Source organism: Paraherbaspirillum soli, assembly GCF_042654985.1.
Taxonomy (GTDB): domain Bacteria; phylum Pseudomonadota; class Gammaproteobacteria; order Burkholderiales; family Burkholderiaceae_D; genus Paraherbaspirillum; species Paraherbaspirillum soli.
On record NZ_JBHSMT010000004.1, the window covers coordinates 34,854 to 92,524 of the forward strand.

General features: G+C 57.2%; 56 protein-coding genes (1 of these 56 only partly in view). 6 read left to right on the plus strand and 50 right to left on the minus strand.

The annotated features are described in order from the left end of the window. The 30 genes from ACFPM8_RS00605 to ACFPM8_RS00750 form a co-directional block, all read right to left on the minus strand. Positions 1-2,184, minus strand: a 2,184-nt coding sequence (locus ACFPM8_RS00605; protein ID WP_378993895.1) for a type VI secretion system Vgr family protein, incomplete at its 3' end; no start/stop codon positions are given. A 1,046-nt stretch (positions 2,185-3,230) separates the two neighbouring features. Then, positions 3,231-3,545: a MafI2 family immunity protein gene (locus ACFPM8_RS00610; protein WP_378993897.1), complete on the minus strand. Its 315-nt coding sequence runs from the start codon at positions 3,543-3,545 to the stop codon at positions 3,231-3,233. Continuing rightward, a complete protein-coding gene (locus ACFPM8_RS00615) occupies positions 3,542-3,922 on the minus strand; it encodes a polymorphic toxin type 50 domain-containing protein (RefSeq protein WP_378993899.1) in 381 nt (126 codons plus the stop codon). Before ACFPM8_RS00615 ends, ACFPM8_RS00610 begins: the two co-directional genes overlap by 4 nt. Further along, a complete protein-coding gene (locus ACFPM8_RS00620; RefSeq protein ID WP_378993901.1) occupies positions 3,849-4,199 on the minus strand; it encodes a hypothetical protein in 351 nt (116 codons plus the stop codon). The genes ACFPM8_RS00615 and ACFPM8_RS00620 overlap by 74 nt, the downstream gene beginning before the upstream one ends. Before the next feature lie 5 nt (positions 4,200-4,204). Next, positions 4,205-5,281, minus strand: coding sequence for a hypothetical protein (locus ACFPM8_RS00625; protein ID WP_378993903.1), 1,077 nt, complete (start codon positions 5,279-5,281; stop codon positions 4,205-4,207). 124 nt (positions 5,282-5,405) lie between these two features. Beyond that, positions 5,406-5,546, minus strand: coding sequence for a hypothetical protein (locus ACFPM8_RS00630; protein ID WP_378993905.1), 141 nt, complete (start codon positions 5,544-5,546; stop codon positions 5,406-5,408). 48 nt (positions 5,547-5,594) lie between these two features. After that, positions 5,595-5,930: a hypothetical protein gene (locus ACFPM8_RS00635; RefSeq protein WP_378993907.1), complete on the minus strand. Its 336-nt coding sequence runs from the start codon at positions 5,928-5,930 to the stop codon at positions 5,595-5,597. Positions 5,931-6,495: 565 nt separating this feature from the next. Continuing rightward, a complete protein-coding gene (locus ACFPM8_RS00640) occupies positions 6,496-7,140 on the minus strand; it encodes a hypothetical protein (protein ID WP_378993909.1) in 645 nt (214 codons plus the stop codon). Further along, positions 7,121-7,381, minus strand: a complete 261-nt coding sequence (locus ACFPM8_RS00645) for a PAAR domain-containing protein (protein ID WP_378993911.1) — start codon at positions 7,379-7,381, stop codon at positions 7,121-7,123. Before ACFPM8_RS00645 ends, ACFPM8_RS00640 begins: the two co-directional genes overlap by 20 nt. Positions 7,382-7,442: 61 nt before the next feature. Next, positions 7,443-11,354, minus strand: a complete 3,912-nt coding sequence (tssM, locus tag ACFPM8_RS00650; RefSeq protein WP_378993913.1) for a type VI secretion system membrane subunit TssM — start codon at positions 11,352-11,354, stop codon at positions 7,443-7,445. A 12-nt stretch (positions 11,355-11,366) separates the two neighbouring features. Beyond that, the gene (tssL, locus tag ACFPM8_RS00655; RefSeq protein WP_378993915.1) at positions 11,367-12,695 is read right to left on the minus strand and encodes a type VI secretion system protein TssL, long form; all 1,329 of its coding nucleotides are present in this window, start codon (positions 12,693-12,695) and stop codon (positions 11,367-11,369) included. Positions 12,696-12,745: 50 nt separating this feature from the next. After that, positions 12,746-14,095: a type VI secretion system baseplate subunit TssK gene (gene tssK, locus ACFPM8_RS00660; protein ID WP_378993917.1), complete on the minus strand. Its 1,350-nt coding sequence runs from the start codon at positions 14,093-14,095 to the stop codon at positions 12,746-12,748. Positions 14,096-14,100: 5 nt separating this feature from the next. Further along, entirely contained in the window at positions 14,101-14,589 is a 489-nt protein-coding gene (gene tssJ / locus ACFPM8_RS00665) for a type VI secretion system lipoprotein TssJ (RefSeq protein ID WP_378993919.1), read from the minus strand. Between the two features lie 217 nt (positions 14,590-14,806). Then, positions 14,807-15,286: an Hcp family type VI secretion system effector gene (locus ACFPM8_RS00670; RefSeq protein ID WP_378993921.1), complete on the minus strand. Its 480-nt coding sequence runs from the start codon at positions 15,284-15,286 to the stop codon at positions 14,807-14,809. Between the two features lie 155 nt (positions 15,287-15,441). Then, positions 15,442-15,876 carry a hypothetical protein gene (locus ACFPM8_RS00675; RefSeq protein ID WP_378993923.1) on the minus strand — a complete coding sequence of 145 codons (435 nt, stop codon included), beginning with the start codon at positions 15,874-15,876 and terminating at the stop codon, positions 15,442-15,444. 13 nt (positions 15,877-15,889) lie between these two features. Then, a complete protein-coding gene (locus ACFPM8_RS00680) occupies positions 15,890-16,381 on the minus strand; it encodes a lysozyme (protein WP_378993925.1) in 492 nt (163 codons plus the stop codon). Between the two features lie 97 nt (positions 16,382-16,478). After that, positions 16,479-16,946: a hypothetical protein gene (locus tag ACFPM8_RS00685; protein WP_378993927.1), complete on the minus strand. Its 468-nt coding sequence runs from the start codon at positions 16,944-16,946 to the stop codon at positions 16,479-16,481. Between the two features lie 132 nt (positions 16,947-17,078). Continuing rightward, positions 17,079-17,498, minus strand: coding sequence for an STY0301 family protein (locus ACFPM8_RS00690; protein WP_378993929.1), 420 nt, complete (start codon positions 17,496-17,498; stop codon positions 17,079-17,081). Positions 17,499-17,507: 9 nt separating this feature from the next. Continuing rightward, a complete protein-coding gene (locus ACFPM8_RS00695; protein ID WP_378993931.1) occupies positions 17,508-17,897 on the minus strand; it encodes a BPSL0067 family protein in 390 nt (129 codons plus the stop codon). A gap of 63 nt (positions 17,898-17,960) precedes the next feature. Continuing rightward, positions 17,961-19,460 carry a type VI secretion system contractile sheath large subunit gene (tssC, locus tag ACFPM8_RS00700; protein ID WP_378993933.1) on the minus strand — a complete coding sequence of 500 codons (1,500 nt, stop codon included), beginning with the start codon at positions 19,458-19,460 and terminating at the stop codon, positions 17,961-17,963. A 53-nt stretch (positions 19,461-19,513) separates the two neighbouring features. After that, a complete protein-coding gene (tssB, locus tag ACFPM8_RS00705; RefSeq protein ID WP_378993935.1) occupies positions 19,514-20,053 on the minus strand; it encodes a type VI secretion system contractile sheath small subunit in 540 nt (179 codons plus the stop codon). A gap of 239 nt (positions 20,054-20,292) precedes the next feature. Next, on the minus strand, positions 20,293-20,835 hold the full coding sequence (locus ACFPM8_RS00710; protein WP_378993937.1) for a fimbrial protein: 543 nt from the start codon (positions 20,833-20,835) through the stop codon (positions 20,293-20,295). A 35-nt stretch (positions 20,836-20,870) separates the two neighbouring features. Further along, on the minus strand, positions 20,871-21,449 hold the full coding sequence (locus tag ACFPM8_RS00715; RefSeq protein WP_378993939.1) for a fimbrial protein: 579 nt from the start codon (positions 21,447-21,449) through the stop codon (positions 20,871-20,873). Next, positions 21,446-21,988, minus strand: a complete 543-nt coding sequence (locus tag ACFPM8_RS00720; protein WP_378993941.1) for a fimbrial protein — start codon at positions 21,986-21,988, stop codon at positions 21,446-21,448. Before ACFPM8_RS00720 ends, ACFPM8_RS00715 begins: the two co-directional genes overlap by 4 nt. Positions 21,989-21,990: 2 nt before the next feature. Continuing rightward, positions 21,991-24,708: a fimbria/pilus outer membrane usher protein gene (locus ACFPM8_RS00725; protein WP_378993943.1), complete on the minus strand. Its 2,718-nt coding sequence runs from the start codon at positions 24,706-24,708 to the stop codon at positions 21,991-21,993. 53 nt (positions 24,709-24,761) lie between these two features. Beyond that, a complete protein-coding gene (locus ACFPM8_RS00730) occupies positions 24,762-25,508 on the minus strand; it encodes a fimbria/pilus periplasmic chaperone (protein ID WP_378993945.1) in 747 nt (248 codons plus the stop codon). Between the two features lie 83 nt (positions 25,509-25,591). Next, entirely contained in the window at positions 25,592-26,161 is a 570-nt protein-coding gene (locus ACFPM8_RS00735; RefSeq protein WP_378993947.1) for a fimbrial protein, read from the minus strand. A 331-nt stretch (positions 26,162-26,492) separates the two neighbouring features. After that, positions 26,493-27,260: an SDR family NAD(P)-dependent oxidoreductase gene (locus ACFPM8_RS00740; RefSeq protein WP_378993949.1), complete on the minus strand. Its 768-nt coding sequence runs from the start codon at positions 27,258-27,260 to the stop codon at positions 26,493-26,495. Positions 27,261-27,449: 189 nt separating this feature from the next. After that, complete coding sequence (locus tag ACFPM8_RS00745) at positions 27,450-29,141, minus strand: AMP-binding protein (RefSeq protein WP_378993951.1); 1,692 nt, start codon at positions 29,139-29,141, stop codon at positions 27,450-27,452. Between the two features lie 12 nt (positions 29,142-29,153). Then, complete coding sequence (locus ACFPM8_RS00750; protein WP_378993953.1) at positions 29,154-29,417, minus strand: hypothetical protein; 264 nt, start codon at positions 29,415-29,417, stop codon at positions 29,154-29,156. A 45-nt stretch (positions 29,418-29,462) separates the two neighbouring features. On the opposite strand from ACFPM8_RS00750, the gene ACFPM8_RS00755 reads away from it, so the two are divergent. Further along, positions 29,463-30,479, plus strand: coding sequence for an AraC family transcriptional regulator (locus tag ACFPM8_RS00755; RefSeq protein WP_378993955.1), 1,017 nt, complete (start codon positions 29,463-29,465; stop codon positions 30,477-30,479). 136 nt (positions 30,480-30,615) lie between these two features. Here the strand turns inward: ACFPM8_RS00755 and ACFPM8_RS00760 are convergent, their stop codons facing one another. Beyond that, the gene (locus ACFPM8_RS00760; RefSeq protein ID WP_378993957.1) at positions 30,616-32,928 is read right to left on the minus strand and encodes an NADP-dependent malic enzyme; all 2,313 of its coding nucleotides are present in this window, start codon (positions 32,926-32,928) and stop codon (positions 30,616-30,618) included. A gap of 244 nt (positions 32,929-33,172) precedes the next feature. Here ACFPM8_RS00760 and ACFPM8_RS00765 point away from each other — a divergent pair, with 244 nt between their 5' ends. Continuing rightward, positions 33,173-33,637, plus strand: coding sequence for an SRPBCC family protein (locus tag ACFPM8_RS00765; RefSeq protein WP_378993959.1), 465 nt, complete (start codon positions 33,173-33,175; stop codon positions 33,635-33,637). A 44-nt stretch (positions 33,638-33,681) separates the two neighbouring features. Here the strand turns inward: ACFPM8_RS00765 and ACFPM8_RS00770 are convergent, their stop codons facing one another. From ACFPM8_RS00770 to ACFPM8_RS00850, 17 genes are all read right to left on the minus strand, one after another. Next, a complete protein-coding gene (locus tag ACFPM8_RS00770) occupies positions 33,682-35,073 on the minus strand; it encodes an L-serine ammonia-lyase (RefSeq protein WP_378993961.1) in 1,392 nt (463 codons plus the stop codon). Positions 35,074-35,400: 327 nt separating this feature from the next. Next, positions 35,401-35,661 (minus strand): hypothetical protein, encoded by a 261-nt coding sequence (locus ACFPM8_RS00775; RefSeq protein WP_378993963.1) that lies wholly within the window; start codon positions 35,659-35,661, stop codon positions 35,401-35,403. A gap of 333 nt (positions 35,662-35,994) precedes the next feature. Further along, positions 35,995-36,363 carry a FixH family protein gene (locus ACFPM8_RS00780; protein ID WP_378993965.1) on the minus strand — a complete coding sequence of 123 codons (369 nt, stop codon included), beginning with the start codon at positions 36,361-36,363 and terminating at the stop codon, positions 35,995-35,997. Further along, a complete protein-coding gene (locus ACFPM8_RS00785) occupies positions 36,360-37,280 on the minus strand; it encodes a branched-chain amino acid ABC transporter permease (protein WP_378993967.1) in 921 nt (306 codons plus the stop codon). Before ACFPM8_RS00785 ends, ACFPM8_RS00780 begins: the two co-directional genes overlap by 4 nt. After that, the gene (locus tag ACFPM8_RS00790) at positions 37,273-38,178 is read right to left on the minus strand and encodes a branched-chain amino acid ABC transporter permease (RefSeq protein WP_378993969.1); all 906 of its coding nucleotides are present in this window, start codon (positions 38,176-38,178) and stop codon (positions 37,273-37,275) included. Before ACFPM8_RS00790 ends, ACFPM8_RS00785 begins: the two co-directional genes overlap by 8 nt. Continuing rightward, positions 38,160-38,909: an ABC transporter ATP-binding protein gene (locus tag ACFPM8_RS00795; RefSeq protein WP_378993971.1), complete on the minus strand. Its 750-nt coding sequence runs from the start codon at positions 38,907-38,909 to the stop codon at positions 38,160-38,162. The genes ACFPM8_RS00790 and ACFPM8_RS00795 overlap by 19 nt, the downstream gene beginning before the upstream one ends. Further along, a complete protein-coding gene (locus ACFPM8_RS00800; RefSeq protein WP_378993973.1) occupies positions 38,906-39,628 on the minus strand; it encodes an ABC transporter ATP-binding protein in 723 nt (240 codons plus the stop codon). The genes ACFPM8_RS00795 and ACFPM8_RS00800 overlap by 4 nt, the downstream gene beginning before the upstream one ends. 801 nt (positions 39,629-40,429) lie before the next feature. Further along, entirely contained in the window at positions 40,430-41,659 is a 1,230-nt protein-coding gene (locus ACFPM8_RS00805) for an ABC transporter substrate-binding protein (RefSeq protein WP_378993975.1), read from the minus strand. Between the two features lie 175 nt (positions 41,660-41,834). Then, positions 41,835-42,614, minus strand: a complete 780-nt coding sequence (locus tag ACFPM8_RS00810; RefSeq protein ID WP_378993977.1) for a ferredoxin--NADP reductase — start codon at positions 42,612-42,614, stop codon at positions 41,835-41,837. Beyond that, positions 42,611-43,738 carry an acyl-CoA dehydrogenase family protein gene (locus ACFPM8_RS00815; protein WP_378993979.1) on the minus strand — a complete coding sequence of 376 codons (1,128 nt, stop codon included), beginning with the start codon at positions 43,736-43,738 and terminating at the stop codon, positions 42,611-42,613. Before ACFPM8_RS00815 ends, ACFPM8_RS00810 begins: the two co-directional genes overlap by 4 nt. Positions 43,739-43,874: 136 nt before the next feature. Then, complete coding sequence (gene fdxA / locus ACFPM8_RS00820; RefSeq protein ID WP_378993981.1) at positions 43,875-44,225, minus strand: ferredoxin FdxA; 351 nt, start codon at positions 44,223-44,225, stop codon at positions 43,875-43,877. A gap of 32 nt (positions 44,226-44,257) precedes the next feature. Then, positions 44,258-45,337: a C45 family autoproteolytic acyltransferase/hydolase gene (locus tag ACFPM8_RS00825; protein WP_378993983.1), complete on the minus strand. Its 1,080-nt coding sequence runs from the start codon at positions 45,335-45,337 to the stop codon at positions 44,258-44,260. A gap of 4 nt (positions 45,338-45,341) precedes the next feature. Then, on the minus strand, positions 45,342-45,923 hold the full coding sequence (locus tag ACFPM8_RS00830; protein WP_378993985.1) for a GNAT family N-acetyltransferase: 582 nt from the start codon (positions 45,921-45,923) through the stop codon (positions 45,342-45,344). Position 45,924: 1 nt separating this feature from the next. Further along, positions 45,925-46,191, minus strand: a complete 267-nt coding sequence (locus ACFPM8_RS00835) for an acyl carrier protein (protein WP_378993987.1) — start codon at positions 46,189-46,191, stop codon at positions 45,925-45,927. Between the two features lie 9 nt (positions 46,192-46,200). Continuing rightward, the gene (locus tag ACFPM8_RS00840) at positions 46,201-47,754 is read right to left on the minus strand and encodes an AMP-binding protein (protein ID WP_378993989.1); all 1,554 of its coding nucleotides are present in this window, start codon (positions 47,752-47,754) and stop codon (positions 46,201-46,203) included. A gap of 247 nt (positions 47,755-48,001) precedes the next feature. After that, positions 48,002-49,861, minus strand: coding sequence for a hypothetical protein (locus ACFPM8_RS00845; protein ID WP_378993991.1), 1,860 nt, complete (start codon positions 49,859-49,861; stop codon positions 48,002-48,004). 674 nt (positions 49,862-50,535) lie between these two features. Beyond that, entirely contained in the window at positions 50,536-51,492 is a 957-nt protein-coding gene (locus ACFPM8_RS00850) for an alpha/beta hydrolase family protein (protein WP_378993993.1), read from the minus strand. 103 nt (positions 51,493-51,595) lie between these two features. Here ACFPM8_RS00850 and ACFPM8_RS00855 point away from each other — a divergent pair, with 103 nt between their 5' ends. The 4 genes from ACFPM8_RS00855 to ACFPM8_RS00870 all read left to right on the plus strand — a co-directional run bounded on the left by ACFPM8_RS00855 (position 51,596) and on the right by ACFPM8_RS00870 (position 55,666). Continuing rightward, positions 51,596-52,498, plus strand: a complete 903-nt coding sequence (locus tag ACFPM8_RS00855; RefSeq protein ID WP_378993995.1) for a LysR family transcriptional regulator — start codon at positions 51,596-51,598, stop codon at positions 52,496-52,498. 704 nt (positions 52,499-53,202) lie between these two features. Continuing rightward, on the plus strand, positions 53,203-54,414 hold the full coding sequence (locus tag ACFPM8_RS00860; RefSeq protein ID WP_378993997.1) for an MFS transporter: 1,212 nt from the start codon (positions 53,203-53,205) through the stop codon (positions 54,412-54,414). Next, positions 54,407-54,556 (plus strand): hypothetical protein, encoded by a 150-nt coding sequence (locus ACFPM8_RS00865; protein ID WP_378993999.1) that lies wholly within the window; start codon positions 54,407-54,409, stop codon positions 54,554-54,556. The genes ACFPM8_RS00860 and ACFPM8_RS00865 overlap by 8 nt, the downstream gene beginning before the upstream one ends. Before the next feature lie 399 nt (positions 54,557-54,955). After that, a complete protein-coding gene (locus tag ACFPM8_RS00870) occupies positions 54,956-55,666 on the plus strand; it encodes an autoinducer binding domain-containing protein (protein WP_378994001.1) in 711 nt (236 codons plus the stop codon). A 57-nt stretch (positions 55,667-55,723) separates the two neighbouring features. On the opposite strand, the gene ACFPM8_RS00875 is transcribed toward ACFPM8_RS00870, so the two are convergent. Beyond that, entirely contained in the window at positions 55,724-56,767 is a 1,044-nt protein-coding gene (locus ACFPM8_RS00875) for an OmpA family protein (protein ID WP_378994003.1), read from the minus strand. Between the two features lie 23 nt (positions 56,768-56,790). After that, positions 56,791-57,671, minus strand: partial view of a hypothetical protein gene (locus ACFPM8_RS00880; protein WP_378994005.1) — the 3' portion only. The gene runs 2,629 nt beyond the window's last position; only the last 881 of its 3,510 coding nucleotides appear in the window; the start codon falls outside the window, past its right edge — the gene reads right to left on this strand; it ends in the stop codon at positions 56,791-56,793.

The window sequence follows — 57,671 nt, forward strand, 5'->3', positions numbered from 1 at the left end:
CGGCTTCGATGTACCATTCCCCGGCGGCTTGAGTTGCGGCCGGCTTCTGGTGTCGACTCCCTCATCCCCGCCTGGTTTGAACTTGAACCACGGGAACAGCCCCGCCAAGCCTATCAAGCCCAAGTCGCCCGCCAGCCCGCCGTTGCCGCCGCTGCAAGCGCCGGCGCCACCGCCTTCGTTCAAATGCAATTCGGAGCCTTGAACGTAAGTGGCGGCGGCGGCCGTGACATTGACGGCGCCAGCGGCCACGACGTTGACGCCAGCGCCGCCGACCAGGTTGACGCCGGCCATGCCGCCGATGTTGACGGCCAAGCCGTTGATCGTGATGCCCAGACCGTTGAGCATGATGCAGCCATCGCTCTGCAGCACCAGCGAAGAAGCGCCGCAGACCAGGCTGATCTCTTTACCGACGGTCAGCGCGTAGCGGCCATTGACCTTGTTGGCGCTGCTGCCGCGGATGTGGCTGGCATGCGCCTTGCCGAAACTGTATTTGGCGTTGCCGTGAGTGCTGCTGTACAAGCTGCCGCCGACCACGATGTCCTGGTCTTTGCCGACGCGCAGTTTATGGTTGCTGCCTATGCTGTGGGATTCATCGTTTTTGGTGAGCCGGGACATGTCTTTTTCGGCCTGGACATAAAATTCCTCGGCGCCGCTTTTGTCCTCGAAGCGCAGCGCATTGTAATTACTGCTGCCGCCTTTGATCGAGCGACTCATGACGCCGCTCTGGGTGGCGTTGCCGGGCAGCTGCCACGGCGGGCTGGTGAAATTGTTGTACAGGCTGCCGATGATCAGCGGCCGGTCCGGATCACCGTTGAGGAAATCGACGATCACCTCCTGCCCGATGCGGGGAATGAAGATGCCGCCGAACCCGCTGCCGGCCCAAGCCTGGCTGACCCGGATCCAGCAAGAATCGCTGTGGTCGTTGCGGGCGTAGCGGTCCCAGTGGAAGCGCACTTTGACCCGACCGTACTGGTCGGTAAAAATTTCTTCGCCGGCCGGGCCGACCACGATCGCGGTTTGCGGGCCGTGGGTGAAGGGTTTGCGTATCACTCTTGATGGCCGGAATACTTTATTGGTTGGCAAAACAGAAAACGTACTCTGGCATTCATAGCTGCCCTGGCCGCTGGACTGGCCATTGTCCTGCAAGTGAAGCGTCGCATGCACCAACAGATATTCACGGTTGGCCTTTTTCTGCGGATGATTACTCAGTTTGAAGGTGCAGCCGCACACCATGCCGCGCAAATTGCCGCCGCCGTTGGAGATATTGCCTTGCGCTCCCTCTCCCTCCATCCAGGTCCTGACCCGCATCTCGCCTTCGTGCCGATTGCTGTAGTCGCCCGGCCATTGGTAAATCTCGGCCATGTTATGGGCGGTATTGCGCGGCTGGATGCTGACCGCTTTCAGGTTGGCGCGCGAACGTTCGAAGTCGTAATCGCTGGTCACCCATTGACCGCTGACCAAAGCCTCGGCCGGCGTGAATTCTTGAATGTACTCTTCGTCGATCTTGTGGCCGGGCGGGTAATAACTGATTGTGTGGTAAGCCTCGCTGCCAAACGGCTGATGCGCGCCGACATGGTCGCACAACACCAACCGGTGTTTGCCTTCCGAGTGCTCGAAGAAGTAATAGATGCCCCATTCTTCCATCAGCCGCTGGATGAAATCGTAATCGCTTTCGCCGTACTGCACCTGATACGACAGCGTCGGATACTTGGCCGTGTCCAAGCGCAGCTCGGCGGCATATGGATAGTCCTTCAACACCTCGTCGATAATTTGCACGACGGTCTTGTCCTGGAAGATCTTGTAGTCGCTGGTACGTTGCGCCAGCGTCAGCCAGGGTTCGATAATGACTTCGTAAGTGGACTGCCGCTCACCATGTTGCTTAAGCCGTGCCTTGCTGATCAGGCCACTGATCTCGCGCTTGCCCTTGCCTATATTGCCAAGCAATCCGCCGCCAATGCCATCAAGTTCAATCGCGACTGTCGCCTCCTGGCCTAGCAGCGCTTTCAGGTTGATGCTGGCAGTGGCATCTTTGGCGATGCCTCGATTGTCCGGGGTTTTCAACGTGATCGTGTATTCGTAGAGCTCGGAAAGATGTTCTGTCCCTTTGATGCTAAAAAAATGCAGCGCGTCGATGCCAAGCAACTTGGGCATCGACGTGCAATAAAAAGCGGCCGTCTTTGTCATGAATTTTTTAGGGAAATAGTTGTGTCGAATGATTGAGATTGCGCATCTTTCCCGCCCGGCTATGACGCGTCCTCATCGGCCAAGGCTTTGGGAAGGAAGATATTTGCTTTATCGCGAATTTCTTCCCAGTGCGCCAGCGTTAGGGAAGCGCTGATTAATTCAGGATTCAAGAAATCGCTGCTTTATAGATCAACGACTTATGCCTCGCTCTGAGGAGGAAAATCGAATAAATCAGCGCTTCCTTAGGGCAACGTTCCGAGGAAAAGCATAAATGGTAAATAATAATTCTCTGTCATCTGTAATTGAAATTTCCATAAATGGATTTGTCGTATCGCTTTCCTCGTACACACACAGGTACGGATACGTGCTGCTTATATCTCCAACTTTTTCAAAGATAAGTGTAGTCATGATTATTTATTCAACCTTCCTAAGGAAGCACTGATTAATTCGACTCTTCCCTCCGTCGTGTACGTAACCCATTGATTTATATAGATGAGAATTTTGCAAAAATGAATAAATCAGCGCTTCCCTAGAATAAAGGTGCTTGAACTGTTTCTTTTTTCTCACTCCTTGATCTCCTCTGCATCAGGGAACGATTGCCTGTTTTTCGTTTTACATCCGAAATTTTAGTTTCAATGTCCCAGGATGTACTATCCACCGCTCGAATTAGGGAAGCCCTGATTTATTCGATTTTTCTCGTCGGAGTGAGGTATAAGTCGTTGATTCATAAAGCAGCGATTTCTTGAATCCTGAATTAATCAGCACTTCCTTAGTGCACGCCTTTCAGAGCTGACATTTCCATCACCAGCTATTGCTTCACCATCTATGATTTGTAATTTTGGAGTAATCAAATTGAGCAAATCGGAATAAATCATCGGTTTTTCAGGATTAACGTCGTTTAATGCACCGTGCCAGGTTCAGTAGAGGCTTCGGATACACGCAAACACCAGCACAAGTCCCTACATGAATCACCAATTGTCAAAAGTATTTCTTCAAGACTAAAGTACTTGTCGGTTTTCCAAGCCGGAATTGATAGTTTCATTATTTTAGAGATCGTACTCTCGCCTACAGTAGATAAAACCGTCAAGACAATCGAGCGCGCCAAATGAGCTGCTGCTGTATTGGCAATCAACTTCTATATGAGCGATCATATCCAGGCTAATGGAAGCGGAAATATTTGTCGCTACAACTTCAATACTTTCATGATCCATATCCAATGGGATTCTATCCAGGTAATATCGAATTGTAAGGATTCGATTATCGGATAACGCAATTGCGACGGCTCTAATCGAAGGATAAATCTCCCCAAGCAAAGCACGCCACACGCATACAATTAACCAATCAGGTAAATTTTTATTCATCTGTTTCTTTCTATGGTTATTGGATTAGTCGGAACGATATGCGCCCCATTTTTCCCCGAATGAATTGTTCCATACTGCGTAGTTAATCCAGATCCGGCATCAATTCCAATTGGATGCCCAAAATCGACTATGGGCTGTCCTCTTGATCCTGTGCCAACAACAGTGTATTTACCGCTATGAACTCCATTTAGCATTTCTTGCGGATTAATATCGCTGTTAATGCTACTACGCCCAGGAATGTCCTCTCTGTATTGGATTACTGGAAATGACGTGCGCCCAGTTTTGTCAATTTCATACTTCGCGTTATCGAGATTCACCATTGTAGGCATCGAGATTGGCATGCATTCGCTCAATAATGTATCGAGCCAGTTGCGCATACACTTCAACAGGAGGCGTATCACTCGCCACAAATTGAACACATTTCAGTTTGTAGTTTGCGTCTAATTCACGATTCGCTTGTTCCACACCCTTCATGACCCAATGCTGTACATCGCTTGCCTCAAGCCTGATAGGCTCTTCGGCATTTAGCATGAGGGGCTCAACATAGACTCCTACAACTTCAGTTTTTTCAGCAAACGAAAGGCCAAGATAGTTATGCGTTGGACCAGTGATGCTAACTACTTTAAAGATAATTCCATCTGTATGAAACTGCATAGTGCTTACTCCAAAGGTGACGGATAGCGGCTCTGCGCCGCATTATGTGAATTATTGTAGCTCGGACCATATTTACGCATAAACCAAGCTTCGGCAGTCTCATGTCGTAATAATTGAATATCAGCAGGAGTATATTTCCCGGCTCCCAAACGTTGCCAAGAATTGGCTATATCTAGGTTAGAGTCGAATCGTTTCATTTCGCTGGGAATGCCTAGACGTTCATAGCGGTCAAGTAAATGTTCTTTGTAAAAAAGATGGTCTTTGACCTTTTGAATATTCGACGGTTTGATGCCCGTGTTCTGGGCAATTGTTCCCACATCAGAAGTACTCGCACGAATAACAGAATACGCTTCGTCTGCTGCTGATGCTCCCCCACCCGCTCCCGTTTGTCGTAATCCCGTATTTTCCCCAGGGCCTCTCATTTTTACCGCAAGGGCCGGTGTCGTCGGCAGTGTCTTCATCGGCCCCTGCGGTGTAACTTTAACGTCTGGCACTAGCTTTGCTTCTGCCGCACCCGGCCTCCTGACCTTGATCGTTGCCTTCTTCAACAGAATAGCCACGACAACTTCAATCCCGATCAGCACCACCGCATTGCTGAAAGCATAACCAGCTATGATCAGGTCGTTGTCATCCCTTGCATCAATAATCCCTTCGCCAAAACGTTGCAAGTAGGAGATAACTTGCATCGCGGTGGCGCCCAATGCCACCACGCCGACGCCGACCATCGCGATATCGACTACCCAGCCGATCGGCGTGGCGTGCGATCCCAACCACAAAGCCAAGACCCCGGCGGCTATCGCCAGGTTGCGTGGATCCATCAAGGCAGCTGCTTGCCCGCTCGCTGCTGCGGGCAGGCGTTGCATGCCGTAATACAGCGCGCTGCCGAGTTTTTCGGTATTACTTTTTTCCATAAACTGGACGCGCTTGCGTAGTGCCGGAGTCGCGTCTTCAGGGTAGTAGCCTAGTGTGTAGGCACTGCCTCGCCCCATTATTTCTTTGTAATAGCGGCATTCCAGTCGCTCGAAATCCCATTGCGTCGTACAGATCTGTCGGCTCTGCCACCATTTGTCCATCGGATCCATGCATTCGCCTTTTCTCAAGAGTGTGACTCAGTGATGTGTCGGTCCTGGCCACGAGCGACATAGGCTAGCGGAAGAGGACATTGAGAAGGGCTAGAAATTTCTGATTTTGCGACGGCGGGATTACTTAGCAAGCGATGCCGTGGGCCTCGTCGTTCCAGGCACTGACCCGCATCTCGCCTTCGCGCCGATTGCTATAGTCGCCTGGCCATTGGTAAATCTCGGACATATTGTGCACAGTGTTGCGCGGCTGGAGGCTGACTGACAACAGCGATGACCTTCCTGAACAGTGCAGACGATGATGATTCCCCTCGCTTTATTGGCTTCGCTGATAGTCGTTGAAATTAAGAACAAAAGACCAACCGATGTCTTTGTTTTCGCATGAGATTGGAAACATGCGTGTCTTACCCGCTCCGGAACGGGTGTAATCGATCTGGCAACGATCACCTACTTCCAGCGAATATAAGATCTTTATACCGTTATCATCGCCGTACACTTTTCTCTCTCTTTCCTTGCCAGTGATTATGATCGCCGTTGCACCTGCACTGATTCTTGGCGTCGGATACAAGACTTCCGTATACGCCCAATACGAACCCCAAGCAATGGCGCCGAGGATGAGTAGAGCAACGATGTCATCTCGCTTCAGTTTCATTTATGGTTTCCTCCAGCCATAGGGATAGATACGAACGTCTTTGATCTTCGCATCACGCCGGCTGACAAGGCCATTCATGATCGATAACAGCCTTGCTGGCGAGTCCGTGATTGGTTGTTGAATTTCTACGCCAATCAAACACAAAGCACCCTGAACAAGGGTAGTGCAATTGTTGTCGATCAGCGAATAAGGCACGTCGTCAGCGTCGTAATTCAACGGAAAAAGCACTTATCGGCGTTGTAGATACTCATGTTTCGCTTGCGCTATCGGAGCGTGCCACCGGATCTTTTTGGCTACGCTTCCGATGCGCTTCTTTTCTACGGTGACGCGAAGAACCTCGGCGTTGTTCCGGCTGAGTAGGCATCGCGACGTCGGCTCCGGCGCCATCCATCATCCGCTTGCACTCCAGGACGAAGCTGCGGCACAAGTCTTGCAGTCGTCGAGCCGGCGGCAGACCGCGTCTGCGTAAAATCCTGAATGTTTTCGCTGAAAGCAATGGCGCCGGTTGATTGGGTGCGGTGTCGCAAAAATGCTCCCTGCAGGCATTCATGATTTCGGCCAACGCCTAGTGCGGAATGCCAAAATTATCGGCAAGACGAGCGGTACGCCACTCCTCCGCCCACCATGGCCCATTCCGGTTATCCCGTCGCGCAACCTTCTTGACGACGGAATAGGAAATAAAAAAATGTCGAACCTTCGTTTGGATCTCGTCTACATAAAATCGACTAACCTGATTCCAGTGCGTCAAAACAAGTCCTTTACCCAGACGGTAATGTAAAAAACCATCTGCATTAAGCTCTAGCGTCATTGGTTTGATCAGCCCCCATAAAGATAAAAGTCCGCACGCAAGGAAAAAGACCTCGCAAATAAACGCCATTAAAAGAATAAGAAATGGCAAAAAATCGTCCGCCTGCCAAAACTGACCGGATTTCAGGGACAGGACAAAAGGTAATGAACAGAACAGGGAAAGACAGAAAATATAAGCGCATTTCACACGGCGCATTCGCAACACAATAGGCAGCGCGACAGAAATTTTCTCATCCGCATCATTTCTAAAGACCAGGCTGGAGATCGACTCCGACGGTTGTTGAGAAGGCATAAGCAAATTGGGTTGGTTGAACAGTGCTGCGTGCATCCATTGACGGCGGTCGTCCTTGCGACCTACTGCAGCACTGTTGGCAGAGGCAAGCCTAGTCGCCAATAAAAACATCAGGCGAGCCTTCGCTAACAGTAGCGCCGCAACCCAATTGGTCGCCGACGCGGGCGGCCGGTTTGCCGTTGATGAAAACGCTGCGGGAGCCTTTGATTATCGATTGGCTGCCGTCGATGTTGCAGTTGGCCTCGCTGTCGACGAAGACGGCCGGCTTGCCGTTGATGAAGACGTTGGACGAACCTTTGGTGATGGTGCCGCCGTGCGAGATGGGGTCGTCGACTCTGGCTGCTTTGGGCATGGCATGACCTTTCTTGGTGGGTGGGGAAACTGGCTAACCGGCTGCGTTATAACGGCCCAACTCAGGCCACGCTGGTCGGACAATGAAAATCCTTCAGCAAGTTGCTGGTGAATGGATTCGGCAAGCCGCCGGTCACCAGGTCGAGCACCGCATGCCGGCCGTCGAACGTGAAGTCCACCGCCAGCCGACTGGCGGATGCTGTCTCGATGATGCGGCCGCGTTCCAGCAGGCGGAACAGCGCCCATGGGCCATTGGTCAGCACGCTAGAAGTGTCCGGCCGGACCCGCGGATTGGCGCTGATTTCCGCCATCGCGCCGCCGCGCGGGCCGGGCCAGTTGATCGTGAACGGCAGCACCGGACCGTGCGCATAACGGTTGCTCTGACCGTCGATGTCGATTGCCAGCTGGGTGATTTCCGGATCGAGCGAGGCGACTTTGACATCCATTTTCCAGGACAGGCGCTTGGCGCCCGGGTCGCGGAAGAATACTTCGCGGATCATGGCGGCACGCTGAAACGCGCCCAGGTCCGGGCCGTGCATGGCGCCGGCAGCGCTGCCGGCGGTCTTGTAGCGCCACGGTTTGCTGTTGGTATCGACATGGCCGGCCAGGTTCTTCTGGAAAAAATCGTCGAGCAAACCGCCCGCTGCGAAGACCCGTGCGAAATCCTCAATGTCGACTTCTTGCTGGCTGGCGACGAACGGGTATTTGCCTTCGATCGCGCTGCGGCAGGCATTGCCGATGCTGGCTTCCATCTGCGCCGACAGCAGCGCACCGACGCCCTGGTTGATCTTGTCGGTAGTGCGCTCGGCGACGCCGGCCAGCACCGCCTTGAATGGCGCCGGCAACTTGGCCGACTCCATCCGCAGCTTGGCGCCGATGTCGGCGGCGGGCGGCAGGTTGTTGGTCGATAGCGCGTTATCGGCCACCACCAGCAAGGTGTACTGCTCGTTGAGCAAGCCGATGATGGCATCCAGCTGCAAGCCTTTATCGCCGGCCGCCGCCGTCTTGGCAGTCAAGGCCGGACCGCTACCGGTATCGGCCTGGCCGGTGACCACTTCACGCAATGCGGCAAAACGGTTGTCGACCAATTCCTTTTCCAGTTTCTGGCCTTGCCGCAAATTGAGCGTCTTGCCGACGGTATTGGCGGTTCTGACGGTGCTGGATTTTTTCTCCAGCGCACCTAGCGCCATGTCGGCGAGCGTGCTGCTGGCGCTGTCGTCGGCGACGGCCGGCACGGATAGCGAAGTCTCGCGCGAGACGGCCCGCGCCAGGCGCGACAACGGCGAATCCGGCGCCGCCAGGATGCGCAAAGTCTGCACATCTAGCGCCAGCGAACCGCTGCTGCTATCGGCGCTGCTGGCGAGCGGCCGGATATCTTCCAGAAACTGCTGCCAGTAATTGCCGTAGTCGGTCAAATACTGACGCCGGATGTCGTCGATGATGCCGGCATTGGCAGCGCCCTTGCCCGACGCCGCGCTGGCCAGCCGGGCGCCGACGTTGCGCCCCATCACCCATGCATCCTCGGCTTGCGCCTGGCCGACGAATTCGGCCAGGCGCTGATTAAAAACCTGGTGATAGCCGTCGTAGGTATACAGACCAGGAACACCGTGTTCCTGCGCCTTGCTGGCACTAGTCATCGTAAGCACGGTGCTGGTTTGCGGACCGATCGCGCGTGCCAGCGTGAAGTTCTCCGGGGCTTCCTTTTCCATCGCGGCCTTAGCCCGCTCGTACAGCCGGCTGGAGACCGGATTGCTGTTCAGGAAAGCACGCGCGCGCTGCACCAGGTCTTCATTCTTGGCGGCCGCAGGCGCGATCCAAGGTCCGTCGGCCAATAGCAGGTCCAGGTGTTTGACCATCGCCGCCCGGTCGCCGAACGCGGCGGCGCTGTCGGCCCGCTCCCAGTCGCGCAAGACCCAGGTTTTGACCGTATCGCCGTTGAAACGATTCTGCTCGTACAGCATCAAGTAGACCGTCAGCGCGCTGTAGACGGCATCGGCATTGCCGGCGTCGATCTCGGCGGCCAAAGCTGTGTCGATGCGCTTGACGATGCGCGGCAGCAGCAGTTGCCGTTGCAGCTCAACATAGGTGTGTTGCGCAGTTGCAGCCACGCCGGGTGCGGTATACAGGCCGTAGCGATAGCTGCCGCCCGGGTGCTCCAGATCCAGCTCTTTATACTGCGGCAGTGCCTGCGCCGCGTTCAGCACCGCGGGCACGGCGTCGGCGCTTGGCGCCTTGCGGAAGGCTGCGACTTGCGCCGCCAGTGCTTTCGTCTTGCTGTCGACGGCCGCCAGATAATGATGGTTGTTGTTGAAGCTGAGCGCCAATGCACTCAGCAGCCAGATAAAGAACGCAATCGACAACAGGTGACCGCCCGTGCGCAACAAGCGAAAGCGCAATTCCCAGCGCATATTGGGCCGCACCAGATGCGACTCGGGAATGATCAACTGCTGGAACAAATTGTGCAGGAAATAGCTGCGGCCGGCGCCGCTGCCTGGCGCAGCATGGTCGTCGACCATGGCCACATTGTTGGCCCTGGCCACCCCGCTGTGGAAGCGCTGAGACAGCGTGCTGCGATCGGCCGCCACCGTTTTTCCGGCCTGGGCCGCACTGGTGAAATAGACGCCGCGCAAGGTGGTATGCAGCTGGGTGTTGTCGTAGCGCGAATCGAGAAACACCTGCTCCAGCAGCTGCGCCAGCGACACGGTCAGGCTGCGGAATTCCTGCGGCAATACATGCAGTTTCCGGCGCCGGAGGTATTCGTATTCTTCCACTATGCGTTGGTTCACCCCGCGCTCCAGGCGCTGCTCGAGCAATTGCAACTCCTGCTCGCAGCGTGTGCGCAGGCCATCCTGATCGAAGGCCAGCGTCTCTTTGCGGTAAGGCAGGGTAAAGCCCCATACCTGGGCGCGTTCAACCGCGCTCAGCGTTTGGAAATACTCGGCAAAGCCGGACAACAGATCGAGCTTGGTCAGCACCACATACACCGGAAAGCGGATCCCGAGTTGGCTGCGCAGTTCGGCCAGCCGGGCCCGCATCGCGGCCGCCAGCGCGGTACGTTGCACCGGCGATTTGCCGAGCAGGTCGGCGACGCTGACCGTCAGCAGCGCACCGTTGATCGGCGCCCGCGGCCGGTATTTGCGCAACTGTCCCAGAAAAACCCGCCACTCGGCGGCGTTGGCGGCCGCCAGCTCTGGCTTTGTCTGTTCGTCCTGCTCGGTATAACGGCCGGCGGTATCGATCAGCACGCTGTCGTTGGTAAACCACCAGTTGCAATTCTCAGTGCCGTTTCTGGCCTTGATGACGCTGGCCCCCATTTGCTCGGCCAGCGGAAATTGCATGCCGGAGTTCAGGATGGCGCTGGTCTTGCCGGCGCCGGCGCTGCCTATCACCATATACCAAGGCAATTCATACAAGTAGCGCCTGCCCTCGAACAGTCGTCGCACGCCGCCGGTATTACGCATTTGCTTCAGTTGCTGCACCGCTGCCGCCACCGCCGAAACCACGGCCAGGATGCGAGCGTGTAGCGCTGCCGCCTGCCTGCCTGGCCGCTTGCTTTTGCCACGCAAGAATTTTCTCAGCAGGGCTTTATCGGCGCGTATTGCGTGCCACCGACGGTACAAGTAAAAAGCGGCATAGCAGAGCACAACGGCGACAATCAGCAGCTCCCTCACCCACGCCGGCGCCAGTGGCTTCATCTCGCCGATCGTCAGCAACGGCCCGGCGTGCCACAGCAACAGGCACAGCGCGGCGATACCGACCAGGCTGACCGGCTTTTGCAGCAGCAAACACAGCAGCAAGGCCAGCAGCATGACGATTACGGTGACGCGCATGGCGACGCCGGCCAATGGATGCAGGACGCCGAATCCCAGCAGCGGCCCGATGAACCAGACCGCCGCCGCCAGCAACACCAGAGCCAGCAGCGCCAGCATCCGGCGCGAAAAGAAAAAATCGACTACTTTTTGAAAATAAGACATGCCAGGTTCCTGTTACTGGGTGACGACGATTTCAACCCGGCGATTGCGGGCGCGCTCCGCGGCCGTGGCATTGCCGGCCACCGGCAGCGAATCGCCGCGGCCCAGCGCTTCGATCCGGTTGCCGGGCGTACCGCGGCTTTGCAGGTATTGACCGACAAATGCCGCGCGCTTTTCCGACAGCACCTGGTTGTTGGGAAATTCAGCGGTGCGAATCGGTTGGCTGTCGGTGTGGCCGATGATGCGGACGTGGCCGCCAACCCGCGCCACTTCGCGCGCCACCTTGTCCAGCGTCGGTTCGATCTCCGGGCGCACCTGGCTCCGGCCCGCCACGAACATGGTGTCGCCCTTGAAGGTCACGACACTGCGGCGGGCATCCTCGGCCACCGTCACCAGGCCGCGCGCAATTTCATCCTTGAGCAGGATCGCCAAGCGCACCTGCGGCAACGGCTGCGCCGGCACCGAGACCGGCTCTTTGGCGATCGCCAGAATGCGCTGCTGCAGCGCATTGCTCATGTCCAGCAATTGATACTGGTACCAACAAAACACGCCGAACAGAATCAGCGCGAAAAATGAGGCGGTGGCCCACACCGGCACGCTGCGCAACAACGGCAGACGGCCGGCTCCCTCGCCGCGCCAGTGCGGCGACAGTTCCGGCGGCACGGTTTCGCGCGCGTTGCCGATCAGCGTCAGCAGCCGCTGGCGAATCTGGTCGAGATGGCGGCGGCCGTCCTCGATCACACTATAACGGCCCTCAAAACCGAGTCCGAGAATGCGGTAAAGGACTTCGAGCACGTCGAGGTATTCTTGCGGATCGGTCGCCATGCGGCCGATCAACAGGAAGAATTTTTCGCCGCCATCGCTTTCGCCTTCGATCTCGATCAGCAGGCTTTTCATTGCCCACGCGCTGCCGCCACCCAAATTGTTGCGATTGGCGGCTTCATCCAACGCGGTGCAAATGCAGAAGCGCACCGCGGCCATGTGCTTCCACGACAAGTCGGCCTTGTCGCACAGCGTTTGAAACGCTTTTATCTCGCGCACCAACATCTCGCGCAGACAGTTCATTTCATCCAGATCCTTGACTTGCGCAGGCATCTCGGCCAGTGCGCGCAGCAGCGGCTGAGCCGCTTCCAGCAGCGGATTGGCGGCGGCGGCGACTTGCACCAGGCGCAGTTGCATGTCCGGCGGCGGATCGAAGCTGTCGATGTTGAGTACGACTTTCGGCTTGGGGGCCGCGGTGGCGTCAGGCGTCGGCTCTGGCAATGCTGCCGGCGGTGGTGCGGCTGCCGAGTCATGCGGCTGCGCTTCTGGGGGCACATTCATTGCAGCAACCGTCTCCATCATGACCTTTTCCGGCGAATCCACGGACTTATTGTCTTTTGCGTCGGCATCGCTCATTGATTACGCACTCCCCACAGTTCCAGCTTGAGTTCGGGGAATTTTCCGGCGATATGCATCGCCAGTCCGCCATGTTGCGCAATCTGGTCCCAGAACGGACCGCTGCGGGCCAGTTCGAAATAAACATAGCCGGCGTTGAACGGAATTTGCCGCGGCGGCACCGGCAGCGCCTGCAGCGTCAGGCCCGGCAAGTGCGAGCGGATCAATTCCGGCAGGCGCTGCGGCGGGCTGATCTTGGCTTGCGCGGCGAATTGCTGTTGCAGCACGTCGGCCGGCATTTGCGCACCGACCGCCAGCACCAGACTGCTGTAACCGGCCAGTTCGCTCGGCAACATGGACGCGGTGCGGATGCCGTAGGCTTGCTCCTTCAGCGCAATCGGCTGCGCAGCGCGGATCAGGACCTGATGCAGCAGAAACGTGATGTCAGTCACCAAAGGGAAGATGCAGGAGTAGATATTGGCGTGATCGTAGCTCTTCACCACCAGCGGCCGGCGCGTCTGCGGCCGCACGAAAGTCGACAGTTCGCCGGCCAGCATGGTCAGTTGCCGATACAGCTCGACCGGCGCGATGGCGCCGATTTTACTCATATGGTCCAGCAAGGGCTCATAGCGGTTCAGCATTTGCAGCAATAGGTAGTCGGCCACTTCGGCCCCGGCGCCGGCCTTGCCGTCACTGCCGGACAGGCGTGCAGCCAACGCCTCGGCCCGCAATTTGGTCAGTCCGTGCAACTCCGACACCCATTTGCGCAACAAGCCATTGGCGCCATAACCGGTCACCGGCGGAATATGATCCTCGCCATGCAAAGTGACAGCGCCGTCAGCTTGCAGCGCCCTCACCCGCGTCAGCGCGATCCCGATCCACGGCCCATTCAGCTCGCTCTCGGGCAGCAGCTGCAGTCGCAGGTGCGCCAGTTGCACCGGCTTCGGCCCCTGACCGATGGCATTGCTGTCTCGCAGCTCATGGTCGAATCCGAGATAGCGCGCCAGCGCCCTATCCCGCTGGTCGAAAGTGGTTTCTTCGGTATTGTCCAGGCGCAGCGGGGTTGCCAGATAAATCACCTGATTCTGGTGTTCGGGAGCGATGGTGAGCGGCGGCGGCGGCGGCGTATGGCCTGGCACATCGAATGGCGTACCGTCGGGAAATATCCCGCTGCCGCTCTGGAATATCAATTTGCCGAGGGCGAGTGCGTCATGGTCGATTGCGTATTGGCTAAAGCCCCAGAAAAACGGGCTTAACGATTCCGCGCGCTTGTGTGCGAAATATTCGAGATAGCGCTCCTGCTGCTGAAACAATTGCGGACGCAAAAACAGGCCTTCGCTCCACACCACCTTGTTGTACCAACTCATCTTGATTAATCCAGTTCTGTGATCGAAATTGTTTGCTGATCGAGATAGATCTTCAGCTTTGCCTTGTCTGCCGGGATCGCTGCGCGGTACCAGGCAGCGTCCGGCGCAGCGGGCAACTTGTAGGTAGCGCGCCAAACCGATTTGCCCAAATCGCGGAAACCGGCGAGGACTCCGATGGTGGTGGCTTGCGGATGCGATTTGCGGCGGATGGTCTGCTTGTCGCCGGGACGCAGGATGAATTCATCGGTGACCAGCGCATCGGCGCCCAGCACCTTCACGCCATCGTCCTGCAGCGAAAAAAAGTCCGCCGAATCGAAAGTGGCGGGAGATTTCAGTTCAATCACCCGCACCATGATCGGCGCCGGCCGCCCCTGCTGATCCGGGTTGACCGCGGCGCTGACCTCGATCTGAAATTCCAGCCTGGTTTGTTCCTTGATCGGCGGCGCGGTGCTGCAGGCCGCCGCTGTGCAGGCGAGCAGTCCAGCGGCAAACATTTTTGCCGCGACGGAGCGGCAAGCAGGTGGAAGAAAAGAATCTGAATGCATTTGTGCTGACATTGGTGCGGCATGGGAGGCTAAGCAGATTGCCCTGGGAAAATCGGATCGCTTTGGTCGGCTGCTCGGAAACCCTGCCGGAAAATACGCGGCAGGGCCATGGACCGGAAAGATTGCCGGCTGAATTTGGAACCACCAGCCGGCAAGACTGCGGGATTTAAGCGACGTTCTTTTTGATATCGAAAGTTGCCGTGATCGCCCCGCCGCTTCCGCCTTGTGCGTTTTGCACGATGTATTCGTGCTTCAGGCGGGAGAAGGACAGGGACACTCTTTCAAGCGGACGTTCATCAGTCGCACTGGCGCTTGGCGTTACCTCGGTGACCAACACGTCACTCATCGTGATCTTCAGGTATTCCAGCGGATTGCCGCCCGCCTTGCGCACCACCAGAACGGCCTGATCGATGTGCTTGCCGTTCAGGCAGTACTGAATCAGGTTAGGGCTGGCACGATCAATGAAGTGATCGAATTGCAGATCGTCGACGCTTGCTTTGCCGGCACCACCGCCGGAACCCGCATGCATATTCGATTGTTGTGAAACCCTCCAAGCCCAACTCAATACTTCGATCTCGGATTTGTGGCTGTTGTCCTGCGACTCGCCATCGATGCCATTAATCTTGATGAACATATCTTGTGCCATGTATTACTCCTTACTTTTTGGTTAATAACTGCTGGGTACTACATTTAAAGATTGTTATTTTTTGAATTTCAATGAAATCTATAAAGTATTTAAAATATAAAAAATAACTTCATTCTTTTCATTCAATATACCTAACTTCATAATCTTCGATTAATTCATATACTTACCCTAATCGCACTAAAGAAAAAATCATTAAAGAAAAAAATAATTTTATCTTTTCCTTTAATATAAATATCATTCATATTTGTGATATTTGAGCATTTCATTTTTATTGTTGCAATTTGCTTTGGCAAATGTAAATTCCGAGGATTCATACGGTAGCTATAATCAAAATATTTTCTTGCATCTTCGATATTTTCCTCAAATTTTGGCTTCAAACATGTTTCACCATTAAAATCAACACTGTCAGGTGTAATTATGAGGTAACTGCCTACCATTTGTTTCGCCTGTACAAAGCTTAATGAAGTCGTTGGTGTCGCATCCATCAAAGCAATCACCTTCCAATATCCAAAAATATTCGAATGTAAAGTTTCCGCAAAAGCAGCTGGCGACACCAGTAAAGTGAAAAGAAAAGTAATGATTAATTTCATCGCAATTCCTTGCTTAAGGCATTCTAAATGGGGCAGTTTCTGCTTGCCTTCTAATAACTAGCCCAGGCATCAATACACTCTTCCCACCCTGCGTCGAGTAGATTCTGGAATTCATCTCGTCAATCGCCCCTTGAAAATCACCATTATTAATAAATTCATATGTCCTCGCCGCCCCTCCTGCTCCTCTGTTATACGTATAGCTGACGAGCGCATCAAACTGAGCTTGATTAAGTGGGTAAGTGACATTTCTATGAATTGCACGCTCAAACTCAGTCAATTTCCGCTCGAGAGAATGTTCAATCATTGACATGGGTACGGTAGTACGCAGTTCGCTTACAGTACAAAGTCTACGAGGCTGAATTAATGTTCCATAACCATAAGTACAATTACCTTTATTTCTTCCACCATCGTTGTAATATTTGGTGCGCAATGCCTCTGTGTTCCGAAGATGCACGCGCCCAGCAGAGCTCATTCTCATATGGCTATTTGGATTAGAAATTGTCACTTCAGAAATCTCCTCACAAGCAATAACAGTACTAAAATAAAAAATCACCTACATAGCAGTAATAAATAATTTTTTAAAATCGTCATCAATTGCATTTTCACTTCTCATTCTTCTCGATTATTTTATAGCTGCCAATATCAATTAATTTTATAGAAATATTATGTACTTTATCTATTTGATCATGCTCGAGCAATGCTTTTAATTTTACATACGTAGACTTTCCTATTTTTTTACAATCTACAGATTTAAAATAATATTGCGCATGATCGTCATTTAATTCTGGAAATGCCAATGTTTTTATTAATTCTGATTTTTTCTCTTGAGTAGGATTAGTGATCCATTGGACATATATCTCACTACCAGCTCCATCATAAACATCACCAATTATCAATCTATAATATCCATTCTTATTTCCATATTGCCAATTCCCGCAATTCCTCACAATTCGCATTTCAATTGGAAGTTTCTCAGCTTTACTTAGCAGAGAGGATGTTATTTCTGCGTTTGAATAATCAAAAAAGCAGAAAATAAATATTAATAAAATATACCTTTTAACATCACTCATTTACCTTCCCAATTTCTAATTTCCAAGAAGTCACGATTGACACCGTCCGTAAGCGGTGAGATTGCACTAAGGCACATCACCAAACAGCGCAAGCCGTACCAGTCACGCGAATTCATTGTCAGAATCAAAGAATTAACGACAATTGATCGCCAACAATTTCTTTTCTTTGTAGCTAACGATGCATTCCTTTGTTTTCTCTGGAATAACCTTCGAGAGCAAGGCAATGTTTCCTTCGTAATCACAATTCAGCCATTTCCCTTTTGGATAGCCACCCTCGAATTTCCACGTCACACGCGATCCCACTTTACTTTCAGCATTGGAATATGGCTTAAGAAAGGCTTGCTCTTCTGCCGGCCCGTCAGAAAACCCTGCGGCTACCAAAGCCAGTTTTCCATTTTGAAAAAAAGGTTTCCATTGATCTAACTGAGACGTCATCTTGATACTTGTCATATCCAATTCAATTTCTGCAGGACATGACAATGTCTCCGCATTCACTAAAGCCGCATAAGGGAAAAAGCTCAAATACAGTGCAATATTTATGATCTTTGACATAGATAACCTTTATTCAATGACCGAAAAAGCTTCAGCATTATTACTGGGTTCAACGTAGCTGCCATTCTTTAGTTTTCCCCTGGTTCGAACAAATCGCTTTGATACTTTCGGCTTCTTTGGATCCCCTTTCCATTGGTCCATAATCCAAATTCCTCCTGACTCCTGGCCAATATAAAAAGCCGCATGATTTCCGTGAGAATGGTTTTGATATTTGCCATTCACAAAAGTGGCTATTGCCGTTCCCTTTGCGATAGAAACATCACCTAAAACGTCTTTACCCTTTTTCCACGATGAGGTATGCGGGACATGGGCATAGTGTTGAATCAAAGCGACACATTGATGAGAACCGACGAGATCGCTTTGATCCAATTCGTCAACCTTCGAATAGAGATAAGACATATCACCCTCAAGGAAAAGCTGACCTCCTGATACAAAAGGGAGGTCAGATTTAAAAGTACTAAATCAAGCAGCTTCCTTAACCAACGGCAACTTCGCCACCAGCCGCAACGACACCGTCAACCCTTCCAACTGAAAATGCGGCCGCAGGAAGAACTTGGCCTGGTAATAACCCGGGTTGCCTTCAACGTCTTCCACCACCACTTCAGCCGCAGCCAATGGCCGGCTGGCCTTGGTTTCCTGCGATGAGTTGGCCGGATCGGCGTCGACGTAATTCATGACCCAGGCGTTCAGCCATTGCTGCATGTCTTCACGCTCTTTGAACGAGCCGATCTTGTCGCGCACAATGCATTTCAGGTAGTGCGCGAAGCGCGAGCAGGCGAACAGGTAAGGCAGGCGCGCCGACAGGTTGGCGTTGGCAGTCGCGTCCGAGTCGTGGTACTCGGCCGGTTTTTGCAGCGATTGGGCGCCGATGAAGGCGGCGTAGTCGGTGTTCTTGCGGTGGATCAGCGGGATGAAGCCGTTCTTCGCCAGTTCCGCTTCGCGCCGGTCCGAAATCGCGATTTCGGTCGGGCACTTCATGTCGACGCCGCCGTCGTCGGTCGGAAAGCTGTGGCATGGCAGGTTTTCGACCACGCCGCCGCTTTCGACGCCGCGAATCAGCGTGCACCAGCCGTAGCGCTTGAACGAACGGTTGATGTTGACCGCCATCGCATAGGCCGCATTGGACCAAACGTATTTGCGGTGATCGGCGCCGTCAGTGCTTTCTTCGAAATCGAATTCATCTACCGGATTGGTGTTGATGCCGTATGGCAGACGCGACAGGAAGCGCGGCATGGCGAGGCCGATGTAGCGCGCATCTTCGGTGTTGCGCAGCGCGTTCCATGGCGCGTACTCCAGGTTTTGCGTGAAGATCTTGGTCAGGTCGCGCGGATTGGCCAGTTCTTGCCAGGAGTCCATCTGCAGCACGGAAGGCGCGGCGCCGGTAATGAACGGTGAGTGCGATGCCGCGGCCACTTTGGCGATCGAAGCCAGCAAGTCGACGTCCGGCGGCGTGTGGTCGAAGTAATAGTCGGCCACCAGGCAGCCGTATGGTTCGCCGCCGAGCTGGCCATATTCTTCTTCATAAATCTGCTTGAAGAACGGGCTTTGATCCCAGGCCACGCCTTTGTAGCGTTTCATCGTGCGGCGCAGGTCATCCTTCGAGACATCCATGAAACGGATCTTCAGGTTTTCGTCGGTTTCGGTATTGGTGACCAGATGGTGCAAACCGCGCCATGCGCTTTCCAGTTGCTGGAACTGCGCATGATGCAGGATCAGGTTGATTTGCTCGGATAGCTTGTGGTCGATTTCGGCAATGATTGCTTCGATGCTTTTGTAAGCATCGTCGGACATCGTGACCGAGTTGGCCAAGGCCTGTTCGGCCAGCGTCTTGACGGCATTTTCCACCGCTGCACGGGCTTGTTCGGTCTTTGGTTTGAATTCGCGGGACAGTAATGCGTTGAATTCGGTTTGCGACCCGGCAGCAGTTGCTGCGGGGCGGGCTTGTGTTTCGCGCGCGGCCATGTTTTCCTCTTTTAACTAGGCGGTATTTAAATCGTGGGAGCGGACAGTCCGCTTTATTCTTCGGCAGCCGTCGTATCGGACGCCGGTTGCGCCGGCTCAGGCTTAGGTGCTTTGGCTAGCGCGTTGAGCAGCGCCGGATCTTTCAGCACATTGGTCACCAGACTTTCGGCGCCGGATTTGCCATCCATGTAGGTCTGCAGATTTGCCAGTTGGGTGCGGGCTTCCAGCAGTTGCGCCAAGGCGTCCACTTTTCTGGCGATCGCTGCCGGCGAAAAGTCGTCCATGCTTTCGAAGGTGATATCGACCATCAGCTGGCCTTCACCGGACAAGGTATTCGGCACGGACAGCGCGACGCGCGGCTGCATCGCCTTCATGCGTTCGTCGAAGTTGTCGATGTCGATATTGAAGAACTTGCGGTCGCCGACCGCCGGCAGCGCTTCCCGCGGCTGGCCGGACAAGTCGGCCAGGACGCCCATGACAAATGGCAATTCGACCTTCTTTTCGGAACCGTAAATTTCAACGTCATATTCGATCTGGACGCGAGGGGCGCGATTGCGCGCGATGAATTTCTGTGAACTGTTGGATGCGGACATAGGAGCTCTCGGGTTATATCTTGCGATGAAGAACAGGAAAAATGACTACCTGCAGATGCGTGGCGAATGCTGTTGCCAAGACTTCAGCAGTGCATATTCTATGTTTCAAAAATGCCAAGAAATATGAGAATTTTCTGAAAATGACCCCTGAAGCGAAAAGATCTTCAGTCAACAAGATTGCTTGAGGCCAAGTCCGCGTTGGCCGGGCCGTCGCAATAAAACTACGCGCGTCGCCAAGCTCATTCGTAAGCCACAGTCAGCGTTGCAGTAGCGTTGATGTTGCCCTCGCTGCCGACGCTCTTGGTCCGTATCAGCGTCGCCTGCAGACCGTCGTCCAGCGACAGTCGGCTGGAGTTGCTGCGATTGGGCGGAATGGTCGTACTCAGATCTTTGCTACGAATCAGAATGCCGAAACCGGTCGCGCCATTGGCTGCAGAGTTTTTGATGGCATTGGCGTTATCCGCGTCGGCGCTGGCATTCAAGCTGTAAGTGGCGCGCCAGCCTGCCGGGCAAGTGGCAGCGATGGCAATCGGCTTGGTCGGCCCCTCAATGCCGGTAAATGAGGCGTCGTTGGTCTGGCCGAAATCGATCACGATATTCTGATCCTTGATGGTGCAAGTGTCCTCCATATAAAAGCCTTTGAAAGTGGGGCCGACAGTCTGCGCCCGCAGCGGGACACAGATATTCAGCAACAGAAAAACACCGACCAGCGATGCCCGCAATCGCTGCAGCGATCCGCCATGTCCAGGGCTGCCAGTGTGCCGTCTCAATAAAGTGGCCATCGAATTCTCCCCTCTCCTAACGATCCGGACCTGCATCACGGCATCTCAATGACATAGATCACGTTGGTGTTGGCAGTGCCGGCGGTGGCCTTGCCGGTGGCGTAGTATTGCGCGTGATAATGCAAGCTCGCGGCGCCGTCCGATCCAGGTTTTATAGGATTGACGCTGGTGTCGACGCCAACGGAAATCGCCGTACTGTCCTGATTGAGAAGCTGGATCTGGACGTTGCCCGCAGTAGGCCGGCCCGCCACCGGCAACAGCTTCAGGTTGCCGGTAACAGGATCCGTCGTGCCGCTTTTCTGGAAAAATGCCCGCACCTTGGACACCCCGCTGCCGCACTTCACCTTGATCGTGAACGGCGTCGCGCCGGCAACGCTTCCTTTCGCCGGCAATGCTGCGCTGGATAGGGTCGGCAAGCTCACATCCTGATTTACTACCGACTCCACGGCACACGTGGATGACTTATACGAGCCGGAGAACGTCAGCTTGACCTTAGCCGATGCGGCCTGGACCGGACCGGTGGCCGCCGAGACCAGCAAAAATACAGCTGCGACGGCGCTTCCGGCGCCGGAAATCAGGTTGAGAACGCAGGCTGGCAAGCGTGTTTGCATCATGGCATCTCGATTGCATAGGTAACGCGGGTATTGACCAAACCCGCGCCGGCTTTGCCGGTGGCGTAATACAGTGCCTGATACTTCAGCGTTGCCATGCCGTCCCGGCCGACGTCTACTGCTTGCATGGCCGGCCGGTGGCCGACAAAGATCACCGAGTTATCCGCATTGCGCAGCCGAATCTGCACATTGCTGGCGCCGCCCGGCAACAATTTGAGATTGCCGGTAGCCGCATCCACCGTGGCGCCATTTTCGAAATACGCGCGCACCTTGCGCACCCCCGGATCACACTCCACTTCCAGCGTAAAGGGCGTCAAGCCGGCTTCCCGCCCAGCCGCTAGCAACTCGGTGCTCGACACCGGCGGCAAATTGACCACCCGCTCGTCGCTGCCCGTCACGTTGCAGGCGTAGGTGGATAGCCCGCCCTTGAACAGAAGCGTCCCTGGCTCGTCAGCATGAGCTGGCGACAGGCCGGTCAGCATCGGTACGGCGGCGTATGCGGCGATATACCGGAGCACGCTGCCAGGATTAATTTTGTCCATACTCACTCCGCTCGTTTAACCTCTTTTTCCAGTCCGACTGCTCCGTTCTCGGCCGTAGCGCTCGCGCACTGCAAGGCGATGCGTTCAATTGCCGCACCTTTCCCCTTTTCGGCATGAGCTGAAGCCGGGATCTCATACGGGATCACACATTGTTCGGCTTTGCCCGGCCCCCATTTCGCCCGCAATTCGCCCTTGCCTTCGAGACCGCGCACAAAGGCGACGCCACCCTGTCCAATGCCGCCCAGGCTCTTGCCTTCACTGTCGAACAATTCCGCTCCCATCGGCGGGAATTTGCCGTCGGCATCGCGCAAGGCAAGCAGCCGCGGATGACCGGTCACGGTAGGCATTCTCACCAATATGACGGCACCGGCGCTCGGCACCGCTTCATCGCTGGTTTGCTTGAGTTCGACGTGGTCCGGCAGACCGTTCGGATCGAGCGCGACGGTATTGACCCGATACGGCATCAACGATGGCACGATGGCATAGCCGTTGCTGTCGATCATCGCGCCCTGGCCATTGATCAGCCTTGCGCCGGCCGCGCCTTTGGCTTCCACCAAGGCGAATGCGGTGCCGTTCAACGGCGGCCCGAGAGTGACGCCGCCGCCATGCACCACCACGGCGCCGGCGGCATTCAGCGAGGCTTGCTTGGCGTTGCCGCCGGCGGAAACCGTGGCCGAATACGTGCCCCTGGCTCCGCGATAGGCGCCGTAGCCGCCGACTGTCTGCTGATTGCCGCCGCTGCTGGCACGCGAGCCATTGATGCCGTAGTTGATTTCCGAATTTTCGCCGGCGCTGCCCGATGCATTCATTTGCGCATTGCTGCCGGCATTGTCGTCGCGCGTAACCGAGGCGCTGAGGTAGTCGAACACAGGCTTGCTTCCGACCGTACTGCCGATCGGGATGGAAACGCTGACCCCGAACTGGTTGCTGGATCTTCCCGAGCGGTCTTTGGTGCGCTGCGCATACAGGTTGTACGAATAGTTTTTATAGGCGCTATTGAAACCCAGCTGATACTGCAGCTCCGGCGCTTGGTCCAGCCCCCAGTAGGTTTGCGAGCTGCCGGTGGCGTACAGGAAATCATTGTCGTTGAACGACTGACTGATGTTGAGCTCGAGTCGGTTTTTTACCCGAAAACTGAGGTCACTTCCTGCCTCCGCCGATGGCGCACGCGCAGCAACTGCCTCTTGCAGGCCATAAAACCCCCGAGTCGAGTAACGGTAAGCCGCCAGCGCGAAGTTGGTCCCGGATTCCGGCACCAACTTGCTGTAACTGACGCGCCAGCTCTGTCCGTGCTGACTATTTTGTTCTGTCAGCTTGGTGCGGGCCGTGGTGACATCCAGCGCCAGCGCGCCGTAGCTAGTATTGAAGGCGCCGCCCAACAATGCCGACAGATAGCCGTCCGCAGCCAGAATCCCACCGTAGGCCGAGAGCAGATTGCCCAGCCCCCGCTGATAAATGGCCTGCACTACCATCGGCGACGATTCAACGTTCACGGCACGCAATTGACCTAACGTCAAATTGAATCGGGATGCCCCCGGCCGCAACAACTGCGGGACTGAAGCGAACGGCACTGCAAAACGCCGTTCGCGGCCATCGGCCTCGGTGATCGTCACCTGCAAATCGCCGCCATAGCCGGTGCCGTATAAATCGTTGAACTCGAACGGTCCGGGAGGCACGGTGGTTTGATAAATGATGTTGCCGCCTTGACGCACCGTGACCCGGGCATTGCTCTCGGCCATGCCGCGCACCACCGGTGCATAGCCGCGCAGGGAATCCGGCAACATGCGGTCGTCGCTGGCCAGTTGCACACCGCGCACGTTGAATGCGTCGAACACCTCGCCCGAGGTATTGCTGTCGCCCAGCGTCAACTGGCTGTTCCATGCCGGCACATTGCGCTGCGCATAAGCCGCAATACTCTTTTTTTGCAGCGGCCGCTGCGACTGCCAATTGAGCGAAGAACGCTGGCGCAAGCGCCAGTCGCCGAGATTGACCCCGGTCAGCAAACCCGCATAGGCGCTGTTGTTGCTGGCCCCTGCCGCATGAGCGGCATAAGTACTGATGTTGTAGTCGAGCGTGGCGGCGTTGATGCCGGATTGCCAGCGGCTGGGGTCGACATAGCCGCGAGCAATCCGCCGCAGATTCGCTTGCGGAATGGTCAGGTCCAGCCGTTGATCACCGCTTTGATATACCGCCACGGCTCCCGCCACCGCACCTGCCAACGGCAGGCATTGCGACTGCGGCGCCGGCACATCCCCGGCCAATTTGCCAGCGATACTGGCGCTTGCATTTGCGACAGGCTGTTTGGTATCTATGCCCAGTCGCTCCAGGCTGGCCAAGGTAAAGCAGGGAGAGGCGGAATCGTCGCCGGGCTGGGTCCGAAATTCGATTTCATGCGTGCCGCGATTTTGCTCGTTGATATAAAGATCGACCCGATACGTTCCAGGCAATACCGGGTTGCCTTGGGTGTAGCGGGAGACGTCGGCGGCAGGACCGACGAAGAAGTCGGAATTGAACTCGATAGAGGCCGGTTTGGCAGGCGACGCGATCACCGGTTCAGGCGCTGACGGCGCGCCTGCCAGGCCTGCCGGATCTTTGGTTTCGACGGCATAGGCAAATCCGCCAAACGCGCCGGCCATGGATGCAGCGACAACCCAAGCAAGCTGGCGCAGCATGGGCGTCGATGCGGCAGCTCGACATATCGTGTTTGATTTTCGTTTCACCGGACCATCCTGTTCGCCATGACACCTTTCCCACCGTTGCATTCTCCGTAGGCTCAATTCGAAACGTCGACCGTTTCCTTGACGGCTGCGCCGTAATCGCTCAAGGCGGTATACAAAACCTTGGCCGCTCCGCTGACATGCAATTCACCTTTGGACGGCACAAAGTCGGCGCTGCCGTGCGGCGCAATCATTTGCAGATTGAGATCGATTTCTTTGCCGTCGTGCTCGATTTTGACGTCGCCGAAAGAGATGTAATACGGCGACGGATTGCTGGCGCGCAGCAGCATGCCCTTGCCGTCCTGTTTCGCCACCAATTGCCAGTGCAAGCGCTTGAGCTGGCCGATCGAATCGTCCAGCAACGCGTCCGGACGGTAGAAGATCTTGATGCGGGTGCGAAATGCCAGCTGCATTAAATTGCGATTCTCGGCATCCAGCGGCTTGGGCGGGATCTCCAGCACGTTGAGCCAGTAAACCGATTCCCGGTCCTTCGGCAAATCGCCGCCGGTAAACATCAGGCGTAAGGTCTGCCCTTTTTTCGACTCCATCCGGAATACCGGCGGCGTCAATATGAACGGCACCTGGACTTCATTGGGCGCCGAGTCGGCCCGGCCATCGTCGACCCAGGTCTGCACCAGCGCGGCTTGCCCGCCCTCATTGGTCAAGCGGATACTGACTTCCCGATTCTTTTCCAGGTAAATCACGCGGGTACCGGTGATCACCACGCTGGCTTGGGCTGGTGGCGCCAGCGTCGCGAGTGCCAGCACCAGGCCAGCAAAGCAGCGCCTCAATTGCTTGTTCATGGAATCCTTACTGCGTAGAAAACGAAAGAAGGCCGAGGACGCGCGATGCGAGCCCCCGGCTGCCGAACCGATTTAACGGCTGGTTATGGGTAGGCCAGTGTGTACAGGGTGGAACTGGTCACCGGACCCTGGGTTGCCGCACCGGTTGCGTAGTACTGAACGGCGTAGGTCATGGTTCCGCTACCGGTATCTATACCCGGCAGTCCGCCGATGCCCGGAGCCCCACCGCTCACGACGTAAGACTGACCGGTCGAACCAACCGGCAACACGGAGCCGTCAGCATTCAGCAACTGCAGTTGAACTTCTTTCGCCGCATCGGCGGCGGTGCTGGTTTGCTTGAGAGTGCGATGGGTTGGATCCATGTTCAGCTTGGATTCAAAATGCGCGGCGATTTTCGTCAAGGCGCCCGAGCAATCTTTGACCTTGATCTGAAATGAAGTCGCGCCGCCAACTTCTCCTGCCTTGCTCAAGCCCTTGGTCGAAAGAGTAGGCAAAGTGACGGTTTGGTTGGCCGCGCCGTCGATGGTGCAGGTGCTGTCTGTCAGCCTGCCGTTGAAATCAATCTGACCGCCTTGCGCCTGCGCAAATGACGATGAAGAGGCAAGCAGCCCGAAGGTAGCCAAAACGGAGAGGGAAATCAGAGATTTTTTCATTACATGGTTCCTGGTTAGTTGGACAGCTGACCGATATAGTGTGAAATACATCGGCAGAACCAAGTGTAATAAAGTGCCTTTCTGATAAGAATAGGAAATTTCTAATTTGTGCGAAGACAATGTGAACTAAGGTTAAATTCAAGCGAGCTATAGGGCACCGCTAAAAACCGGCTTTGCCCCTCCCTCTTAGCGAATCCCAGCACAAAAATGGCCGACCGATTTTGTTCGGCCGGCCATGCATATGTCAGTCTTGCGGAAAGTTCCCCCCCCACCGTCGATACGATTGGAGCGACCGCTGACGGCATGCGCCAGCGGCGCCTAGCCAGCCGGATTACTTCGGCGCCAGCCGGATCCCGCCATCGAGACGGATCACTTCCCCGTTCAGGTAGGCGTTTCCGACGATGGTTTTGACCAGCGCCGCGTATTCGGCCGGTTTGCCGAGGCGGGCCGGGAACGGCACCGCTGCGCCAAGCGCTTCCTGCACTTCCGCCGGCATGCCCAGCAGCATCGGCGTTTCCATGATGCCAGGCGCAATCGTCATCACGCGGATGCCGTGGCGCGCCAGTTCGCGTGCCGCCGGCAAGGTCAGCGCCACCACCCCGCCCTTGGACGACGCATAGGCAGCCTGACCGATCTGGCCGTCGTAGGCCGCGACCGAAGCGGTATTGATGATCACGCCGCGTTCGCCGTCGTCGTTCGGCTGGCCCTTGCTCATGGCGTCCGCCGCCAGCCGCAGCAAGTTGAAAGTACCGACCAGGTTGACCTGGATCACGCGAGCGAAATCGTCCAGGCCGTGCGGACCGTCGCGACCGACAATGCGCTTGGCCGGAGCGATGCCGGCGCAACTGACCAGCCCATGCAAGCCGCCGAATACCTTGAGCGCGGTGTCGACCGCTGCGGCGGCGCTGGCTTCGTTGCTGACATCGGTGACGACGAAGCGGGCATTGGCGCCCAGCTTGGCCGCCAGTGCCGCACCGGCTTCCTGGTTGATATCGGCAAGCACCACTTTGGCCCCCGCTTGCACCAGCATGTCGGCAGTGGCCGCACCGAGGCCGGAACCGGCGCCGGTGACCAGGAACACATTATTTTCGATTTTCATGATTTTCTTTCTTCAAATAAAACAACTAACAACTATTGCGAACAAAGAACGTAGGGCGGAAAAGCGCAGCGCCTTCCGCCGCCAAACGCAAAACTGGAAATCTGGCGTTTGAGCAATGTGTGCGGTGCGTCACGGCGGAAGGCGCTGCGCTTTTCCGCCCTACGCTTGCCCCCTACGCCTTACGCAAAACTACGCTTGAATTTTTGCCTTTGCAATCTCCTGATTGCGCAAGATAAAGCGCTGCAATTTTCCGCTCGGCGTTTTCGGCAATTCACTCATGAATTCAATTTCGCGCGGGTAGGAATGCGCCGCCAGGCGATGCTTCACGTATTGCTGCAACTCGCCTGCCAGTTCCTCGCTCGGCCGGTAGCCGCTGCCCAATACGACAAAGGCCTTGACCAGCTCGGTGCGCTCGGGATCCGGCTTGCCGACCACCGCCGCCTCCACCACCGCAGGATGCTCGATCAGCGCGCTCTCGACGTCGAACGGGCCGATCCGGTAGCCGGCCGAAGTGATGATGTCGTCGCCACGTCCCAGGAAGCTGATGGTGCCGTCCGGATTTTTTTCGACGTTATCGCCGGTGACATAGTAGTCGCCAAGCTGCTGCGATCCGCCTTTTTGCCAGTAGCCCTGGAACCAGAACAGCGGCGAGCGCTGGCGCTGCACCGCCAGCACGCCCGGCTCGCCCACCGCCAGCTCGCGGCCGTCGTCGTCGATCACGGCCAGCGCGTAACCCGGCATGGCCAGACCGGCCGATCCGATGCGGATCTGGTGCTCCAGTCCATGATGATTGCAAAGCACCATGCCCAGTTCGGTCTGGCCGTAATGGTCATTGATCGGGCAGGCAAGATGTTCGCGGAACCAGCGGATGACTTCCGGATTGAGCGGCTCGCCGGCGCTGCTGACCGCCCGCAACTGGCCCTTGACCGGCTGCGCCATCGCCTCCCCCGCCGCGATCAGCATCCGATACGCAGTCGGCGCGCCGGCCAGATTGGTAATCCGGTACTTCTGGATAATCCGGTAACTGCTTTCCACCGTGAACGGGCCGTCATACAAGGTGATCGGATGTCCCATCAGCAACGGTCCGGTAATGCAGTAATACAGACCGTAAGCCCAGCCGGGATCGGCGATATTCCAAAATGCGTCTTCCGGCCGCAAGTCGATCGCATAGCGCGTATACACGTAAAACGACAGCATCGCCTTGAGCGGCACCGCGACGCCCTTGGCCGGACCGGTGGTGCCGGAGGTGAACAGCATCATGAACGGATCGTCCGCTTGCCGCGGCACCGGGGCGAACTCCGGCGAGTGATTATCCAGCTCGGCCCAAAAACTGAAATCGCCGCGCGCTATCCCACGTCCGCGTTCGCCGCCTACCGTCATGACCGGCGGGCAGGCTGGCACTTCCTGCAGCTTATGGCGATTATCCGGATCAGTCACAATCAGCTTTGCTTCGCTGGCGCCGACCCGGTACTCGATCGACTTCGAACCGAACGCCGTGAATAACGGCTGGTACACCGCCCCGGCGCGCCAAGTGCCGAGAATCGCGATCAGCAGTTCCGGCGTGCGCGGCAACAAGCCGGCCACCCGGTCGCCGGGCTGGATTCCTTGTGCTTTGAGGAAATTGGCAAAGCGTCCAGACAGCTCCTTGAGTTGGGTAAACGTATAGCTTGCGCTGCGGCCATCCTTGCTTTCCCAGAACAGCGCAATGCGCCCTGGCAGCGCGTGCCGGTCGCAACACTCGACGCAAGCGTTGACGCCGGTTTGCAGATTCCCGCTCAGTTCCGCCGCGATCTCGTCGGCGCTGAAATCTGCATAAAATTGCTCGTAATTCGGAATGGCGTTGGCGACGGCTGCGCCGCCGGTTGATAAACCAGATGACATGAATCTCTCCCTCTAACCTAAAATGGCAGGTTGCACCGGCATTGTTGTTTTGAGATAAGACATACGAGCGTTGCCATTTCGCTGGCGACAGGCGAGTCTAGGATATCCAGTAGCGGCAAGCCATGTTAAAACCGACCAACCTAGTTGATCGAAATTGCCATATTTGATGCTGAAATTACTATTGCCTTCAATAGTCTTGTGGTCGCCTTTAGAAACCGTAGCGAGCGGCCCAAGGTCGGGGCGAGAAGCGCAGCCGTACTGAAGTACGGCGAGCATCACAGCCCCGAGATTGGGACGCGCAGTAGGTTTATAAAGGTGACCATGGAAGATTGGGAGAAAGGTACGATCGCTATCAGCTTTGTCGACGAGGCACTGCACGGCATGCGCCAGCGCAATATGAATACCGAGACACTGCTGATCCAGGCCGGCATTTCACCCAGATTGCTGACCGCCCCGCACGCCCGCATCGCAGCGGCCAATTATGGACGGCTCTGGTACTTGATCTCGCATGCGATGGACGATGAATTCTTTGGCATGGACTCGCATCCGATGAAGGTCGGCAGTTTCCATTTGCTGTGCCGTAGCGTGCTGCACAGCGCCACCTTGGGCAAGGCCTTGATGCGTGCGCTGGATTTTTTGCGGCTGGTGCTGGACGATATGCACGGCACGCTGTCCGCGCAGGACGGACTGGCGCGCATCGCGCTGCAGGAACGCAAGGGTCCGCAACGCATGTTCGCCTACGCCACCTTCCTGATGATTGTGCATGGTATCGGCAGCTGGCTGATCGGGCGTCGCATTCCGCTGCTGGCGGCGGATTTCCGTTGCGACGAACCCTTGGCCAGCGCTGATTACAAAATCCGTTTTTGCGAGCAGGCCCGCTTCAACCAGGACCAGACCGGGATTGCCTTTGATGCCAGCTATCTGGCGCTGCCGGTGATCCAGAACCAGCGCTCGCTGCCGGCTTTCCTGCGCGAAGCGCCCGGCAATCTATTGGTCAAATACAGCAGCCACGACAGCCTGGCGGCCATCATTCGCCGCCATTTGCGGCAGACGCCGTTGCACGAATGGTCCGACTTCGACACCCTGGCCAGACAGCACCACAGCGCCGCCTCGACCTTGCGCCGCAAGCTGCATCAGGAAGGCCAGTCGTATCAATCGATCAAGGACAATCTGCGGCGCGATCTGGCGATCAATTACCTGAGCGGCTCCGCCAAGAGCATCGAAGAGATCGCGGTCAGCCTTGGTTTCGCCGATCCCAGCGCTTTTCATCGCGCATTCAAGAAGTGGACTGGCAGTAGTCCTGGAGAATTACGTAAAAAAATCCCCGTAGCTGCTTGAACAGCAAGTAGGGCGGAAAAGCGCGCAGCGTCTTCCGCCGCTCTGGATGCGTCAAACGCATGTGGCACATCCAAAACGGCGGATAACGCTACGCTCATCCGCCCTACCGCAGATTTTGAACAGTCTCTTAGAACTGCTATTTAATATCCTGCTTGTTGGAGATGGCATTGGCCACCACCAACGCCGTCATGTTAACCACTCTCCTGACCGTGGCCGACGGGTTCAGGATATGCACCGGCGCGGCAGCGCCCAGCAGCACCGGGCCCACCGTCACGCCTTGACCGCCGGTCATCTTCAGCACATTGAACAAGATATTGGCGGCGTCCAGGTTCGGCGTCACCAGTACATTGGCGTCGCCGCTCAACGTCGATTTCGGCAAGAACTTGGCGCGCAGCTCGGCGCTCAATGCGGCATCGCCGTGCATCTCGCCATCGGCCTCGACTTCCGGCATCCGCTGCACAAACAAATCGCGTGCGGCCCGCATTTTTTTGGCGGATGGACGGGTGCTGGAGCCGAACATCGAATGCGACAGGAAGGCAACTTTCGGCGGCACCCCGAAGCGCCGCACTTCTTCCACCGCCATGGCCGCGATGTCGGCCAATTGTTCGGCGCTTGGATCGTCGTTGACAAAGGTGTCGGCAATAAACAGCGTGTGCTTGTCCAGCACCAGCCCGTTCATCGTCGCAAAACCCTTGGCGCCGGCGCGCAGACCGATCACGTCGCTGACATGTTCCAGGTGGCTGTCGAAACGCCCGACCAGGCCGCACAACATGCCGTCGGCGTCGCCCAGCTTGACCAGCATCGCGGCGATGGTGGTGTTGGAACGGCGCAAGGTCGACTTCGCCATTTCCGGCGTCACGCCGTCGCGTGCCTTGATCTCGTGATACGCCTCCCAGTATTGGCGGAAGCGCACATCGTCCTCGGGATTGACCAGCTCAAAATCGCGCCCCGCCTGCAAGCGCAGTCCGGCGCGCTTGATGCGGGCTTCGATCACGGCCGGACGGCCGACCAGGATCGGCCTGACCAGTTTTTCCTCAAGCGCGATCTGCACCGCGCGCAACACCCGGTCATCCTCGCCTTCGGCGTACACGATGCGCTGCGGCGCACCGCGCGCTGCCAGGAACACCGGGCGCATGAACATCCCGGTGTGGCTGACAAAGCGCATCAATGACTGGCGATAAGCTTCCAGATCCTTGATCGGACGAGTCGCCACGCCCGACTCTTCGGCCGCGCGCGCCACCGCAGGCGCGATGCGCAGAATCAGGCGTGAGTCGAACGGCTTCGGGATCAGGTACTCGGGGCCGAAATGCAGCTCTTGCCCGGCGTAGGCGGAAGCCACTTCTTCGCTGATCTCGGCCTTGGTCAAGTCGGCAATCTCGCGCACGCAGGCGATCTTCATCGCTTCGGTAATCCGGGTCGCGCCGCAGTCCAGCGCGCCGCGGAAAATATACGGGAAGCACAGCACGTTGTTGACCTGGTTCGGATAGTCCGAGCGACCGGTGGCGATGATGCAATCCGGCCGCGCCGCCAGCGCCAGCTCGGGCCGGATTTCCGGTTCCGGATTGGCCAGCGCCAGGATGATCGGCTGCGTGCCCATGGTCTTGACCATCTCCGGCGTCAATACGCCGGGCGCCGAGCAACCGAGAAACACGTCGGCCGCGACGATCACATCGGCCAGCGTACGGGCCTCGGTGTTTTGCTGGTAACGCTGCTTGGAGATATCCAGTTTGTCTTCGCGCGCGGTATGGATCACGCCGCGCGAATCGCAGACGAAAATGTTTTCGCGCTTGACCCCAAGCTCGACCATCAAGTCCAGACAGGCGATCGCTGCAGCGCCGGCGCCGGACGCCACCAGCTTGACTTCGTCGATCGGCTTGTTGACCAGTTCCAGCCCGTTCAACAATGCGGCGGCAGAGATGATCGCGGTGCCGTGCTGGTCGTCATGGAACACCGGGATGTTCATCCGTTCGCGCAGTTTTTGCTCGATGTAGAAGCACTCCGGCGCCTTGATATCTTCAAGATTGATGCCGCCCAAGGTCGGCTCCAGCGCCGCGATGATCTCGACCAGCTTGTCCGGATCGCGTTCCGCCAGTTCGATGTCGAAAACGTCGATCCCGGCAAAATTATGGAACAGGCAGCCCTTTCCTTCCATCACCGGCTTGCCGGCCAGCGGCCCGATATCGCCCAGGCCGAGCACCGCGGTGCCGTTGGTCACCACCCCCACCAAGTTGGCGCGCGAGGTGTACTCCACCGCCAGTTCCGGGTCTTCCTGGATCGCCAGACAGGCGTACGCCACACCCGGCGAATACGCCAGCGACAAGTCGCGCTGGTTCGACAACGGTTTGGTCGGCACCACGGCGATCTTGCCGCGAGTGGGGCTGCGATGATATTCGAGCGCAGCGTCGCGCAAAGCCTGTTCGGCCGCGGAAAGATTGGTGGGGGTGCTCATTATTGGTCTCCTGGAATACTAAAAATGGGGAATTGTCGGGCAGAGACATTAGCATAAAGTAATGCCGGTCAGTCAGGTTCAGGTCTTTGCAAAGGCTCAACCGCAAGCAGGAATGTGTTTTTATTCGACCTTTTTGCCGGTAAGCAAAAAACTGACAAGTTATCTAGAATGGATCGGTTTTAGTGGTCGTGCAATGGTAGGCAAACAAACCGCAATACCGTCATTTACATTTTAGGAAATTACTATGTCCCAGAACAAAAAACAGTTGGTTGTTGTACAAAAAATCGAGCTCTCTATCCCGGTCGAAAAAACCTGGGAAATATTAAAAGATTTCAATGGCATGTCTGCATGGCATCCGGTGGTTGTCAGCAGCAAATTGATCGAAGGCAGCAACAACCAGGAAGGCGCCGTGCGTTTAATGTCGCTGCAAGACGGCAGCAGCGTCACTGAAAAACTGCTGGCTTATTCCGATCAATCGCGCAGCATCGCTTACGGCATGGTCGACGGTCAGCTCCCTGTCAGCGACTATGTGTCGGTGCTGACGGCGCATGCGGCAGGTCAAGGATCGATCGTGATCTGGCAGGGCGCGTTCAAACGCAAAGATGACAACCCTGCGGCCGGCGCCGATGACGACGCCGCCAAGAAGATCATCAACGCCGTCTACGCTATCGGCCTCAATGGATTGAAACAAAGGCACGACATCCAATAGTTCAGGATAAAGGCGCCTCTTAAAACCGCATTTAGAGGCGACCTTCAGCACTCGATCACATTGACGGCCAGCCCGCCGCGCGACGTTTCCTTGTACTTGGTCTTCATATCGGCGCCGGTTTCCATCATGGTTTTGATCACCTTATCCAGCGACACATAATGTTTGCCGGTGCCGCGCAGCGCCATGCGGGCTGCGTTGATCGCCTTGACCGCGCCCATCGCGTTGCGCTCGATGCAGGGAATCTGCACCAGGCCGCCGACCGGATCGCAGGTCATGCCCAGGTTGTGTTCCATGCCGATTTCGGCCGCGTTCTCGATCTGCTCGGTGCTGCCGCCCTGCACCGCCGCCAACGCCCCGGCCGCCATCGAGCAAGCCACGCCGACCTCGCCCTGGCATCCGACTTCAGCGCCGGAGATCGAAGCGTTTTCCTTGTAAATCAAGCCGATCGCGCCGGCGGTCAACATGAAGGTCATGACGCCGTCCAGGTTGGCTCCGGGCACAAACTTGGTGTAGTAGTGCAGCACCGCCGGGATCACGCCGGCCGCGCCATTGGTCGGCGCCGTGACCACCCGGCCGCCGGCCGCGTTTTCTTCGTTCACCGCCATCGCATACAGATTGACCCAGTCCAGCATCGACAACGGGTCGCTCAACGATTCTTCGGAGCGGTTTTTCAGTTGCTGGTACAACGCGGAAGCGCGCCGCTTGACGTGCATCGGACCCGGCAACTCGCCGTCGATCGAGCAACCGCGCTTGACCGAGGCCGCCATCACATCCCAGATTCCCAGCAGCTTGGTCCGCACCTCTTCGGCCGAGCGCCAGTGCTTCTCGTTTTCCATCATCAGGGCGGCAATCGACTTGCCGCTTTCGGCGCACATCCTGAGCAAATCGTCGCCCGAGTGGAACGGATACGGCAGCTCGGCGTCCGGTTGCCCCAGACTCGGCTGCGCCGCGTTGACCCGCTGACCTTCCGGCGTGACGACAAAGCCGCCGCCGACCGAGTAATACTCCTTTTGCGCGATCTCGCTGCCGGCCGCATCCAGCGCCACGAAGCGCATCCCGTTCGGGTGCTGCGGCAGCGCTTCGCGGCGGTACATCAGCACATGTTCCTTCTCGATACAGGTAATCGGATGGGTGCCGTTCAACAGCAGCCGCTTACTGCTGCGGATTTCCGCCAGGCGCGGCTCGACCAAATCGGGATCGATCTGATCCGGCAAATGCCCTTCCAGCCCCAGCAAAACCGCCTTGTCGCTGCCGTGCCCCTTGCCGGTCGCACCGAGCGAGCCGTACAGCTCGGCCCTGACCGCATGCACCGCGTCCAGCAAGCCGGCATCGTGCAAATGCGTTGCGAAGCGGCTGGCGGCGATCATCGGCCCCACCGTGTGCGAACTCGACGGACCGATGCCGATCTTGAATAAATCAAATACGCTGATGCTCATGGGGTGCCTTGCAGAAACAACATAAAACCGTTCATCATAATTCCTTGGTGGGCTGGAAGCCACCCATGCTGCGTTGCAGCATGGGGACTATGCCAGTAGCCCTCTAATTTACAACGAAGTGCGCCGCCTGGATACCTGCTGGATACACTTGGAAACACTCTTTATCGGCCTTCCCTTTTGGGCTTTTTTATGAGCAAGTTTGCGTTGCGCATCCCGTTCGCCGGTCGATATTCCCGTAGGGCGGAAAAGCGCAGCGCCTTCCGCCGTTCTGGATGCGTCAAACACCTGTGGTACGTCCAACGGCGGATAACGCTGCGCTTATCCGCCCTACGGCTTGCCGGCCTTCTCGCGCTCCAGCTCTTTACGCTGGATATCGAAAATCTGGTGACGCTCTTTGGCCTGGTCGATACCGATCTGCGCCAGGTCACGCACGACATCGTTGTTTTTGGATAGCTCGCGAATCGCCTTCAAGATGCGCTGCGAGTCGTTCGCGCTGTGCATGCCGAAGCGGGCTATATCGACGGCGATATTGAGGTACGCGATTGCGGGGGAAGCTGGGGATGGTGGTGACGAATTGTTGCCATGCATGCTGATCTCCTCGTACGGTGGGGGTTAAACCGCCCTTCGTCGGACGACGAAGGTGGCGGGCACAAAGCAGGGGTCAGAGACCGGTGTGCAATACCATAAGCCGGCAGGGCCGAAGCCCTCCCTACCAAGGCCCGCCATAGAGGACGCACGTTGATAGGGGCAGACGAAAAAAAACCGCCCGGGAGCGGCTGTCTGCCCGGTATTGCACATAACACTGGCTCTGACGCCAGGCCGCTCTTTTTCGCGACGTAAGGACGATAGCGCAGATTTTATTGAAGTTCAAACACTATTTACGAGGCCGAGGGAGCCACAACGGCGATGCCAGTGCATTAGTCAGCGCGGCTCCGGGAACTCAACCATCTTGCCAATCAAGTCCTGCACCGGACTGGAAATACGTAGCTTGACGTTCCAGCGACCGGGCATCTCAAGCACCAGCCGGGCGCGGTAAACGCCCGGTTCGCCAGTCGCCACCGCCGTCACCGGCCGGATATTGTGCGCCATCGGCATCGACGGCATGTCGGCGCTGACGGTGAATTGGGCCGCTGTTACCGGTGCGCGGGTACCGGCTTGCGCCAGCTTGATCAGGCAGTCGTACGCTGCTCCGGCAGCCGCCGGACGACAGCCGATGTCGGCCTGCAAAGGCGCGGCAAGCGCGGACGCCGCGAGGGTATGGGCGAGGATGCCGGCGATGATGGTTTTCATGATTCTGTCCACTCCCTGCGGCGACGGCGCCGCCAAAATGTCCGCAACCGATACACCATGCGCTCGTCGAGCAGGCCGCGCGGCCGCACGATCAGGAACAAGGCGACGATGCCGCCGAACGCAATCATCCGATAGCCCTGGAAGATCCGGCTTCCTTCCAGCAGCAAGATGTCGGCGGCCACACCCAGCAACGGCCCCAGCGGTGTGCCGAGTCCGCCTATCAGCGCATAGGACAGGCCGTGAATGCCGAGCATCATGTCGAAATTGCCCGGCTCGATATAGGTGTTGTAGTGGGCGTACAGCGCGCCGCCAAGCGCGGCGATGGCGCCGGCCGCCGCCGCCGCGCTGAGCTTAACCTTGCGCACATTGATGCCGAACACGCCGGCCAGCTCGGGGTCTTCGCCGACCATCCGCAACGCCACGCCGAACTGCGCCCGCTCCGACCAGTACAGCGCGACGAGCACCAGCAACAGCACGCCGTAGATCAACAGCACAAACCCGGACTGCCCCAAGCCGTGTTCGAACAGGTAACGAATGCCGCCAAATCCTGCGCTGCCATCGGGTCCGATGGCCTGACCCTGGCCGTTTGTGGACTGCCAGCTGAATAGCGCGAAAAAGATGCGCACCGCCTCGGCCGCCGCCAAGGTCGACATCGAGAAATACAGGCCGCGCAGGCGCAGCGTGACCAGGCTCAGCGCGCCTGCGGCCAGCGCACCAACCAGCGCGGCGAGGACAAGCGCGAGGGATAGCGGCAGCGTCGCCACCACGGTCGCCATGCCGCCCGCGTAGCCGCCGATGGCAAAGAAAGCCTGCTGCCCAAACGACATTTCGCCGCCGATCAGCAACACATAGGCGGACAGCGCCAGGAACGACAGCAAACCCATATTGGCGAGAATGCCGAGCGCGTACTCATCCATGCCGACCTCCTTCGCCGTTCACGCCGCGCCACAGCGTGGACAGGCCGGCAGGACACAGGCACAGCACGGCGAACAGCAAGCCGTAGCCGCATAAATCGCGGTACTGCGGTCCGAACAGGCTCTGGCTGTAAGTCTCCAGCAAGCCCAGCATCAAGCCGCCGGCAAGCGCGCCGGGCAAGGAGCCGAGGCCGCCCAGCATCGCGGCAATCATGCCTTTCAAGGTGGCCCACATGGCGAACATCGGCGTCACCTGGCCGTCGATGCTGACGATCAGGTAGCCGGCCGCACCGCCGAGCGCCGAGGCCAGCGCAAAAATCAAGGCCGAGATCCGCGGCACGTTGATGCCGATGCAGGCCGCTGCCGGCCGGCTGTCTATCATGGCCCGCACCGCCAGCCCAAAGCGGGTCCGGTACAGCAGCGCCCACAATCCAAGCGCAACGCCGGCCGCGGCAGCCAGCGCGACCAGGTGCTCAAGCCGCACAGCAAGCGCACCCGTGGCCGCCACAGTCAGATCGAACGGCGACGGAAATGCGTAGGTATGGCGCGGCAACAGCAGCGTGGCGAGTTCTTCCAGCTGCATCCAGACGGCGAAACTGGCCGCCATCGAGGTGACCGCCGCCCGCTGGTTATGCCGGGACAGTTGCGCATGCGGAGCGAAGCAGAGCCGCTCGACATAGACGCCGGCGGCCATCGTGACCGCCATCACCGCCGGCGCCAACAACAGCAGGCCGATGTGCCAGCGTTGGGCTATCCAGATTGCCAGGTAGATCCCGAGCATGATGGAAGCGCCATAAGCCAGGTTGACCCGGCGCAGCACGCCGAACACCAGCGTGAAGCCAAGCGCCAGCAAGGCGTAGGAAGCGCCGCGCGCCAGTCCGTCTATTGTGTGCTGGAGCATGTCATTCCTGCCTTGGCCGATCCCAGGTAAGCGCGCTGCACCAGCTGGTCTGCGGCCAGTTGCGCGGGTGCGCCGCTGTAACTTATCCGCCCCTGCTCGATCAGGTAAACATGGTGGGCCAGCTTGAGCGCCATCTGCGCGTTTTGCTCGACCAGCAGGATGCTGGTGCCTTCAGTGCTGATCTCGACTATCAAGCGAAAAATGTCTTCGACCACCAGCGGCGCCAGACCGAGCGAAGGCTCATCCAGCAGCAGCAGTTTCGGGCGCGACATCAGGGCTCGCGCCAGCGCCAGCATTTGCTGCTCGCCGCCGGAGAGCGTCCCGGCGCGCTGCCCGGCTCGCTCCTTCAGACGCGGAAAGCGCGCCAGCATGCGCGCCAGGTCTGCCGCGATCTGCTGCTTGTCGTTGCGGCTGTATGCGCCCGCCAGCAGGTTGTCGCGCACCGACATGCTGGGGAACAGCAGCCGCTGCTCCGGCACCAGCGCAATCCCTTGCGCCACGACGGCGTGCGGCGGCTGGCCCGTCAGTTCGCGGCCGTCAAAGCAAATGGTCCCGCTGCGCGGCCGCAGCAAGCCGGCGATGGTCATCATCAAGGTGGTTTTACCGGCACCGTTCGGCCCCAGCAGGCAGGTGACGGACCCGGCCGCGACGGACAGCGAGACGCCCTTCAGCGCCTCGATCTTGCCGTAGGCGGCGACCAGTTGATCGATCTGGAGCAGCGCTGCGGTCATGGCAGATTGGCGATTAGGTGAGCGCCGAGATAAGCCTCGCGCACCTGTGGGTCGGCCTGGATTTCGGACGGCGTTCCTTCCGCGATCTTGCGGCCGAAATTGAGCACCGCGATCCGGTCGCTGACGCCCATCACCAGTTCCATCACGTGCTCGACCAGCAGGATGGTGACGCCGCTTTGGCGCAAGGCCATCATGCGCTGCCGCAGGGCGGCGATCTCTGCCGCATCCATGCCTGCCGCAGGTTCGTCGAGCAGCAGCAATTGCGGCCGGGTGGCCAGCGCGCGCGCCAGTTCAAGTTGGCGCTGTTCGGCGAACGAGAGATTGGCCGCGAGTTCGTCTTTCTTGTGCGCCAGCCCGGCCAGCGCCAGTGCCTGCATCATCTGCTGATGTGTCTTGGCGCGGCCAGCGGCGGCGTTGTGCGCCACGCGCAGGTTTTGCCACACGGTCAATGGTCCGAACAGGCGGATGTTCTGGAAGGTGCGCGCCAGGCCGCAGCCGACGCGTTTGTGCAGGGCCAGGCGGCTGATGTCCTGTCTGCAAAAATGGATCTGACCGGAAGTCAGCGGCAGCATGCCGGAGATCAAATCCAGGGTGGTGCTCTTGCCGGAGCCGTTCGGACCGATCAGGCCGAAAATCTGGCCGCGTGCCACTTTCAGGTCGAGGTTGTCGACGGCATGCATACCGCCGAAGTGGCGTGATACTGCGGTGAGTTCAATCATTCAGAGATCGTAGGTTGGGCTGCAAAGCCCAACGTTTGGTAGCGATTAAAGGAATGTTGGGCTTTACAGCCCACCCTACGGTCCTGTGTGCTTGGGTGACGGACCACGGAGCGCGGACGTTTGCAATCGTTCGTCGTTACCTAAAACGGTCGCCACTCCGTAGCTCACCGGGGTCAGAGTTTTTTTACGCGGTTTTTTGCGTAAATTACTCTGACCCCGCTGAGCGGGCTACGGAGTACAGACGGTTGCATTCGTTCGTCGCGTAGCTAACACTGTCGCTACTCCGTAGATGCTCGCCGGGGGTGGCCCGGCAGCCACTCACTTTTCTTGCTTCGCCACGAAAAGTAGTCACCCGGGGACATAGTTTATGAGGCACCGCAGCGTGCCGAATTACTGTGTCCCCGTGTGACGGGCCACGGAGTGCGGACGGTTGCATTCGTTCGTTGGTCATTGTTCGTCGTTACCTAAAACTGTCGCCACTCCGTAGATACAAGCCGGGGGTGGCCCGGCAGCCACTCACTTTTCTTGCTTCGCCAAGAAAAGTAAGCAAAAGAAGGCGACCGCAAAGCCACTGCCTTCCCTTCGGTCAGGTCCCCAAATGTGTCGTCTATCAGTCGGGTGTGAAGGCAAACTCGCTTCGCTCAAACACGCCTTCCCACAATTCCCGACTGACAGCCGTCACATTTGGCAGCGTCCCAATGCGGAATGCACGTCAAAAGCAACAGCAACGTCAACAACAACTTCAACAGCCTCTATATAACCAACTAATTTTATAAATAAAGCGTGAACACCAATCCCCCCCTACTGCACCGGACTATGCATCACCTGCCAACTACTCCCCCTGGCCTCAACAAACACAAACGGCTTGACCGCTTCACGCTCTCTGGTTCGCTGCAGGGTGCCCAGCAATCCTTCGGTCTGTTTCAGTTTGGCCAGGCCGATGCGGATCCGGTCGCGGTCGGCGCGGACGCTGTCGGGATTTGCCAATACGCCTTCGGATTCGATCACATGTTTCAGCGTAAACATGTTTTCCCAGGCCGCCATGCTATGCAGGTCGGCATAGCCTTTGAAGCGGGCGGTCGCTGCCGCAGCGGCCTTGGCTTGCGGATTGATCGGGGCGTAGCTGGTCGGGATGATCAATCCCTCGGCTTGCTTGCCGCACACTTCCATGGTCTCGGGGCTCGATATGCTGGTCAGGCCGATCAGCACCTTCGGTTTGACGCCCTGGCGTTGCATCTCCTTCAATACGCCACACGCGGTGAACGGGTGCGCTGATATCGCTACCACGTCTGCGCCGACCTGCTTCATCTCGCGCACCTGGGTGGTGAAGTTGGTGTCGCTGACCAGCCATTTGGCCTCGCCTTTGATCTGGTAGCCGTCGGTCTTGGCGCGCTCTTTCATCACCTTGTACCAGGTCTGGTTGGAATGGACGAAATCCTCTTCCACCCCGCCGTAGACCGACTTGGCATCAGGATGATTGAGCTTCAGCCAGGCGAACAAAGACTGGTACATGCCGATCTCGTCCGGGATATTGCGGAATGCCCAATCCGAGATTTTGGTCAAGCCGATCTCCATCGCGACATCGGTAAAGATCGGCAGATGCAGCCCGGAGTCGCTGGCGTCGTCCGCCTTCTTCTGCAACACGCCGTATAGCGTCTCGGCGACCGATGAGCAAGTAGGTCCGACCGCCGCCAGCCAATCTTCCGAGGCGATATGACGGATAACCGAGATCCCTTCCGCCACATTGCAGCGGTCGTCAAAGTAGCCGACCACGATTTTCGCCCGCGTGCCATCGCCTAGCCGGACGCCACCTGTCTTGTTGATCTGATCGGCGGCGGCGCGCATGGCGGCCTCGCTGTTTACCCCGAACTGGCGCAGTACGCCAGAGGTCGCGCCGAAGCCGGCAATCTTGATCACCCGCTCCTGGGCCAGCGCATCAGCGGCACTTGATAACCACAAGCACAGTGGGAGAATCACAAACGCTAACGCCAATCGCAGCGAAAATTTGATCCGGGTCATTGCGAGCTTCATGTTTTATTTCTCCGTTGATGAACCAATGCGCCTGCATTAAAGCGCCATGAGGAAGGTCAAGCAACCGTCAGAGTTAACAGCTAGACGCAAGAAGAATAAAAGAATGAAAACGACCCGCGCGCGGCCAACGACAATGCGCTTGCCTCAACCCGGGTCGTTCCAGCAAAACAATCCATCAATCGGCAAACGCCCTTTCAACCACGAAATGACCGGCATCCCTGGTCGTCCCCTCCTGAAAGCCGAAGCCGACCAGCATCGTCCGCAAATCTTTCAGCATCGCCATGCTGCCGCAGATCATTGCGCGATCGGTGGCGACATCCATCTTGGGCAAGCCCAGGTCCTTGAAAATCTGGCCGCTCTCGACCAGTGCGGTAATCCTTCCGCGATTACTGAAATGTTCGCGCGTGACGGTCGGGTAATACAATAATTTTCGGCGCACCACTTCACCCAGGTATTCATGTTGCGGCAAATCCTCCGTCAGGAAATTGGCATAGGCCAGGTCGGCCGTCATGCGCGTGCCGTGCACCAGGATCACCGTGTCGAATTTCTCGTAGGTTTCGGGGTCTTTGATTATGCTGAGGAACGGCGCCAGCCCGGTCCCGGTCCCGAATAAATACAAGCGCTTGCCGGGCAGCAGAAAATTGGTCAGCAGGGTGCCGGTAGGCTTGCGCCCGACCAGCACTTTGTCGCCTTTACGGATCTTCTGGAGCCGCGATGTCAGCGGGCCGTCCGGCACCTTGATGCTGAAAAATTCCAGCTCCTCCTCATGATTGGCACTGGCGAAACTGTAGGCGCGCAAAATCGGATTACCGCTGGCCTCGGGCAGCCCTATCATCGTGAACTGGCCGTTCTCGAAGCGCAATGTCGGCGAACGCGTGGTGGCAAAAGTAAATAAGCGATCGGTCCAGTGATGGACCCGGGTTACCGTCTCTACGTTGTAAATATTTGGCTTCATGATTTGAAATTAAGGTTATTGGCAATAATCAGGCGCTGGATTTCAGAGGTCCCTTCGTAGATGCGGAGCAAGCGAATCTGGCGATACAGATTCTCTACTTCGGCATCTTTGACGACCCCATAAGCCCCCATGATCTGGACCGCATCGTCGACCACCTGCTGCGCGCCGTCCGTGCCGAACAGCTTGGCAATACTGATGTGACGGCTCAGGTCGCGCTGGCTGATGTCCTTGCCCTGCCGGGTGTCCAGCTCCCATGCGGCGCGCGCCACCAGCAGCGAAGTGGCATCGAGATAGACCGCCATATCGGCCAGCTTGGATTTGGTCATTTGCATGTCGAACAAAAACTCGTCGCCGATCCGCCTGCTCTTGGCCCATTGTCCGGCCACCCTCAGGGCTTTGCGGCAAAAGCCGATGGCGGCGGCGGCCACCGTGACGCGATAGATGTCCAATATTTGCAGCGCATATTTAAAACCCATGCCGGGCACGCCGACGAGTTGGTCGGCCGCTACTTCGCAATTGGAAAAATTCAATGTGGCGAATGCCCTGGGGGCGATCAGTGCAATATCCTGGGCGATCGTCAGCCCCGGCGTGTCGGCCGGCACCAGCAGCAAACTCAAGCCCATCGCACCCGGCCCTTCCCCGGTCCTGACCAGCACGCAATGAACATCGGCGATGTTGCCGTAGGAAACCCAGGTCTTGACGCCATTGAGCACATAGCGTCCATCCACCAGCCGCGCCTCCAAAGCTGCCGCGGCGAGATTCGAGCCGACCTCCGGCTCGGAAATGGCGAAGCTGCCAAGCATCTCCCCGCTTGCCGACGCCGCCAGGAATTGATTGAAGCGGGCAACGTCGCCATACAAGCCGGCGGCGGCACAACCAAGACCCTGTATCGAAAACGAAAAATCGAGCAGATCGTGGTACGAAGCGAACGCTTCGCGCAACAGGCACATCGAGCGAACATCGAGCTTGGGCTGGCCGCTGTCGCCGGCGCGCGGCACGACAAAACGCAGCCAGTCCGCCTGGCCCAGCAAGCGGGTCAGCTTGCGTCCGACCACCTTGGGGTCGGCGTCCCGGGTAATCGCGTCAATATCGGAGCCGGCCGGCCCCGCCAGCCAGTCACTCACGTTCAGCGCCAGATCCCTGTGATGGGATTCAAAAAAAGGAAGTGCCAATACGGTCGGATCAAATCTCAGCATAGGATGGATGGCTTAAATAAAAAGTGTGAAACACTGCCGTGCTCCGGCTTTACGCCGGCCCGATTCAAGCCGGGGACGGCTCAAGCTCCACCTGCAACTGAGACAATTTCCCAGGAACGTCTTTCCACTTTTCGGCGTCCGGCAAGCCATCCTTTTTTCTTGCAATATTGGACTTGACCCATTTCGCCGCCAACTCTTCATTCAATTTGATGAATGAGGTCATGGTGTCGGGGACTTCGTAATCGGCCATGATGGCTTCAACAGGACATTCCGATACGCAGACGCCGCAGTCTATGCATTCATCCGGATTGATGGCCAGGAAATTCGGTCCTTCATAAAAACAATCGACCGGGCAGACTTCCACGCAATCAGTGTGTTTGCAATTGATGCAGTTTTCGGTAACAACGTAAGCCATACGATCTCCTTGGTTCTAAAAATATAACGCGTTCAAAGCTGGAATTGAAACCGGCGTCCTTGTGCCTGATCGCCGGATTGCACCCACATCGTCCCGTCACCAGGCGTCATCAGCACGGAAGCCACCGTCCGCTCGCGGCGAATATCGCTGCTGCCAGGCACGTAAATCGGTTCCTGCGAAAACATGTCCAGATAAGCCTGGGGCGCGGCATCCGGCGCGATCGCAAGCAAACCCGCATGGCAGGCATCCTGACGCCGGACCGATGAATTGCGGGCAAAAATATTGAGTTGATCCTGCTCGGCAAAGGCCGGATTCAAAAAGTGATTCGCATGCACCGATTGCCGATGTTCCGTCACGCTCAAGGTATTGGCGAGGATTTCCACGTTGAACACATGATGCCGATCGCAAATGGTGAGCGAGCGCGAACCGGTCACGCGCAATCCGCGCAGAAGTTCCATGCATTCCTGGGCGCTGCCGGCGTTGTCGAGCAAATGACGGATCACCAGATACGGCGGAATCCCCGGCTCCCAAGATCCTCCCAGCACCAGATTGAGACCGATGGCGACGCCGTCTTCATTCAAGCCCAGATAACCCAGCAAGCCGGTAAACGACAGCAAAAGCACCCGCCGGCTGTTGCTGCGGCTGACGTTTAATATGCACAGCTGCTGTTCCATATTACCGTTGAGGTCGATGGTTTGACCTAACGCCGCGCTCGGGCCGGAACGTGCAAATGTGGTGCAATCGCCATTGGTCCGGGTGCGGCTATAACCGATCATCTCGCGCCGGATTTGCAGCAACACGGCCTCTTCGAACAACATCCCGGCGCCGTCGGCCAAGCCCCTGATCTCGTCCAGCAAGGCCGGCGTATAGGTCCTGATCGCCTCGACGTAGGCATCGATCTGCGGCGACAACTCCGCCATCGAAGTCGGCTTGTGAAGAATCCGGTTGATCCGGTACAGCGCATCATCGCGGAATGCGATGATGCGTTCTTTCAGCGCACTGCCATGCTGATGACCGATGGCATAACTGTCGCCGGACAATGCGATCGGCTCGGCCCATTGATAGGCATCTGGCGCGGCTGACGATGCAGCCAATTCGGCGGTGCTGGTCATCGCTTCATGCCTGCCGCAAAGTGTCCTGGATCGCCGGCCACTCGTGACGCAAAATACTGAAGTAGATGGTGTCGCGACGCCGGCCGCCAGGCATCTGGGTGTGGCTGCGCAGCACGCCTTCCTTGGTCGCGCCGATATTGGTCAAGCCTTTTTGCGCGCGCAAATTCAATACGTCGGTCTTGAATTCGACTCGTTCGCATTGCAGTTGATCGAACGCGAAATCCAGCAGCAGCTGCTTGGCGGATTGATTCAGTCCGGTACCACGATAAGCCTGTCCCAGCCACGACCAGCCGATCTCGATGCGCTTGTCGTGTTCGGACAGATTGCCGAACGACATGCTGCCGGCAATCGCGCCGCTGCTCTTGTCGATAATCGAAAATACGATTCTGCGTCCGGCCGCGGTATCGGCCAGACCGGTGTCGATAAACTGCTGGAGTTCCGCTTCGTCTTTTACCGTGACGACAAAATAGCGCCAGATATCTTCTTCAAAAGCGATTTCCCGATAGCCGGCGATATCGGCGCTATCAATACGCCGCAATGTCACTCGCTCATCTTCCAGGACGACATCTGCAATCTGATTCCACATCTCAAATCCCTTCCGTCTGCGCCAGCTTTTCATCAATCAGATTGATGATGTCTTGCGGCGTGTGCAATTTCGCCACGTCGCGATCAGTCAGTGCCGACAACTGGATTTTTGCGGCGGGACATATGGTCGTCATCAGCATCACCATCGTCAGCGACGTCAAGCCGTAGTGATCGAATAAATCGGCATCCAGTTTGAGTTCCTTGCTTTGTTCCGATGAGTATCCGAGCGTTTCGGCAAGGTGTTCCCGCACGATATTTTCTACATTCATTTTTATTTCCTAGACGAGTTGTGCAATGCGATGGGCGTAACGTTCATGGATCTTTTTGCGAGCCGGCTTGTACTGCGCGGTCAGGTATCCATTGGCGATGGTGAACGGTTCATCCGCCACGATGAATTTTCCGATGCGCTCATTTTTTTCCAGCGAGGCATTCAGCGAGGAAATATGCTTTTCGATTTCCCCGGCATCCAATTTGTCATTCAATACGGAGACGATCGCGACCAGGTACGGCAAGCCGCTGCCGATCAATACGCATTCGTCGATGCCGTCGATATTGCTCAACGCTTCTTCTATCGGCCGCAGCAAGACATTCTGGCCGTTTGCCAGCGAGATCCGATCGTTCAGCCGGCCGTTGATATATAAATATCCGTCTTCGTCGAAATAGCCGAGATCGCCGGTGCGCACATCGCCGTTCGGTAGGAACACTTGCTCCGATTCGCGCACTTCGGCATGCGCGTAACGCCAGTTGACCGGCTTGTCGCTGCGCACGATGATGCCGCCGTCGTCGTCCAGGTAGACCTGCTTGCCGGGGATGACGCGGCCGACGCTGCCGATCTTGAGTGCGCCGGGATAGTTCTTCGACACGATGCAGGTTTCGTTGGAGCCGTAGCCTTCATAAATCGGCAGGCCGCAATCGAAAAAGAAATTCAGGGTGGCGAAGTTGGACGGTGCGGAACCGGTCCACAGATAACGGATGTTTTTTCCCAGCATATCGAGCAACAACGCACGCCGTTGTTCCAGATCCGGCTCGCCATGAGCCTCGGCCGCCTCTGCGCCCGACTGCCGTTGCTGGTTGCGCAGGCGGGTTTCCACATGCTTTCTGATGGCATTGAAAAATCCGGGGACGCCCATCACGACGGTAGGCTGCTCGCACTTCATCGCATGGAAAGCCTGCTCATAAGTGGCGACCACGATGTCATGGTCGTTGCACAGCGCGGAATAAATCCAATACCTTTGCTGCAACAACGACAGCGGCAGAAAAACAAATACCTTGTCGCCGTTTCGATGATTGAACATCTGCTGCGTCTGCGCAATGGAGTGGTCGATGCTGCCGACCGTGGCGCCCAGGCCTTTCGGCTTGCCGGTACTGCCGGAGGTGAATTTCAGCGTCGTGATGTCGTCGTTGCGATAAGTGGGATAAGCGCTCCAGCTGTCGCCTGCGCTGTCGGCGATCTTGCCGATCGAACGAATGCCGATGCGCTTGCCGCTGTCGTCGGCGGCTTCGGCGAAAACATAGCGCAAATCGTATTCTTCTTCGAGATTTGCATCGTCGTAGGAACGCGATGGATCGAAACCGGCGGTGACGACTTTCAGTTTGATCGCGGCCAGATCCAGCAAAATCCATTCAATGCAGTTGGGCGCGACTATCCCGATCCGATCGCCTGCGCGCAATCCCAAGTCGTGACTCAGGTAATGGGCCAGCCTGGCAGCGCGCCGGTCGAGATCCGTCAGCGTGGTCTGAACCACGCCGTCGCGCTGGTAGCAGGTGAGGGTCGAGCCATTGGACTGGCATGGGCGCGCCACGCGATTGATCGTATTTTCTATTTCGGTCATAAGTACAATTTGTATCGGTTGCCTCGGACATGCGCAGCAAAATAATACGCGCGGCCCGGTTCTTGGCTGCGGAGTACACCGCAGACAAAAAATCGGCACGCGCAGCACTTTTCAATACCCAGGCACCTCGAAAAACCGTAGCGAGCGGTTCAAGGTCGGGGCGAGAAGCACAACCGTACGGGGGTACGGTGAGCATCGCAGCCTCGAGATTGAGCCGCGCAGTAGGTTTTTCGAGGTGCCCACCAGGTCAGGACAGTAGAGCCAGCTCCTGTTCGACCTTTTGGACAACGGGTTCGACCACTTCGGTTTTCGTCCGCAAGTCCAGGTACTTCCCTGCCTCAAACCCATGTATCTCGAAAGATTTACCGCCGCCGCGGTGCAAATGGGCGACCAGCGCATCGAATATTTTTTCCATCCACAATGCTCGCCGGCGAGTACGCACCAGGTCTTCCAGCGAGAATTCCTCGCCGCGCATGCGCACCACCCGGATGTCGTAAAAGCCGCGATAGCGCTGACCGCCGATCTCCATCGGCGGCCGCGACATATCCGGGCCGGGCGAGCGGATTGAATATTTGACTTGCGCCTTGCTATGCGCCGCGCGGTGCATGTCGGCATGGATCGCGATGTCGGGAATCAGCGGCGGGTAGTACCAGTGCCGGTCCAGCGACACTTCCTTGCGGTCGAAATTGCCCGGGATGAAGTGCCAGCGATTGAACATCATGCGCTTTTGCACCGTGCTGGCGATCATGTGCGCCACGCTGCCTTCCAGGTGTTCTGTGAATCCCTTGGACACAAAGCAAGTGTAAAAATCGTTCGGCGTCAATGTATGCATCGAGGCCAGCAGTTCCGATCGTTCCGCCTTCAATAACTTGCCGAGATTGCGCAGCGAGCTCGACATCGCATAGTCGGCCTGCGTCGCAATGACGGAGGAAGCAACGATTTTCTCGATCAAATGCTCGATCCAGCCATGCGCCGATTCGCTCTTATATGGGCAAGGCACGTCGCCGCTATCGTGCTCGATCGCAGCGTATGCCAGGTCGCGGAAAAAAGTCGCTTCATCCAGCGCCTGCTCCGGCTCGCCGCCGACCAGTTCCCGGTATTCCTGCGCGAATTCGCTCAGATGGACGGCCGGATCTTCGCTGCTGGAAACCTTGTTGATGATTCTTTCGCTTTTCTGGAAGGTCAGACCATAAGTCCAGCGATAGCGCAGCCAGTCCTGGCCGACCGACTTGGTGGTTTGATCGCGAATGGTGCGCGCAATGTCGAACACGCTGGCGTCATGCCGCAAGTCGAACTGGCAGCCGACTTGGCGGTACAGGGACACCAGGTGCTGCAGCTTTTCGTATAAACGGCTGGCGGTCAGGGTAATGCCGTTGAATTCTTCGAAGCGCACCGAGCGTCCCGACAAAAACAGCGCGTGCAAGCCGGCGATGATCAACACTTCATCATCGGACCAGGCGTCGTAATTCTTTTTGCGCAGTCCGCTCAAATATCCCGGGCCGGCTTTGCTGTCGACCAGATTGTTGTAGCGATCGATCAGCGCATGAAAGCGGTCGCCGACATAAAAGCAAACCGATTCGACGTGTTCGACATTGTCGATCACCGAGTCGAGCACGGTTTCGAGTTCGCCGGAGGCGAACATCTGGTCCATATCCGCCCGCAAACGCTGGCTGGCATTGCGTTCGCGTTGCAATGCGAGTTCGTGATGGCTGTTCAGGTCGTTCAGCAAGGTGAGCGGCAAGGCGATGAATCCGAGCGTTGTATAGCTGATGTCATCGGTATTTTCTTCGTCCGGTTCCCAGCTGGCGGGACGCAGGTGAAGCCGGCCCAGCGAGTTGATGCGCGCCACCAGCACCGATGGACTGCCGGCATAAGCGACGTTGTCGAGATCGAGCGACATGGAGATATGGGGATGCCACTGCAGCGCCTCGAAGGCCGCGATGTCATAAATGCCGAGCGCCTCGATCGCGTGATCGATCGGGTATCGATTTCCCTGCGTAAGGATGTACTCAAGTGCGTTGGCAGCGGAGTCGGCATGCAATTCATACCCTTTTACGAGTTCGACCATGTCGAATCCAAAATGGGATTTACCGCTTTCTTTTTTCATTCCATTTTCCCTTGCCTATATAAGACATGTAATAACTGCGAACAATGAAGATTCGGTCCGCCACAGTTCGACCTCGGCCAAATCTCTTATGGATGCGGCCCGAAGAATGTCGAGTAATAGCGCTCTGAAAATTTTGTGATGCTCGGGAGCTGCCCGTGCGCGCACGATGCTCCCGCCAAGTGGCTGGATTTATCTGTTGGCGGAATTGACCCTGCTTTGGAAGCTGCTTGCTATAAGCGCCTGCATGGACTCCCCCTGCTACAAATGCCCCCACTGACGTCCAAGTTTTTATCCTGTCTGTGGGCTGTAAAATATTGCACATTCCTAGCAGCAACAACTGATAACTATTACAGGTTGGATCGTCCGGCACCTGTCATTAATCCGGTGTTATCGAACTTCCGAATTTGCCATTAGCCGCTGATCCGCACTGCAATGCGCCGTTGCGGGCGAGCGGCACATGGGCAAGTCGACGCTACCGCAAGCGGAGCGACAACGCCGAGCTTGGCGTGTCTGCCAGATGCATCAGAAAATTCTTATGTGATTTGACGGGGAAGAAGACGCGGGCGATCAGAGCGGCAGGGAAATGCCTGGAGGTGATTCAAACTGCAGGATGCCAGCCTGGCGATTTCGGCTGGCAGTAAACGGTGGCTCCAAAAAAGCCGTAGCTGGTGCCCTCAGGCTGCCTTGAAAACGGGCTGCGGATCCGTCGATGGCAAAAAGTGCGCAGCACGCCGATTGATTTTTCCGGTATTCAGCCAGGTCAGCGATTCCATCCACAGTGTCGCGCTAAAGCGGTCATGGAAAAACGCGAAATGGCCTATCTTGGATAACTGGAATTCGTCGGGGGTCACGACCACATGGGTTCGATCGCTGGACTTGTAATAGCTCAATAGCCGCAATATCGCTTCCGGCGTTCCGAACTCATCGTCGGTGATGCTGTAGGCCATCAGCGGACACCTTAATTGCGAAAAATATTTGACGGCATCGTCGATGCCGTCGGCCTGATCCGAGCGGCCCAGGAAGCTCGGCGCAGCGGCTTTCAGGGCCGCTCCCCGAAACGCCCATTCATACGCCACCCCGGACGGAAGATCTTCCAGCCAGCCGATCGTACGTCCGGGAAAATAGCCGACCAGCGTCGTCAGCAATGGCATCAGCACATGCCATTTGATGAACATCCGGTAGCGCACGTGCTTGGCGTAATCCTTCCAATAAGCGTATTGCGCGCCGACCGTCAGCATCCGGTCGATGCGCCAGTTCGATGCGGAAAATCCAGGCATGACGCCGCCGATGCTGTGGCCGACGACCACGATTCTGGCATCCGGAAAATTCTTCATGACCCATTGCATGACGCCCTCGAAATCCTTGCTGCCCCAGTCGCATTTTGTGGCTTGCAAATGCCGCAGCGAGGCCGGACGCGATTCGCCTATGCCGCGATAATCGTAAGTGATGGCGAGATAGCCGTGAGCCGCCAGGAAGCGCGCGTAGCGGGAGTAATACGATGCTTTGACGCCGGTTGCACAATTGACGATGGCAACCGTTTCAGGAAAATGCGACTCGTCGGAGTAATAAAGATTTGCTCCCAACTGATAGCCGTCTGCGGCTGGAATCTGAATATGTGATTCGATGTCCAATTTTCCCTCGAGCTGATTGTGTATCTGGTCGCGATTGTAGACAGGAAACCGGATTCGCATAAGCTATACTGCCTCATATCTTTGTTGAGGGTAGCTCACCAATATGGACAATCTTGACGCAAACTCCCTGATCATTTTTTATCACGTCGCCAGTGCCCGCAGCTTGTCCAAGGCAGCCGACGCGCTTGGCCTGTCGCGTTCCGCGCTCAGTCACAGGATCAAGGCGATCGAAGCCAAACTCGGCTGCCAACTGCTGATACGGACCACCCGCAGCGTCGGCCTGACCGATGCCGGCTACCGCCTGGCCGGCTATGCGAGCCGGATTGCGGAGACCTTGACCGAAGCCAACCTGCTGGCCAACGGCTTGAACGAAGACACGTCAGGAACGGTGCGCATATCTGCGCCTCCGGGTCTCGGCGCGGTCTGGCTGCGGCCGCTGGTCATGTCGTATATGCAGGCCAATCCGCGGGTCAGCATCGACTTGCGTTTCAGCGCGCAGGCGGTCGACATCACCAAGGACCCTTTCGATGTTGCGATCCGGGTCACATCGCGGCCGCCCGACAATGTGGTCGCAAAAAAACTGTTCTCGGTATCCTGGTGGTTATGCGCGAGTCCTGAACTGGTATCTCGCTTTGCCGATGCTTTGGCCATTCCCGACATCTCCCATATACCGATTGCGGGCTTTTCAAAAGCCAACCAATTTCAATTGATCGAGATTTCACGCGATCGAAAGAAACTCGAAATCAATCCCACCCCGGTCTTGATCACCAACGATCTTGAAGCGGTCAAAGACGCTGTAATGCGGTCGCTGGCGATTGCGGTGCTGCCTGATTACTTTGTGCGAGACGACATCATCGGCGGCCGGTTGATACGCCTGCTGCCGGAATGGAAAGTCGACCCGCACTATGGCGAAAATGCATTCGCGCTGCATTTACCGGGACGGATGATGCCGCTGCGCGTCAAAAGACTGATCGATTTCCTGCATCGGCGCGGCTCGGCATATTGAGCCATTTGAACGTAGGGCGGATGAGCGTAGCGTTATCCGCCGTTGGATGTACCACATGCGTTTGACGCATCCGACACGGCGGAAGACGCTACGCTTTTCCGCCCTACGCGAGCGCCGGCCGGCGAGCGAGATAAATGGGCGTTCGTAGGGCGGATGAGCGTAGCGTTATCCGCCGTTGGATGTACCACATGCGTTTGACGCATCCAACACGGCGGAAGACGCTGCGCTTTTCCGCCCTACGCGAGCGCTGGCCGGCGAGCGAGATAAATGGGCGTTCGTAGGGCGGATGAGCGCAGCGTTATCCGCCATTGGATGTACCACATGCGTTTGACGCATCCAACACGGCGGAAGGCGCTGCGCTTTTCCGCCCTACGCGAGCGCTGGCCGGCGAGCGAGATAAATGGGTGTTCGTAGGGCGGATGAGCGCAGCGTTATCCGCCATTGATGCGTAGCCTTATTCGCCAACTGACCCGCCACATCTGTTTGATGCATATAAAAGGCACGCTCACCTATCGCTGCCGTAGCGTGCGTATATCGCCGCACTAATCGCTAAAACCTAGCGTTATTGTTGAGTCCAGCTCAACTCAGATACGACCTCAAGCCATCTTATCCAGCCCTCTTCAGCCGCATACAATACGTCGTCGGTAGTGATGCTGCCTGTCATGTTTCACTTCATTTCAACACGCAATCAAAGAAATTTTTATATGCATGCAACAAAAAAACGCTCTCCCTGGATGTTATTGATTTGCTTCGGCATGATCCTTTTCCTCTGTATCGGCCAGCGCCATAGTTTCGGTCTGTATCTGCGGCCGATGACGATGGACATGGGCTGGAGCAGAGCGACCTTTTCCTTTGCGATCGCCTTGCAAAACCTGGTGTGGGGGATCAGCCAACCCTTCACCGGCATGCTGGCCGACCGCTACGGCGCCAAACGAGTGATGCTGCTGGGCGGCGTTTGCTACGCGCTCGGGCTGTTCGGCATGTCCGTTTCAAGCAACGGCGTGGCGCTGGCCTCCAGCGCCGGACTATTGATCGGAATCGCACAGAGTTGCACCGGGTTCGGCATTGTCTACGGCGCCGTCGGCAAGTTATTTACCGGCGAAAAGCGCGGCACGGCATTGGGCGTGGTCGGCGCCTTCGGCTCGCTCGGGCAATTCGTCATGCTGCCCGCAAGTCAGTCCCTGATCAGTCACTTGGGCTGGGCTGCCGCCTTGCTGACCGCTGCCGGCTTATGCTTCCTGATCGTGCCGCTCACTTTCGGGACGTCCGCCTCGGCCGCCAAGAAGCCGGATACCCACGAGCAGAGTTTGGGCGAGGCCTTGCGCCAGGCATTTCGGCACAAAGGTTTTTGGTTCCTGACGCTGGGCTTTTTTGCCTGCGGCTTTCAGTTGGCGTTTATCGCCACCCACCTGCCCGCTTATCTGGCGGACAAGGGACTCAGTCCGACGGTCGGCGTCACCGCGCTGGCGATCGTGGCGCTGGCAAATATTGTCGGCACCTACTTATGCGGTTATTTCGGCGAGAAAGTCAGCAAAAAATATCTGCTGGCCGCAATTTATGCGCTACGCGCCATCGCCCTCGCCACCTATGTGATGGTCCCGGCCAGCCCCATGACGACTTATATATTTGCGGCGGTAATGGGTTTGATATGGCTGGGAACGGTGCCGCTGTCGAGCGGCGTGGTCGGCCAGATCTTCGGATATCAATACATCACCACGCTGTATGGCTTTGTCTTTCTGAGTCACCAGATAGGGAGTTTTCTCGGGGTCTGGCTAGGCGGCGTCCTGTTTGACATGACAGGGAATTATCTGGCGGTGTGGGCCATCGCGATCGGGCTCAGCGTATTCGCATTGATCGTCAGTTATCCGATCGACGATCGATCGATTCAGATACGGCCGCAGGTCGCCAATGCGTAAGCTGACGCGATCGGGAATCGGCAGGTTGCTGCTGGCCATTTTCGGGTCGCTGCTGTTTTTTGCATTCCTGGCCAAATGCTATGCAGCCTATCTGCAGCCGGAATTTTTATTGGATCTGCTTTCCACGCATTTGATCTGTTGATTTTTGAACTGGAAATAAGCTGTATAAAGTGTTAAATTTAATTTCTGCATTGCAACATTTTATGCCAAGATACGGCTAATATATTGCATTAAATATGATGGGAATACGGCAAGAGATTGATCAGTACCGTCGTGCCGGATGGCCTATCAGATGTAGCTACACCGAAGAAACGAATAAGCAAAAATGAATAAGCAACTTGACAAACCAGTCATCATGACCGCGTTTGAGTGGCGACGTGAGCATGCACTTATGCTGCGTCCATGCAGGATGTTCCGGGCCGAGTCACAGCAGAAATATCGCTGTTCGAATCGCATTTGAATCGCTTGATTGCGTATGACGCAATTTTTTTAGCGAGCTGAAAGTTCTTTGTTCAAAAGACAAATTTTTAAGAGGCGAAAAATGGATGCTTGGCGAGAAGAGCAAATACAGTCTTTGCTAACCGCGAAGACGGATACCGAGTTTTTTGTGACGTTGTCGCATGCGGCCAATGTATTGGGATTTGATTATTGCGCGTATGGCATGAAGATGCCGTTGCCGATCTCCAAACCCAAGGTGGTCATGCTGAGCAATTACTCGGAATGCTGGCAGCAGCGCTACCTGCAGGAAAACTATGTTGCGGTCGATCCGACAGTGGTGCACGGCATGCGTTCGGTCATGCCCCTGGTGTGGTCGGACGAGGTGTTTGCGGTCTCCCGGCCGTTCTGGGAAGATGCGCGCGCTCACGGCCTGCGCATCGGCTGGGCGCAGTCGTGCTTCGATGCCCGTGGCGTCGCCGGCTTGCTGACCCTGGCCCGTTCGCATGACAGCCTGCAAGTCAGCGAGCTGCGCGACCAGTCGCTGAAACTGTCCTGGCTGGTGCAGACAGCGCATCACGGCTTGTCCAATATGCTGGTGCCGAAGCTGATGCCTGAAACATCGGTCAATCTGACCCCGCGGGAAGTCGAAGTATTGCGCTGGACCGCAGACGGCAAGACTTCCAGCGAAGTCGGCGATATCGTGTGCATCTCAGAACGCACGGTCAATTTCCACGTGAATAATGCGTTGATCAAACTGGATGCGGTCAACAAAAACGCAGGTGTCATCAAAGCAGCCATTTTAGGACTGTTGTAAACGTCCAAAGCCTGGCGCGAGGCTGCCCCATCACGGGCACAGCCTCGCGCAACCGAGCTAATTTTTCTTTCCCCCCTGCACCACCACCTCGACCCGGCGATTCGGTTGCAAGCATGCGACCAGCGCGGCTTTCGGCTTGATGCCGGTGCAGGCTTCCAGCTGCTCCTGCATGCCGCGCCCTTCGGCGCTGATCGGGACGGTCACGCCGCGTGCCTGCAGGTAGGACTTGACGGTATTGGCGCGCGCCAGGCTCAGGCGCTGGTTGTAAGCGGGGCTGCCGAGCCGGTCGGTATAGCCGGTCACGGTCAGCGCGCTGACTGCGGCATAGCCGGTGGCGATTTTTTGCGCCAGTATGTCTAGCTCCTTGCGTCCCTTCGGCAGCAAATCGGCGTCGCCCGATTTATCGAAATGGAACAAGGCGTCTGCCGACAAGGTGAATTTTTCCAGCGCGCTGCCGGCCGCCGGCATAGCTTGCGGCTGCACCGGCGCGGCACAGCTGGCGGCGGATTTTTCCGCGCCGCCGGTCAAGTCCTCGGCGATCTGGACGTAGGGCTTGGCATGGCGCCAGCCGGCTTGCCGGATTTCATTCCCGGCATGCACCAGCTCGACTTCGGCACAGGCGGTCTGCTGCCCCGCGCAGCGGAAGCCGGCGTCCTTCTTCAATGCATCATATCGGGCCCACAAATCCGGCCGCAGCTTTTCGGCGTGGTTGACCAGCGGTGTTTCCCAGCCCGCGTCCTGCCTGGCTTCCAGCGCGCTCAAGATGCGCTGGCTTTCGCTCAGCGCCGCCTGCGGGAAATCGCCGCGGTCGTTGCGGCTGTATTCATGAAACGAGACATCCAGCCAACACTGCGCCTTCGACAGCTGATAATCGGCGACCCGCCGGCCGCCATCGTTCAAGGCCTTGATCCGCTCCTGGGTCGCCCGGTACACACCATGATCGCGATGAATCGCGCCGTCGCTGATCCGCTCCTGCTGCGCCGCCAGCTGTCCGTCCGGCGGCACTGGAGCGGCGCAGGCCGTCAGCGCCAAAGCGATGGCCGCGACCAACAGCGGACGGGCTGGAATCAATGTGGATGTCGATTGCAATGTCGATTTCATGAGTTTTCTCACTTCTTTTAATTTCACGAGTTATCGCGCTTCAGCGCCGGATTGCGGACGGTATCGCGGCCGCCAAAAAGATCTTCGTCAAACTTGAACCGGATCCGCAAATAGACGCCGCGATTGGTGTAATCCGAGCCGGTCAGGTCGCGATCGTTGAAGCCGCGCCAGTTGTATCCGGCGGACAGCCACAGATTGTCCTGCAATTGATAGCCGGCCTCGGCCCCGACTGCGTACTGCTTGCTGCGACCCTGCGGGCTGTAGAGAACCGAAGTCAGCGCGCTGATATCCCAGCGCTTGCTGATGTCGTACGTGACCCGGCCGCCGACCAGGTAGGCGCTGTAGATATCGCGCCCGCCGTCGAAATAATCGCGCTGCCATTTGGCCGCCAGCCGGCCGTCTATCCACCACGGCCGGCTCGGATGATAATCGCCGTGCACCGACACGATGTGCTTGTCGAAACCCTGGCTGGCGTTCGGATCGCTGCCGCCCAGGCCATCGTTGATGCCGGCCGGCGGCACATAATTATTCAAGCCGCTGTGATCGCGCTGCAGCCAATACTCATAGCGTGCCAGCACGTTGAGGCGGTTGGTGTCGGTGTCGCGATAAGCCAGGCCGAGTTGGACCTTGTCTTCCCACAGGTTGCCGGTGTGGCCGCGGTTGTCGGTGTACAGCAGATAATTGCGGCCCAGGAAAGTCCAGTCGCGATTGATCTTGCGTGCCGCGGTCAGGGTCGACAACCAGCTATCGTTGCCCGGCCGCAGCGTGGTGATCGGCGCCGCCTGCGGGTCAGTCGTGTTGGTCTGCGTGACGTCGCGGTCCTTGGTGCGGCGCCACTCCAGACGGCCGCCCAACAGCCACAGTTCATTCGGCCGCCATTCGACGCCGCCGGTCAAGGCGTAGG

Excerpts from the sequence above, each read along its gene's own strand:
- ACFPM8_RS00610 (WP_378993897.1), bottom strand. The coding sequence starts at position 3,545 with ATGAATAAAAATTTACCTGATTGGTTAATTGTATGCGTGTGGCGTGCT.
- ACFPM8_RS00615 (WP_378993899.1), bottom strand. The coding sequence starts at position 3,922 with ATGCGCAACTGGCTCGATACATTATTGAGCGAATGCATGCCAATCTCG.
- ACFPM8_RS00620 (WP_378993901.1), bottom strand. The coding sequence starts at position 4,199 with ATGCAGTTTCATACAGATGGAATTATCTTTAAAGTAGTTAGCATCACT.
- ACFPM8_RS00625 (WP_378993903.1), bottom strand. The coding sequence starts at position 5,281 with ATGGATCCGATGGACAAATGGTGGCAGAGCCGACAGATCTGTACGACG.
- ACFPM8_RS00635 (WP_378993907.1), bottom strand. The coding sequence starts at position 5,930 with ATGAAACTGAAGCGAGATGACATCGTTGCTCTACTCATCCTCGGCGCC.
- ACFPM8_RS00640 (WP_378993909.1), bottom strand. The coding sequence starts at position 7,140 with ATGTTTTTATTGGCGACTAGGCTTGCCTCTGCCAACAGTGCTGCAGTA.
- ACFPM8_RS00645 (WP_378993911.1), bottom strand. The coding sequence starts at position 7,381 with ATGCCCAAAGCAGCCAGAGTCGACGACCCCATCTCGCACGGCGGCACC.
- tssM (WP_378993913.1), bottom strand. The coding sequence starts at position 11,354 with ATGTCTTATTTTCAAAAAGTAGTCGATTTTTTCTTTTCGCGCCGGATG.
- tssL (WP_378993915.1), bottom strand. The coding sequence starts at position 12,695 with ATGATGGAGACGGTTGCTGCAATGAATGTGCCCCCAGAAGCGCAGCCG.
- tssK (WP_378993917.1), bottom strand. The coding sequence starts at position 14,095 with ATGAGTTGGTACAACAAGGTGGTGTGGAGCGAAGGCCTGTTTTTGCGT.
- tssJ (WP_378993919.1), bottom strand. The coding sequence starts at position 14,589 with ATGTTTGCCGCTGGACTGCTCGCCTGCACAGCGGCGGCCTGCAGCACC.
- ACFPM8_RS00670 (WP_378993921.1), bottom strand. The coding sequence starts at position 15,286 with ATGGCACAAGATATGTTCATCAAGATTAATGGCATCGATGGCGAGTCG.
- ACFPM8_RS00675 (WP_378993923.1), bottom strand. The coding sequence starts at position 15,876 with ATGAAATTAATCATTACTTTTCTTTTCACTTTACTGGTGTCGCCAGCT.
- ACFPM8_RS00685 (WP_378993927.1), bottom strand. The coding sequence starts at position 16,946 with ATGAGTGATGTTAAAAGGTATATTTTATTAATATTTATTTTCTGCTTT.
- ACFPM8_RS00690 (WP_378993929.1), bottom strand. The coding sequence starts at position 17,498 with ATGTCAAAGATCATAAATATTGCACTGTATTTGAGCTTTTTCCCTTAT.
- ACFPM8_RS00695 (WP_378993931.1), bottom strand. The coding sequence starts at position 17,897 with ATGTCTTATCTCTATTCGAAGGTTGACGAATTGGATCAAAGCGATCTC.
- tssC (WP_378993933.1), bottom strand. The coding sequence starts at position 19,460 with ATGGCCGCGCGCGAAACACAAGCCCGCCCCGCAGCAACTGCTGCCGGG.
- tssB (WP_378993935.1), bottom strand. The coding sequence starts at position 20,053 with ATGTCCGCATCCAACAGTTCACAGAAATTCATCGCGCGCAATCGCGCC.
- ACFPM8_RS00710 (WP_378993937.1), bottom strand. The coding sequence starts at position 20,835 with ATGGCCACTTTATTGAGACGGCACACTGGCAGCCCTGGACATGGCGGA.
- ACFPM8_RS00715 (WP_378993939.1), bottom strand. The coding sequence starts at position 21,449 with ATGATGCAAACACGCTTGCCAGCCTGCGTTCTCAACCTGATTTCCGGC.
- ACFPM8_RS00720 (WP_378993941.1), bottom strand. The coding sequence starts at position 21,988 with ATGGACAAAATTAATCCTGGCAGCGTGCTCCGGTATATCGCCGCATAC.
- ACFPM8_RS00730 (WP_378993945.1), bottom strand. The coding sequence starts at position 25,508 with ATGAACAAGCAATTGAGGCGCTGCTTTGCTGGCCTGGTGCTGGCACTC.
- ACFPM8_RS00735 (WP_378993947.1), bottom strand. The coding sequence starts at position 26,161 with ATGAAAAAATCTCTGATTTCCCTCTCCGTTTTGGCTACCTTCGGGCTG.
- ACFPM8_RS00740 (WP_378993949.1), bottom strand. The coding sequence starts at position 27,260 with ATGAAAATCGAAAATAATGTGTTCCTGGTCACCGGCGCCGGTTCCGGC.
- ACFPM8_RS00745 (WP_378993951.1), bottom strand. The coding sequence starts at position 29,141 with ATGTCATCTGGTTTATCAACCGGCGGCGCAGCCGTCGCCAACGCCATT.
- ACFPM8_RS00750 (WP_378993953.1), bottom strand. The coding sequence starts at position 29,417 with ATGCTCGCCGTACTTCAGTACGGCTGCGCTTCTCGCCCCGACCTTGGG.
- ACFPM8_RS00755 (WP_378993955.1), top strand. The coding sequence starts at position 29,463 with ATGGAAGATTGGGAGAAAGGTACGATCGCTATCAGCTTTGTCGACGAG.
- ACFPM8_RS00760 (WP_378993957.1), bottom strand. The coding sequence starts at position 32,928 with ATGAGCACCCCCACCAATCTTTCCGCGGCCGAACAGGCTTTGCGCGAC.
- ACFPM8_RS00765 (WP_378993959.1), top strand. The coding sequence starts at position 33,173 with ATGTCCCAGAACAAAAAACAGTTGGTTGTTGTACAAAAAATCGAGCTC.
- ACFPM8_RS00770 (WP_378993961.1), bottom strand. The coding sequence starts at position 35,073 with ATGAGCATCAGCGTATTTGATTTATTCAAGATCGGCATCGGTCCGTCG.
- ACFPM8_RS00775 (WP_378993963.1), bottom strand. The coding sequence starts at position 35,661 with ATGCATGGCAACAATTCGTCACCACCATCCCCAGCTTCCCCCGCAATC.
- ACFPM8_RS00780 (WP_378993965.1), bottom strand. The coding sequence starts at position 36,363 with ATGAAAACCATCATCGCCGGCATCCTCGCCCATACCCTCGCGGCGTCC.
- ACFPM8_RS00785 (WP_378993967.1), bottom strand. The coding sequence starts at position 37,280 with ATGGATGAGTACGCGCTCGGCATTCTCGCCAATATGGGTTTGCTGTCG.
- ACFPM8_RS00790 (WP_378993969.1), bottom strand. The coding sequence starts at position 38,178 with ATGCTCCAGCACACAATAGACGGACTGGCGCGCGGCGCTTCCTACGCC.
- ACFPM8_RS00795 (WP_378993971.1), bottom strand. The coding sequence starts at position 38,909 with ATGACCGCAGCGCTGCTCCAGATCGATCAACTGGTCGCCGCCTACGGC.
- ACFPM8_RS00800 (WP_378993973.1), bottom strand. The coding sequence starts at position 39,628 with ATGATTGAACTCACCGCAGTATCACGCCACTTCGGCGGTATGCATGCC.
- ACFPM8_RS00805 (WP_378993975.1), bottom strand. The coding sequence starts at position 41,659 with ATGAAGCTCGCAATGACCCGGATCAAATTTTCGCTGCGATTGGCGTTA.
- ACFPM8_RS00810 (WP_378993977.1), bottom strand. The coding sequence starts at position 42,614 with ATGAAGCCAAATATTTACAACGTAGAGACGGTAACCCGGGTCCATCAC.
- fdxA (WP_378993981.1), bottom strand. The coding sequence starts at position 44,225 with ATGGCTTACGTTGTTACCGAAAACTGCATCAATTGCAAACACACTGAT.
- ACFPM8_RS00825 (WP_378993983.1), bottom strand. The coding sequence starts at position 45,337 with ATGACCAGCACCGCCGAATTGGCTGCATCGTCAGCCGCGCCAGATGCC.
- ACFPM8_RS00830 (WP_378993985.1), bottom strand. The coding sequence starts at position 45,923 with ATGTGGAATCAGATTGCAGATGTCGTCCTGGAAGATGAGCGAGTGACA.
- ACFPM8_RS00835 (WP_378993987.1), bottom strand. The coding sequence starts at position 46,191 with ATGAATGTAGAAAATATCGTGCGGGAACACCTTGCCGAAACGCTCGGA.
- ACFPM8_RS00840 (WP_378993989.1), bottom strand. The coding sequence starts at position 47,754 with ATGACCGAAATAGAAAATACGATCAATCGCGTGGCGCGCCCATGCCAG.
- ACFPM8_RS00845 (WP_378993991.1), bottom strand. The coding sequence starts at position 49,861 with ATGAAAAAAGAAAGCGGTAAATCCCATTTTGGATTCGACATGGTCGAA.
- ACFPM8_RS00855 (WP_378993995.1), top strand. The coding sequence starts at position 51,596 with ATGGACAATCTTGACGCAAACTCCCTGATCATTTTTTATCACGTCGCC.
- ACFPM8_RS00860 (WP_378993997.1), top strand. The coding sequence starts at position 53,203 with ATGCATGCAACAAAAAAACGCTCTCCCTGGATGTTATTGATTTGCTTC.
- ACFPM8_RS00865 (WP_378993999.1), top strand. The coding sequence starts at position 54,407 with ATGCGTAAGCTGACGCGATCGGGAATCGGCAGGTTGCTGCTGGCCATT.
- ACFPM8_RS00870 (WP_378994001.1), top strand. The coding sequence starts at position 54,956 with ATGGATGCTTGGCGAGAAGAGCAAATACAGTCTTTGCTAACCGCGAAG.
- ACFPM8_RS00875 (WP_378994003.1), bottom strand. The coding sequence starts at position 56,767 with ATGAAATCGACATTGCAATCGACATCCACATTGATTCCAGCCCGTCCG.